This window comes from Paenibacillus sp. B2(2019) (genome assembly GCF_008370385.1).
GTDB lineage: Bacteria > Bacillota > Bacilli > Paenibacillales > Paenibacillaceae > Paenibacillus_AQ.
On record NZ_VTZR01000019.1, the window covers coordinates 230685 to 288355 of the forward strand.

A 57671-nucleotide genomic window follows, 5' to 3' on the forward strand; every position below is an offset into this window, starting at 1 on the left:
AACTAATTTGTGCAAATTCTTGCTACCAACCATTCGATCCGGAGAAAGTGCCGGAGGCTCAGAAGATACCTCCACTAAAGACCCTATCACCGGTTTGGGTGGAATTGGTTTATTCTCTACTTCAGTCTTTGGTTTAGACTTTTCGATTAACGGTGTTTTAGCAGAGATGATTGGTTTGGTTGCTTTTTTAGGGATAATACTATCTACTAGCTGTTTCCCCCGAGGTTTTCTCATTCCTTCATCTTTGAGAGAAGATTTAAGTGCTGCCTTGGATTTGTCCGGTAACAATCTCGGTGCAGTCGGCAGTAATGGCTCTAAAGGCGTGATGTCAGGCATCCTAAAAGCAGATGCTCGCGCTTCACGTTGCTCTCGAGCCAACATAGCTTCTTTCATTTGCTCTCTTAGGGATTCCCCTACGCCCGTTATATCCTGGGAATTTGATATTGAAGGTTTACGAATGAAATCAAAAGCGCCCCATTCCAGAGCGAGAATGGTTTCCTTCATGCCCTCTTCATTGATGCCTGACAGCATAATCACTGGCAGCGGATCTGACGCCATTATTATTTTCAGCGCTTCCAGGCCGTTCATCTCCGGCATTTCCACATCCATAGTAACTAGATCCGGCCGAAGTTTATTTATTTTCTCGATAGCCTCGCGACCATTTGTGGCTGTTGCCGTCACCTGAAAGTCAGCGTCATTTTCAATTAAATCGGAAATGATCTTGCGCATAAATGCAGAATCATCAACAACCAAAACTTTATATGGCTTCATATCATTTCCACCTCTGTTCCAGATTCAGAACAATTATTTACTTCGCTTTAACCATTTATGGATAAAGCCTTTAATACCTTGAACTTTTGTTTCTTTTTTACCATCTATGGTCAAATAACTTAGGGCTAGCCGATGTATATCTTTTGCAGCAACACTGTTTGGAAAAGCCAATGAAAATGGCGTCTGCCTTTTGACAGCCTGCACTACATGGGCATCTGAGCTTATATGACCAAGATAGGAAACATCTAATTGCAAAAAACGACTGGCCGCCATACGGATCTTATCACTTGTCACTGATGCTTCTCTCTCATCACCCGCTTGATTCACAATCAGTTTAAAAGAAATCTCCGGATACGTCCGATTCACAACCTTCATTAATGCGTAAGCGTCTGTTATAGCAGTTGGCTCTGGTGTTGTAACTACTAGGCAATCGTCTGCAGAGGTTATAAACTTCATCGTTTCCTTAGATAATCCAGCACCTGTATCGAACAAAATATAATCCATGCTGTCCGCAATAAGGGCTATCTGGGCTGTGAAATAATTAAGATCCGATTCCGAAAGAGAAAATAACTCATCCATGCCCGATCCACCAGCTATAAAAGGAAGCCCGTTCGGTCCTAACTGAATAATCTGCTCAATATCCGCTTCTCTTTTTAACAGATGATATAGGTTATACTTCGCCGACACGCCCATTAACACGTCTATGTTAGCCATACCAATATCTGCATCGAACAGCAATACTCTCTTTCCCATTGCTTTTAAAGTTAAAGCGAAATTAAGTGTAAAATTCGATTTCCCTACGCCACCTTTACCACTACAAACAGTAATGATACGGGCGGATGTTTCCCCTTTTTCAGCTAGTTTAGGCTCCTGACTGGATACAAGCTGTCTCAAGGATTGTGCCTGATCCATCATGATTCACCTGTTCCAAGAAGCATCTCACTAAGTTGTTCTTTGGAAGCCATCAATAAATCGTCAGGTACATTTTGACCATTGGTCATATAAGATAATGTGAGAGGGAAATCATTCAGGACATTAAAGAGTGGTCCATAACTTCCCGTCTCATCTAGCTTGGTAAAAATAACTTTATCCAGCTTGTACCTGCCGAAATGCTCTGCAATCAATTTCATATCACGGCTTTTCGAAGTTAAGCTGAGTACAAGATAGGTCTCACTTCTTAATTCCTTCGCTAGCAAGCTTTGCAGTTCTGCTACAAGTATATCATTACGATAATTCCGTCCAGCTGTATCCATAATTACAAGATCACAACTCTCCAATCGAAAGAGTGCTCTTTGTAAATCTCCGGGAGATTGTACAACCTCTAGCGGAACATTCAGGATAGCTGCGTATGTACGCAACTGCTCCACAGCTGAAATTCGATACGTATCAGAGGTGATAAAACCAACCTTGCGTCCGTTTTTGAATAGCTGTTCAGCCGCAAGCTTGGCTATGGTAGTAGTTTTTCCTACTCCTGTGGGCCCTGCAATATATACGATTTGGGTATCAGGTGCAATTCCATCAGCGATTCGCCCTGACAGGAATCCATCGAGCTGTTCTTTTAAGGACTCCTGAAATTTCTCAGGTCCCCAAGTACGCCCTTCATCCGCCCAACGTTCGGAGATATTACTGATCCACTCCTCAACAAGTACAGTATCCATCTCCTGCTCAATCAAAAGATCTCTAAGCTGCTGGAGACTATCCGGTAATTCTCTTGCCCCTGAAGACTGCCTCGCGATTCGTTCCATCCAAAGCTTCATATCTCTAATTTCACGAAGAACATCATTCTCCAGCGCCGAGGCAACCTCTGGCGTTTGATCTAACCCTAAAGATTCATATAAGGCTGATACAGAGGTAGTTTCATCTGGATTGGATTCAAGAGATTTCTGATCAGGCTCTGGATGTTTGGTTATCGATTCTTTTACATCAATAGCTTCCGACAAGGCAGCGGCGATTTCCGCAAAGGACCGAGGCTCTTCCGGCTTTTCCAACGTTACAGTAGAAGCAGATGATGAAGATGAAGCTTTTTGGTAAGCTTGCGGGACAGCGCTGCGCGGAATGTTCATCGCAGGCTTCACAGGCTTTTCAGGAGCACTCTCCTTTTGAGCTTTTTCAACAGCCGCTACTACCTCTATTTTTTTCTTTTTAAACAATCCTAAAAATCCGCCAATCTTAATTTCTTTAGTACTTAAAATTACAGCCTCGCTTCCAAGCTCACTACGAATGGAATGCATGGCGTCAGGCATCGTATCGACCACATAACGCTTCACTCTCATAAATTCACCACTCCGACGCTTTGTATTTCAATGTTAGGCTCTAGTTCGCTATAAGACAGTACAGGAATATCCTGCATTGTCCGTTCAATCACCTGCCGCAAATACATACGAATGGTTGGTGATGTGAGTACAATGGGCTGTTGTCCTGACTGCAGCAGTCGATTGATCTGTTCACTTAACCGCTGATAGATCGTTTGAGTCGATGCTGGATCCAATGCCAAATAACTGCCCTGTTCAGATTGCTGCACACTCTCAGAAATTTTCTTCTCTAGGTTAGGTCCTACCGTAATAACTTTCAGAGTCTCTCCAACTTGCGAGAATTGCTGAGTAATCTGTCTGGACAAGGATTGACGAACATATTCGGTAAGAATATCAGGATCCTTGGTGTACGTCCCGTAATCCGCCAACGTCTCAAAAATAGTAACCAAATCCCTGATCGATATTTTCTCGCGCAGCAACTTGGCAAGTACCTTTTGCACATCCCCAATCGCTAATACCGAAGGAATAAGATCATCAACAAGCACTGGATAATTGTCTCTTAGGTTATCCACCAACATCTTAGTTTCTTGTCGTCCTAACAACTCATGTCCATAACGCTTAATCAGCTCCGTCAAATGAGTTGCAACAACGGATGGTGGATCTACCACGGTATAACCTGACAATTCAGCCCGCTCTTTAACCGTTTCGTCAATCCACAACGCTGGAAGTCCAAAAGATGGTTCAATGGTCTCAATACCGTTTATAGATTCATCATCATAGCCTGGACTCATGGCTAAGTAGTGATTAAGTAATAATTCACCGCCGCCGACAGTATTTCCTTTAATTTTTATGACATATTCATTCGGTTTTAGTTGAATATTGTCGCGAATGCGAATAACAGGCACTACAAGACCCATTTCAAGTGCACATTGCCGTCGAATCATGATGATACGATCTAGTAAATCTCCACCCTGACCTGTATCTGCCAAAGGTATAAGACCGTAGCCGAACTCGAATTCAATAGGATCTACAGAGAGTAAATTAATTACACTTTCCGGACTTCGTACCTCTTCAATCTGTTTCTCTTCAACAAGCTGCTCTTCGGCAATCTGTTTTCGATTTAAATTTTGTCCCATACTATAGGCTGCAAAAGCCAGCAAACCAGCTAGCGGGAGCGTAGTAATCATATGTATAGGTGTAAAGAGACCTAGAAAAGCAACAGTAACTGCAACAATATATAATAACTTTGGATAGGAGAGTAACTGACCTGTTAATTCTTCTGCCAGATTACCTTCCGATGAAGCTCTAGTAACGATAAGACCTGCTGCAGTCGAAATGAGCAAAGCAGGAATCTGGCTGACTAGACCATCCCCGATCGTCAATACGGAATAAGTAGATAACGCAGTGGAGAAATCCATTCCATGCACAACCATACCGATAATAAATCCACCAATAAGATTGATTAACAGGATAATGATACTCGCAATCGCGTCTCCTTTAACGAATTTACTCGCACCATCCATGGCTCCGAAAAAATCCGCTTCCCGTTCAACATTGCGGCGACGCTCACGTGCCTGTGTTTCATTAATCATGCCTGCGTTAAGATCGGCATCAATACTCATCTGCTTGCCGGGCATCGCATCCAAGGTAAATCTCGCCCCTACCTCAGCTACACGCTCTGAACCTTTAGTAATAACAATAAACTGAACTACTACCAAAATCAGAAACACGATAAATCCAACGGCAATTTGTCCACCGGCGATCCAGCTTCCGAAAGTAGATACCACGGAACCGGCATCTGCGTAAGTCAGGATCAATTTCGTTGTCGAAATGTTTAGTGACAGACGAAACAATGTCGTAACAAGCAATAATGAAGGAAAAATTGAAAATTCGAGCGCATTCTTCGTGTTCATAGCAACTAATATGATAATTAATGCTATAGAAATATTAATAACTAGCAAAACGTCCAAAAGCCAGGACGGGATAGGCAGAATCATCATAAGCACAATACCGATGATGCCTAGCAAAACTGTTAAATCTTTAGCTTTCAATGTCCTAACCCCCCGCCTTATTTCCTCTTACCTTTAAGTTTATATACATATGCCAGCACTTCAGCTACAGCCTGAAACAGATCATTTGGAACGACATCTCCAATTTCTGCTCTTTGGAATAATGCCCGTGCCAGCGGTTTGTTTTCCATAGTCACGACGCCATGTTCTTTAGCCAGCTCCCGTATACGAAGTGCTACATAATCCTGCCCTTTTGCAATAATCTGTGGCGCCTCCATTTTGGAACCATCATATTTTAGCGCAACAGCAAAGTGAGTTGGATTTGTAATAATTACATCCGCGTTAGGAACTTCCTGCATCATACGCTGCATGGCCATTCTGCGTTGGCGTTCCCTGATCTTACCTTTAATTAGAGGGTCACCCTCCATTTTTTTGTATTCATCCTTGATATCCTGCTTAGACATTTTCAGGCTTTTTTCGTGCTCGTACTTCTGATACATAAAATCTAGAAAAGCCATAATTAGCAGGGCAACCCCGATTTTCAAACCAAGACTCATCGTCAGCTTGGCCGCAAACTTAAAAATTCCCTCCGCACTGATATGCGACAGGGATGCAAAGTTCTTCTTTTCTCCCCATAATGTGCTATATACCAGATAAGAAATAATTAGAAGCTTAAATATTGATTTCAGGAATTCTACAAACGAACGCATAGAGAAAATATTTTTGAATCCTTTTATCGGATTAATCTTACTGAATTTAGGAGTAATCCCCTCTCCTGTAGCCATAAAGCCCACCTGCGCCAAGTTGGAAACAAGTGCCATAACAAACGTAATTCCAAGTAATGGAGCTAGCAAAATCAAGATTTGCAAGCCATACTGATTAAATAGCAGCGTTATATTCTCAGGCGTAACGTCCAGCATCATTCGATTCTGAAATACGTCCGTGTATAGCTTCATAAAACGCTCTTTCATAAAACCACCAAACATCATCAAGCTAACTACCGCAGCTAGCAATACAACCGCACCAGACAGCTCAGCACTTTTGGCTACTTGGCCTTTTTTACGAGCATCCTGCCGTTTCTTCGGGGTTGCTTTTTCCGTCTTTTCACCGGCGAAGAGTTGAAGATCTAGTCTATAACGCTTCGTCTTAGGCATAATACTCTCCCCTTACGGTCACCTACGGCTTCTTCCCCATGAGACCCAGTAAATTCTCCATGGATTCGAACATGATTTCGAAGAGATTCTGAAACAACACAGCCAGACCTGGCATCAGCACTAAAAGAAGTGCAATACCTATGATGATTTTTAGAGGAACCCCTATAACGAATACATTATATTGCGGAGCCGTTCTCGCTAAAAAAGCAAGACCAACATCGGTCAGAAACAGTGCAGTTACTAATGGAGCCGACATTTGAAAAGCTAATACAAACGACTGCGCAAATGTTCGGACCAGAAACTCTGACAAACTACCATCAACCATGCGTAGAAATAAATCATTATTCATAGGAATCCATTTATAGCTGTACACAATGGCATCTAGTAAATGGTGATGTCCATTCATACTCAAAAACATTAGCAGGGCTATCATATATTTGAAATTACCGAGAATAGGTGCTGACGTTCCTGTCATAGGATCAATCACGTTGGCAATACCGAAGCCAATCTGAATATCAATGAAAGAACCTGCTGTCTGAATCGCCATAAACATCAAATATCCAATAAAACCTAGCAATAAACCTATTAATACTTCTCTCATAATCAGCAAAATATAACTAAAATCCTGCGGAATCGTAATTCCTGTTCCATTAGCACTAAAGACTACCAATGCTACAAAAAAAGATATGCCAATCTTAAAAGTTGTCGGTACCCCTTGAGAAGAAAATACAGGAACGACAACAAAAAAGGCTGTAATTCGACAAAAAATAAGCAAAAAGACGGGTAAACTTTGCAATAAGGTATCCATGTTCATTGGTTAACCAATATACATATAGAGATTGCCTAGAATTTGGCTAGTAAAGTCAATTAGCTTCGTGATGATCCACGGTCCAAATAGCAATAAAGCCAGCAGTACTGCGACGATTTTTGGAACAAACGCTAGCGTCTGTTCCTGAATCTGTGTCGTAGCTTGAAAGATACTGATTATTAGCCCTACCACCAGACCAAGAATCAGCATGGGAGCGCTGACTTCCAGCACTAAATATACGGCTTGGCTTGCTAGACCGATAATAAACTCCGTACTCAATCCTCATGCCTCCTCTTAAGGTCAGGTGTTAAAACTAAGAAGTAGTGATTTAATGACTAAGTACCAGCCGTCTACCAGTACAAAGAGCATAATTTTAAAAGGTAATGAAATCATGACCGGGGGAAGCATCATCATCCCCATGGCCATCAGCGTACTCGCCACAACAATATCAATAATCAGAAATGGAATGAAAATTAAGAAGCCCATTGTAAAAGCTTTTTTCAATTCTCCAATTGCGAAAGCTGGCACCATCACCGTCAGTGGAATATCACTGTATGTAGCCGGTTTAGCTGATCCCGTATAACCGGTATATTTCATAAATAACAAAAGGTCTTTGGAATTGGTCTGTTTAAACATAAACTCTTTCATCGGATCAGCAGCTTTATCAAAAGCCTCAGTCTGGGTAATCGTCCCCTTCATATACGGCTGTAATGCCGTTTCATTCACTTGCGCCAAAGTTGGCGACATAATGAACAGGGTCAGAAACAGAGCAAGCCCTACCAGCACCTGATTCGGAGGCATGGCCTGAGTACCAAGTGAGGTTCTAACAAAACCGAGCACGATTACAATTCTAGTAAAACTGGTCATAAGAACTAGAAACGCCGGAGCAATACTCAGAACCGTAACGAGAAGAAGAATTGATATGGAACTGGTACCACCGCTTGAACCGTCTTCATTACCGACCTGAATATTAACATTAGGTATAGGATCAGCATGTATCGGCCGCATCATAACTATACTAATGAACCCGAACAGCAGAATAGCAAGAATTAGCTTCTTTTTCATAAATTCCTCGACTCATCCTTAGTAGCATCATCCCGGAACAGCTCTTCCATTTTCTCTTTACGCTCTGGTGCAGAACGAAGCTTGGATTGCAGTGTCTCGTAAAAAGATGATGTTTCACTAAGCTCGATTTCTTCTGATGGAACCTCCCCACGCAGCTTAACCTTAACCTTGGCAATAAGCGGTGCGAGAAAATTATTCTGGTTGGAGGACTGATCCTCAAATGCTGCAATGATCAAAGCCACCTCATCCGGATCAGTGACTTTATCCAAGATGGATATATTCTCACCAATCCCGATTAAGTAAAGGCTGCTTCCCAGTTCAATAACCTGCATCGACTTGTTAGGTCCCAGCCCCACAGCACCAAGCGTTCGAATGGATCGCCCGCTCATAAAGGTCTGATTACGACGTCCAAGAAAACGGATCAGCAGCACAATAAGTACAATGATTACCGCAAGGACAATAATAACGTTAAGCAAATTCAGCAGGGTGTTATTGCTCCCGAGCGGTTCTGAATTGACGGGCATGTCTTTTTCCTACACACCCAACGTTTTGTTGATAGCTTCGATAACTCGGTCAGCTTGGAAAGGCTTCACAATAAAGTCTTTTGCTCCCGCTTGAATAGCATCGATAACCATAGCCTGCTGGCCCATGGCTGAACACATGATGACCTTAGCAGCCGGATCTACCTTCTTGATTTCTTTCAGGGCGGCGATTCCGTCCATCTCAGGCATAGTTATATCCATCGTGATAAGGTCTGGACGCAGTTCTTTAAATTTCTCTATAGCTTGAGAACCGTCCTGAGCTTCGCCCACTACTTCAAATCCGTTTTTCGACAAAATGTCACGGATCATCATTCTCATAAATGCTGCATCGTCCACGATTAGAATTCGGTTAGCCATTTTTACAAAATCCTCCCTAAGTATGCTTATTGTAATTTCTGAATTCGGTCCCACTGGCTGACGATATCCGTAACGCGTACGCCGAAGTTTTCGTCGATAACTACGACTTCACCTTTGGCAATAAGCTTGTTGTTAACCAAAATATCTACAGGCTCACCGGCGAGCTTGTCCAGCTCAATGATCGAGCCTTGAGACATTTCTAAAATATCTTTAATCTGCTTCTGGGTCCTTCCTAATTCTACGGTTACTCTAAGCGGTATGTCCATCAATAAATTTAAATTGTTTTCATCAATATGACCAAATGCTCCACCGTTAAGGTTAGCAAACTGTACAGGCTGTACATTTACATTGCGATTCGCTTCAGGACTAAGCGGTGGTGTCTGCCCATAAGGCATGCCTTGAGGCGGCATTCCGTAGGGTGGCATCCCTGGCATGCCATACGCCGGCATTCCTGCTGGAGGGTAATAATATCCGCCTTCTGGCATTCCTGGATAACCAGGCATCCCCTGCGGCGGGTATGGCGGAGGTATTTCTCCTGCGGGCTGTGAAGGCGCCTGGTGCACCGGTGGAGCTACAGGAGGCGTCTCTTGAGCTGGCTTAGCAGGAGTCTCTGTCGACGTAACTGCAGCCTCCTGCGCTGCAGGGCTAACATCACCCAGAAGCATCGTTACCATATCCTTAGCAAACTGGACAGGCAAGAGCTGCATAATAGTAGAGTCTATTAAATCTCCTATCTTAAGTCGAAACGAAATTCGAATTAAGGTTTCTTCATTGGGTAAGCTGCCTACACCTTCACCACTGGACATGTTTAAAATGTCGATACCCGGAGGCGAAATATTAACAAATCGATTGAAGATCGTAGACATTGATGTGGCAGAAGAACCCATCATTTGGTTCATAGCTTCCTGCACAGCACTAATGTGAATTTCATTCAATTCTTCATCTTTAGGTTCGCCTTCCCCACCAAGCATTAAATCTGCGATGACCTGTGCATCCCTAATCTTAATAACAAGTGAGTTAATACCCTGAAATCCATCTACATATTCCACGTGTACAGCTACATGTGGTTTAGGAAAAGCCACTTCAAACTCCCCGCGTGTAATGATGGAAACTTGAGGGGTTGTAATATCAACCTTTTTCCCCAGTAAAGTGGAAAGAGCTGTCGCTGCACTACCAAACGTTATATTACCGATTTCACCCAAAGCATCCTGTTCAAACGGTGTTAAATAGTCATTTACCGTTTTCTCTGAAGGAGCCAATGAGCCTTCCGCAGATTGTCTCAGAAGGGCGTCGATTTCTTCTTGGGATAAATAATCTTTACTCGTCAAATTCTTCAACTCCTTCACTGACAATCTCGTCTATTTGCACGGCTACCCGGTCTTTCACCATTCCAGGACTTCCGATGAACTTAAGCTTCTCCCCTACCTTAATCGAGAGTCCAGTATCTACATTCCTGTTTAGTGAGATCACGTCACCGACGCTAAGCCCAAGAAACTCAGATATAGATAAGCTCGATTCTCCAAGTTCAGCGACAATCGGCAGTTTCGCCTTATGAACTCTAGCTTTAATAGCTTCAAGTTCATCTGCATCCCGCGTCTTCTTCTCTGTTACAAACCATTGGTGAACAGATAGTCTAGACATTATTGGTTCCAGAACGACGTGCGGTATGCACAGATTGATCATACCTGTTGTATCTCCAATTTTGGTGCTTAACGAGATCAATGCAATGGTCTCATTTGGCGATACAATTTGCATGAACTGTGGGTTCGTTTCGAGCGCTTCCATGCGCGGATGGATATCCAGCACAGTCTTCCAAGCCTCCTGCAAACTCTCAAAACATCTGCTGAAGATACGCTCCATAATCGTTGTTTCGATTTCAGTTAAAGCATTAATCTTAGATGGCGCAGTCCCAAAACCGCCCAGCAATCTGTCCAGCATAGCGAAAGCGATGTTTGGATGAACTTCCATTACCATTCGACCTTCTAAAGGTTCGGCTTCAAAAATGTTCAGTATTGTCATTTTCGGAATGGAACGAATGAATTCATCATAAGGGAGCTGCTCTACTTGAACGACATTAATCTGCACAAAGGTGCGTAATTGGGCTGAAAAGTACGTTGTAAGATAGCGTGCGAAATTGTCATGAATCCTTGTAAGACTACGAATATGATCTTTAGAAAATCGAACAGCCCGTTTAAAGTCATAAGATCGGATCTTCTTCTGAGTTTCTTCCTTTTTAAGTTCATCGGCATCCATCTCACCTGAAGAAAGTGCAGCAAGTAGAGCATCTATTTCGTTTTGTGATAGTACATCAACCAATTCAATCACCCCCCTATCAAAGAATTATCATGCCTGAAGCTACATAGAAGCCAAAAGGTATTTGGTGACTTCGATCTGAGTGATTTTGCCTTCGGTCAATGTCTTATTGATCAGATTAACAAGCTTGCTGCTAAGCTGGTCTTTGCCATTTGCTCCATTAAGCTCCTCAGGTTTGGTATCTGCAAGCGTTTTGATAATAATCGGTTTGATTTTGATCTCTTTTATTTTTTCGAATGCTTCCTTTGATTTCGCAGAATTCAGTTGAAAGGCGAAATCTATTTGAACGATATAATCGGGATCAGCAAGATTTGTTTTGATATCTTTGATCTCTGCCGTTAATTCGACGATTTCATCTGCAGTTAAATACTTGGTTTCCACACTTTGAACCGCAGCATTTACATCATTCGAATCTTTCGGAAAGATCTTGTCCATTAATAAAAATGCGGCGATCACGATAAGTGTAATCGCAAGTAAAATCGTAAGTAACCATGGCAGCATCTTCTTCATGTTAGCTCCTCCATTGACTGGACTTTAATGGTGGCAGCATATGTGCCTATGTCCCTGTTATAATCCCGGATCTTCGTAATAACTTCATCAGCTTTTTCAAGCACGATCAGTCTTTTTCCGGTTACTAGCGTAATATATGTATCCGGGCTTTCTTCTACCATTTCTACCAGTAGGGCATTGATCCACATCGGTGTTCCATTTAATCTCGTTACCGATATCATAACAGGCCTCCTAACAAAAATAGGGGGAGGGGTACCTCCCCCACGACTCCGCGTTAATCTTTAAAAAAGATATTAAATTATTGATAAAATTAACGCTTCAGGTTAACTACTTCCTGCAGCACTTCATCAGAAGTCGTAATGATACGAGAGTTCGCCTGGAATCCACGTTGCGATACAATCATTTCTGTAAATTCATTCGTAAGATCCACATTGGACATTTCGAGTTGACCAGAAATGATAGCGCCAGTGCCATCTTCTGTATTATTCGCTGTAGTCGGAACAAGTTCGCCTTCTGCATTCGCATTAAGTGTCATACGGTACAGATTACCACCAATTTTCTCTAAACCAGATGGATTAGTAACCTTGGCTACACCAATCTTCACTCCGCCTTGAGTCGTTCCATCTGACATGGTTTGAACAATCGTTCCATCATTGGAAATGGAGAATGCTGTTACATCATCACCCAGTTGAATGGGTCCACCATCGGAATCTAGCACATGAAGTCCGTCAGAAGTTACAAGATTACGTGCAGCATCTACATGAAAATCTCCTGCACGAGTCAAGAAGGGTGTTTCTTGATCTTCTGATAGCTTTACTAGGAAAAAACCATCTCCGTCAATGCGCAAATCTGTCGGGTTATTAGTAGTTTGAGCACTACCAGGTAAATGGAGGGTATCAATAGAAGCGATACTTACACCCAGTCCTACTTGTTTAGCATTCATACCACCTGCACCATCATCACTAGGAGCTGTTACACCAGAAACGGTTTGACTCATAATGTCCTTGAACATAACCCGTCCTGATTTAAAACCAATTGTATTGACATTGGCAATGTTATTACCGATTACATCAAGCTTAGTCTGAAAGCCTCTCATCCCCGAAACCCCTGAATACATAGATCTTAACATTTGTGTTGTCCTCCCAGATTATAGAGTCCTAATAACTTACTAAGTGAATGGGACCGCGTCAGTCGGTCAGCGGCCGCCTCGGCTTTCCGTTAGGACCAGCCGGTTATGAAATCACAATTGCACTATCAATTTGCGTAAACACGTTATCTTTAATCGAATTTCCATCCATAGCGGTTACAACCGTACGATTCGGGACACTTACGATAAATGCCAAGTCCTTCATTAATATCAAGGATTCTTTACTGCCTTTGGCAGCAGCTTTATCCACAGCAGAAGAAATCTGATCCAGTTGTCTGCTTCCAAGTTCAATTCCTCTTTGTTCAAGACGCTTAGCAGCATGATTGCTGAATTTTAGTAGCTTCTGTTGCAGTACGCTCTCAAAGGTGGCTTCTCCAGTCACAGTCTGCTTCGGTATCGAAGATCGCTGTAACGTTGAGGAATGTAGGGACGACGCAGGATACAGTTGGCCTATGGTCAGCCTGTCACTCATATTGTCGCCTCGCTTCCTCCGTTATTCTCCGGAGTATTACTATCTGTACCAGAACCATTCTCTGTTGTTGCGGGATTCTGAATTTGTGTAATATCGGTTAAAGCAATTCTGTCTTTCCCCACAACCGCATATTGAATCCCCTTGCTGACAACGATTGATTCAACATTCCCTGTCTTAGGTAGATTTGTGGCGGTATCCGTCCATGTGATATCTTTACCAATCAAGCCGGATACTGAGCCAAGAGACTGATTCATTGATGTAAGCTGTGTAGAGATATTCATCAGCTGCTCAACAGATGTAAACTGTGCCATTTGAGCAATAAATTCTTTATCTTGCATCGGCTGCATCGGATCTTGATTCTGCAGCTGGGTGATCAATATCTTCAAAAACTGATCCTTACCCAATACGGAATTCCCTGTTGTTTTAGTAGATTCAGGAGTTGTATAATTCCACTGGTCTTTGGTAGAAACAGGAGGAGTTGTTGTTGTCGTCATAACCGTTCACCTCTCTTTCACTTTTGATAAGTTTAAGCTTTGGCAGAGAAAGAGTTCCCTTGATTATCATCTTCTTGCCCTGCGTTTGAAACCCAATCTTTCCATTCACCATTTAGCTCTGCGGCAAGAATGGCATCATTAGCTTCCTCACGACTTTCTTTGGAGCGTCTTCCCTGCTGACCACTTCCAGAACCAGGTTGGCGTCCTTCTTGACCCCATTGTGAATTGAGGGGGGTATTATTTTGTGTGACTTCCAATTTTTCTACTTGGAGGCCTTGAGACTGCAATGCCGCTCGAAGCTGGTTCATCTGCTGTTCCAACATATCCTTAGCTCCGGAATGTTCAGTCATAAACTGTGCAACCAGATGGCCGTTTTGCATAGTAATCTTAACATCTACTTGTCCGAGATTTTCTGGAAAGAGTGATATCGTAGCCTCAGCTACTCCGCCTTTTTGGACAATCTCCAATTTACCTGTGATAAAACCGGTCATTTCCTGTGCAAACTGATGAACGGGTACAGGAGCTACTGGAACCTCAGCCTTCAACGGAGCAGTAATTCCTCCCCTAAGAGCTAGTTGACCAGCAGTTACAACCTCATGATCTCCTTCTATGATAGTAGTTCCTGATGTGGAATCTTGAGCTGATTCTGCCTGCTTTGTTTCTCCAGTTGCACTGCTTTTAATCAATGGAGCGGTAAGCTCTGCTTCAGGATCTTGAACAGTTCCTGAGGTCACAGGCGAAGTTAGGACTGCTTCATTCTTAATTGCAGCTGCTTCTCCAGCACGATTACTAAGGTTTTGAATGGTTTTGTCCGTCGTATTACCTTTGCTTTCAGTCACTATAGGTTGTTGTACAGATACACCAGAATTTTCATTTATACTGGAGTTCTTTCCCTTCCCCTTAATAGTGTTAGCGGAGGACTGTTCTAGTATTGCTGTGAAATTATTTAACAAGCTTATTCCTTTACTAGCAGCTTCTTCGTTCCCACTGACAGCAGCTTCCTGAATCATAGTAACTAAACTTTGCAAATCATCTTGAACAGCAAATCGCAGTGTATCCGCATGCTTAGCTAACGGCGACAAGCTTCCTGCCGACTCCGTATCAGATGTAGCATCACCTTCAGTCGCTTGACTTCCTGATAGAAGAGCTGATACCTGAAGAAGCCAAGCTTGCAAAGCTACCAGCACAGCAGGATCGCTATTGATGCTTTCATCCAGATTTTCAACATCAGCAGTTAGCTTCTCGATAAGATCAGAATTCTGCGTATCTTGTCCCCCTTGATCTTCTCCAGTTGTCTGCACTTCCTTTAAAAGACCTTGCAATAAAGAGGCTAGATTTCCCAGAAGCGGATCAGTAGGTACCGATGTGGTGTTAGCTGTGTTTCCTCCCATAGTTTGCACTAAAGTCTGCGCGAAAGGTACAGCAGCTGTTGTGCCAGTAGAAGTCGATGAGCTACCACTTGCAGCTGTAGCATTTGCGCTCACAAGCGATTGAACCACTAAACTCATATTATTTTTCACCTCCTTTCAATATTTATTTAGCACCCATCAAACGGTTAACAATCTTCGCGGTTTGCGAACTATCATTTTTAGTCATTTCCCCCAAAATCGAAGAACGAACACTATCACTTACGGTATTCATAATCGTTACTACTTTATCAGGACTAATCTTATACATTTCTCCTAGTAGAGAAGCTGCATTGGCAGGCGTCATTGAACTAAAGGTTTGGTTCAACTTTTCCTTATCCAGATTTGTACTAGTTTTAGTCGTTTGAGTAGTGCCAGCTTCTTTTTTCAATCTAGCTTGAAGAGCAGCAATAGCCATATCACTCGAAGAGGTGGTTTCTTTCAACTTAATCGTGACATCTGCCGCTTTTTGAGGATCCATTTTTTCCAGAATCGCAGTTTTACTCGCTTTATTCATAACGCTGAATATCTGCACCATCTCTTCTGTAGTCAAGTTCTCCATAATCGGTGCAGCTTTGGAAGCTTTCATGCCCGCGTACAGCTTCGCCAGATCAGTAACCTGCTTCTGATAAGGGTCTTCTGTTTCCTCACTGTTTACTTCAGCAGCTGCAGCAGCTTCCGTCTTCATTCCCTGAATTTGCGACTCTAGCGCCTGAACCTTGGTATCCTGGGCTGTTTTTTCATCTGTGACCTTCTTCAACTCATCTGCCTGCTGGGCAAGCTGAGCTTTGAGCTCCTTAATCGTTGAGTTTGAGCTCACTTCCTGCTTTTTGCTTTCTTCCTTCGGTTTAGAAGGATCTGTTGGCGGATCAGGAACCCATTTTTCCAGAATCGGAATTTTATTCGCAACTTCAAGCACGTTATTACGAATGTCCATATTAAAAAGCGTCAACAGTACTCCAAGCAGTACTAGCGTGAAGATAATCGGTATCATTAGAAATAAGAACCGCTCAAATTTCCCCGCTGACCCTTCATTTTCAAGTTCCATGTCATTATCAATATTAGCCACTAGCGGAAACCTCCCGGGTTAGAGGGATTTCATCGCGAAGCGGACGGTTGCCATCTCATCCAGTTCGTTTTGTTCCCGTAAAATCATACTTTGCTGAAACTGTGTCTCAGCCTTATCTTTTGCCTTTAACCATACTTTTTCGTCTAATACCTTTGTGCTTAACTGATCTTGCTTCTTCAAGACTTCCTGATGTGCACTTCTAATGTCCGTATGTTTACGGGCAATGCATATATCCAGGTATTCTACATATTCTTGCATTTCACGAATCTTCGCCATAGGTGCCTTTTGTTCTGCGGCATTTTGTAAAGATAACATAATAGCGCTCCGCTGAAAGGTGAGTTCATCCAGGCTTCTTTCTTGTGCCTGCAATTCTCCAAGCGCGCTTGAGAGCATCCATTCTGCCTGTGTCTTCTCATTGCCCTTCAAGTCAACGACTTTTTGAAAAGTATAATGAAATCTCATGATACTGAATCAACTCCTCGAGAAGTGTGAAATTAAAGACTGTTGAACTTCAGCCAGCGTAACTTTTTCATTCACTCTTTGTTTGGTGAATTCCCATATACTGTCTATATACTCCATCGACTCATCGATTTGAGCATTGGAGCCTCTCTGGTACGCCCCGATATTAATTAAATCTTCTGAATCCTTGTACACGGCCATTAGTCGCTTAACATTCTCTGCAGCCGCGATCTGTTCTTCTGGCGCAATATCCTTCATTACACGACTAATGCTGGAAAGCACATCTATTGCTGGAAAATGTCCTTTGTTCGCAATACTTCGGTTAAGGACGATATGTCCATCGAGTATTCCTCTCACTGCATCAGCGATCGGCTCATTCATGTCATCACCATCAACCAATACAGTGTAAAAAGCTGTGATAGAGCCTGTAGGACCAGTTCCGGCGCGTTCTAGTAGTTTAGGTAAGCTTGCAAATACAGATGGTGTGTAACCTCTCATAGCTGGTGGTTCTCCGACTGCAAGTCCAACTTCACGTTGAGCCATAGCATAACGAGTGACCGAATCCATCATCAGCATCACATTAAGTCCACGATCCCGAAAATACTCAGCAATCGTAGTAGCAATAAGTGCTCCCTTAATTCGAATTAATGCAGGCTGATCAGATGTAGCGACAATAACGACTGACCTCTGCAAACCCTCAGGTCCCAAATCGCGTTCGATGAAATCCAATACTTCCCTGCCACGTTCCCCAATCAGAGCGATAACATTAACATCTGCTGATGTATTACGTGCAATCATTCCCATGAGCGTACTTTTGCCGACCCCTGAACCAGCGAAAATCCCCACCCGCTGACCTTTACCAATGGTTAGCAAACCATCTATCGCTCTTACACCGATGCTAATAGGTTCTTGCACTCGTGGTCTATTAAGTGGATTGGACGGAATGTTAAAGGTCGAACTATGTGGCATTCGAGCTGGGATCAGGGAACCATCAAGCGGTTGCCCTAGACCATCCAGTACCTTACCCAGCAATTCTGAACCCACCTGAACACTAAGCGGCTTGCCTGTTCCCACTACATCACAACCAGGTCCAATGGCCTGCAGTTCTCCAAGTGGCATTAATAGCACCTTGTTGTCACGGAAACCAACGACTTCAGCTTGCAGCGGCTTATTTCCTTTAGAAGGATAGATATAGCACACATCACCAATGCTAGCATCAGGTCCTTCCGATTCAACCATAAGACCGATAACCTGCGTCACTTTCCCATTGATCCTCACCGGATCGAGATTACGAAGTTGCTCCTTATAACGGTTACTATCAAGCATCTTCTTCCCCATTTCTCTGCTCATCGGTGTCCAGCGCGATTCTTACCAGCTCTTTTTTGATTTCTGCAAGCTGAGTATCAATTCGGGCATCTATGCTGCCAAAGGAGGAGCGGATTACACAACCTTGATCTTTCACAGTCGAGTCAGGCAAGATCTGTAGTTCAGCCTGCGAGTCAACCGCTAATGACAACTCTTCCCTTGCTGCGTTTACGAAAGCGAACTGCGCAGGTGATACACACAGTGAAATCAGCCCCTGCTCACGTTTACGAGCTAGATTCTTCCGAATCAAATCCATTGCAAACTGCGGCTCAACCGTTAACTGTCTGTCCACAATTTTCTCCGCAATATCACAGCTTAGCTCAACCAAGAAAGGTTCAGCTTCCTGAATAATGACATCCCTTGCCTTATAGGCTTCAGTTAAAACAGCACGCGCTTCATCCATCATCGCTGCGATCTTGAGCTTCATCTCTTGCTCAGCTTGAGAAACACCTTCTTGATACCCTAGCTGATAAGCCTCGGCTTTGACGGCCTCGACCAGATGTTCATCCTGCTCACGCCGCTCTTTCCACCACTCTTCAGCCTCCGCTTTTGAGGATTCAACAATCTGCTCCGCTTCAAGAGAGGCATTCCGAACTTGCTCTTCAGCAAATTCTTGGGCGTCTTTAAGCATTTGCTTACGTGCCACTTCAGCCTCTTCACGAGCGGGATCATGATAGTGAGTCTCGCTTACAGTCTCCTCTGGAACGGGCTCCTCAGTTAGGCCCGCATAGTGCCGGGCCTGCTCCAATCTTTTCAGTACATCAACTGGAACATACTGAGAATGCTTTATCAGCTTAGACAATGATGTCATCTCCTCCGCCACGAGCGATGATAATTTCTCCAGACTCTTCGAGTCTGCGGATCGTACCTACAATACGCGTTTGTGCTTCTTCTACATCACGCAGCCGCACAGGACCCATGTACTCCATTTCTTCTCGGAATGTCTCTGCCATACGTTTGGACATATTCCGGAAAATAACATCTCGTACTTCTTCGCTTGCAACCTTAAGGGCAAGCTGCAGGTCTGCATTATCAATATCACGAATAATACGCTGAATCGAACGATTATCCACATTGACAATATCCTCGAATACGAACATCCGCTTCTTGATTTCCTCGGCGAGCTCTGGATCTTGAATTTCGAGAGAATCCAGAATTGTGCGCTCTGTCCCACGGTCAACTCCATTCAAGATTTGTACGATTGATTCGATACCGCCAGCATTTGTATAATCCTGAGTTACTGTGGCAGAAAGCTTTTGCTCCAGCACTCGCTCAATCTGTGTAATGACCTCCGGAGAGGTGCTGTCCATTACAGCAATTCTTCTAGCCACCTCCGCCTGCTTCTCTTGAGGTAATGAGGAGAGAATAGCTGCGGCTTGTTCGAATTGCAGATAGGACAATACAAGTGCGATAGTCTGAACATTCTCATTCTGGATAAAGTTCAAAATCTGGTTTGGATCAGCCTTGCGTGCAAAATCGAAAGGTCTTACCTGCAAAGTCGCGGTCAGACGGTTAATGACCTCCATAGCTTTTGCGGAACCAAGTGCTTTCTCCAGAATCTCTTTGGCGTAGTTAATACCGCCTTGTGATATATATTCCTGGGCGAGGCATATCTGATGGAACTCAGACATGATCGACTCTTTTTCACTGCTGTCCACTTTACGGACATTGGCAATTTCAAGAGTTAATTGTTCTATCTCCTCGTCTCTTAAATGTTTGAATATTTGCGCCGATACCTCGGGCCCTAGTGTGATAAGCAGGATCGCGGCCTTTTGACGGCCACTAAGCCCCTGCTGACTAGCCTTTGCCATTAGTTCACCTCTGTTCGTCTGCAAGCCATGTACGCAGCAGATTTACGAATTCGTCCGGCTTTTTCTTGGCCAAACTTTCCAATTGCTTACGAACTTGACTGTCATTCGTCACACTTTCCAAATTAATAGATGGAAATTCGGTAGGAACCTGCAATGGAATGTCTTCATCTTCCTCTTCCACAGTCTTCTTACGACTCCGATAGATTAGATATCCTCCACCTGCTCCAACCAGCAATGCAGCTGCTCCGATAGCCCATAACATCCATGTGGCAAGACCACCTGGTGTTGTATTAGCAGCGGTTCCGCCAAATTGTTGAGAATACACCGAAACCTTTTTGGTTAAATCAGCGTCTGTATATGTAGCACCTGAATCTGCGAGCGAAGCACGAACAATATTCACCAAAATGTTTTGAATTGCTGCTGATGTAGCAGCGTCCAAAGTATTTTGTCCTGTAGGTGGTTCAACTGCAACATTTATGGTTAAATCTTTAACAGTAAAGGGACTTGCGATAACATCCTTTGTAATTCGATTAACTTCATAGTTCCTCGTTTCAGAAGATTCTTCCGAAGTAGAAGTATCCGTACCGGCTTGTGAAGGATAGCCCGCTACATCTTGCGAACCAGTGCCTGCCACTCCGCCAGTTGTATTTCCTTGACCCGAATACGAATTACTAATGATTTGTGAACTGATCTCAATCCCCTTCATATTCTCAGTATCTACAGGGGTTACGAGATTCTCCTTCCGGTTTTCCTTGTCAAAGTTCAGCTTCGAGAATACAAGAACATCGACTTTATCTGGACCCGTAAGAGTGCTAAGGAATTGTTTCACATCTTTCTTTACTTCTTCTTCGAATTTCTTCTGAAGAGCGAAGTTCTCTTCGACTTGGCTGGAAACCCCAGCTTGGCCACCTTTGGCCGTAGGCATTAACTCGACTTCATTATTAGCAATTGTAATGTTATCGATTGGTAGATTTGGAACAGCCGTCTTTAAAAGGTTGAAGTACCCGTCAATATTATCTTGAGTGGGTCTGAATCCCGGATTAAATGAAAGCACAACGGATGCAGATGCTTGCTCTTGGTCAGCCTGGGAAGCAAAAACTGTTTCTTTAGGCAGATTAATCAGCACTTTAGCATCCTTAATTCCTTGCATACGTCTCATTAACTGTTCTACTTCACCGTTTAATGCATTATTATACTTTACATTAAACTCACTATCTGTCGTCCCTATCATTGACGAATTTTCATTAAAGACCTTATAACCAATAGAGCCCCCCTGAACGATCCCCTGAGAACCGATATCCACCTTTATTCGAGCCGCTTCTGTGCTTGGCACTGAGATGCTCTTTCCATCTTGGCTTAATCGGTATGAAACACCTGCTGTATCCAAGTAGTTCATTACTCCTGCCGAATCTGTGCTGTCCAAATCTTGAAACGCTACTTCATATTCTGTCTTTGAAAGCTGCATGGTTAATACTACGATTATTATTAGAATGATAAACAATGTTGAAAAGAATAAAATCTTCTGTTTACCACTAAATCTGTTCCAATACAGGGTCACCTTCTCCCGATATTGGGCAAATCTTTCATTCACAGTGTCACCCCATCCGGAACTAAGCTAGGAATTAATTAAATTTGAGTTCTCATAATTTCTTGATAGGCTTCTATCACTTTGTTCCGGACTTGTGTAGTCAACTGCAAACTCAGTAAAGCCTGTTGGGAAGAAATCATCACCTCGTCTATATTCACTTCTCCCAGTACAAATTTATTACTCATATCCTTTGCTTGTTGTTCCTGATCTGCTACTTTAGTGAGTGCATTCTCAAGATAAGAACCAAAGCTCTCCATAGCATTAGCAGGAGTGGATGAAACTTCGGTAGATGTTGGTTTCATGGCAAGCTGCTGTACAGCTTGAACCCCATTAGTGATATTCTGTATCAACTGTTTCCCTCCTAAAAGTTTTGTAAGCATATGCTTCCTAGATTCACTTCGTACAAAACTCACTTTGGAAGCTTTCTTAGTTAATTACGTTTAGCGACCAATTTCGAGCGCTTTACTTACCATAGCTTTAGATGCATTCAGCATCGTGACATTGGCTTCATAAGAACGTGATGCAGATAACATATCTACCATTTCTTTGGTAATATCTACGTTTGGCATATAGACATAACCTTCGGCATCCGCATCAGGATGGCTTGGGTTGTAAACTGGCTTTAACGGTGAAGTGTCTTCTATAATGGACTGCACCTTTACACCTTCATTACTACTACCGTTCAATTTCGAATTTAGTATATTCGAGAACTTATTGCTTTCGGTAGCTTCCATAACAACAAGCTTTCGACGGTAAGGAACGGCTTTGCCATCAACCACCGATGCTCTTGTAGTTTCCGCATTGGCCACATTGGAGGAAATCACGTCCATCCGCAACCGTTGAGCTGTTAATGCTGATGCACTTATTCCAAAACTACTACCAAAGTTCATGCAATCTTATCCTCCTTGAATTACAGCTCGCATCATCGAAATTTGACTATTGATCTGCTCGACATAAGAACTATACCTGAGTTGATTTTCAGCACTTAACGCCATTTCTCGTTCTACATCCACATTGTTGTCGTTATTATTCATTGAAGTAGTTTCATCTGTGCTAACGACTGCTGCTGGTACAATTCTGTTGGTACCAAATTGAAAATGTCGGGAGTCCGTTATCTTCGCGTTAAGTGTAGGTTTCACTCCACTTTCCTGTTGCTGAAGGAAACTTTCGAATGAAACATCAGAACGTTTGAAATTTGGCGTATCTTCGTTAGCCACGTTATTTGCTAGAACATTTTGTCGTTTGTAGGCAGCATCAATGCCTCCCTGTAATCGTTGAAAACTGACACTATTCAGCAATCCCAAGATAATTCCTCCTTTCAAAGCTATCATAATGAAAAGAATTCCACAACTTCCCTTAAAAAACCTGCTTGATTTCGACAAATAAAGTATAAAAGTCCTCTATTTATCAATTTTCACGTCGAACCTTGTCGCAAAGTATAACTTATTAGTATTTTCACATACATTGATTTTCATTTAATTTGTATATTATTACAATAAGAAATAAGCCCTATCTTTTTAGAAAAGACAGGGCTTTTAGCACTTTATTGCTATTTTATTCCTTTTTTAACTCAAAAAATTCTTTTTAATTGCATGTTTTTACATTTTTTTACCTTTTAATGACACTGAATTGTAATTTTCTAATACGTTATGCCCAAATTCAAATAAATAAAATTTGTCGCATTAAAGAATATACTGACTTAAATCACGATCTTGTGCAATACTTGCCAATTTCTCACGCACATACTCTGGTGTAATTACCATAGTGTCCAAAGTCAGCTCAGGTGCTTCAAAAGATAGATCCTCTAATAGCTTCTCCAAAATGGTATGAAGTCGCCGAGCACCTATATTCTCCATATTTTGATTCACTGAAGCAGCTATTTTGGCAATTTCATAAATAGCATCTTTCTGGAACTCCACTTCAATGTCCTCGGTCTTTAACAAATTAACATATTGTTTCGTCAAAGCATTCTCCGGCTCCGTTAAAATGGATACGAAATCCTCAAGTGTCAGGCTACTTAGTTCTACGCGAATCGGAAAACGTCCCTGAAGCTCAGGAATCAGATCAGAAGGTTTAGCAACATGAAAAGCTCCTGCAGCCATGAAGAGCACATAGTCCGTCTTCACAGGACCGTATTTTGTCATGATTGTTGATCCCTCTACAATCGGAAGGATATCTCTTTGCACACCTTCACGTGATACATCAGGGCCCGAACCCTTACCTTGACTTGCAACCTTATCAATCTCATCGATAAAAATAATACCCGATTGTTCAGCGCGTGTCACAGATTCCTGAATGACATCATCCATATCAATCAGTTTGGTTGCTTCATCCTGAATCAGCACTTTACGAGCCTCACGGATAGGAAGCTTGCGCTTCTTCGTCCGTTTCGGAAGCAAGCTGCCAAACATTTCTTGCATATTCATCCCCATCTGGTCGTTCCCTTGCCCTGCAAACATATCCAGCATAGATGGCGCTGTATCCTCAACATCTATTTCAATGATATCTTCTTCCAATTGACCAGCTAGCAGCTTAAATCTAACCCCGCGACGGCGTTCGTTTAAGCTTCCATCTGGTTCGGAATTTTCTTTAGAATCCTCTTGTGAAGAGTTCCCGCCAAAAATCATCTCAAAAGGATTCTTCTGAGATTTATTTTTTGAAGACGAAGGCACTAAAATAGAGACAATCCGCTCATTAGCCAGTTCTTCTGCACGGTCCTTCACCTTTTCCGTACGCTCCAGCTTCACCATACGAATAGAGGTCTCAACTAAATCACGCACCATAGACTCCACATCTCGCCCTACATAACCCACCTCAGTGAATTTGGTTGCCTCCACTTTGATGAACGGAGCATTAACGAGTTTAGCTAGACGCCGAGCAATCTCAGTTTTCCCTACACCAGTAGGTCCGATCATTAAGATGTTCTTAGGAACAACTTCATCACGCAGTTCCTCAGCCAGCAGACTGCGCCGATAACGATTACGAAGGGCAACAGCTACCGATTTCTTAGCTTGTTTCTGACCTACAATATATTTATCCAATTCAGCTACGATTTGACGGGGTGTTAGCGATTGATTCACCATCGTGAATTCCTCCTTGTCTCTATGGCACTGAGCCTATAATTGCTCAACAATAATATTGGAGTTAGTATACACACATATTTCTGATGCAATCTGAAGAGCTTCACGAGCGATATCCGCAGCAGCAAGATTTGGAGCATGACGTTTGAGCGCGCGACCGGAAGCAAGTGCAAAGTTACCACCGGAACCGATAGCGAGTACATCATCATCTGGCTCGATAATTTCACCATTTCCGGAGATCAAGAGCATTCCTTCCTTGTCCATAACAATCATCAATGCCTCAAGTTTTCGAAGAATACGATCTTGACGCCAGTCTTTCGCCAATTCTACGGCTGCCCGTTGCAGGTTTCCATGATGCTCCTCCAACTTGCCTTCGAATTTTTCGAACAAAGTGATAGCATCGGCCACAGATCCTGCAAACCCTGCTATTACTTGTCCTCTGTATAAGCGACGAACTTTTCTGGCCGTCGTCTTCATAATTACACTCTCCCCGAATGTAACCTGACCATCACCTGCTATAGCTGCCTGTCCGTTATGTCTTACAGCACAAATTGTAGTCGCATGAAAGCTGGGTACCATGATTGTAGTTACCTCCTTAAGATGGGCTTTGTTCAAAAATAAGAAGTATACGTTTCACGTTATACATTATCCTTATATTTCTCGCTTAAACGCTAATGCTTATCATCCTTATAAGGATGCCAAAGGCGCTTATTCTTGGTTGTCGATAGCCTCCGGCTCTTTATAAACAAGGCCCGTACGATTAGCGTACTCGGCAAGACTGTCTAGTGCACGAAGCGCTAACATCTCATTCTTTTCTTTCTTATTGCGGATTTTCTTCTCCACCTTCGGCAGAAGACCAAAATTGGCATTCATAGGCTGAAAATGCTCCGGATCAGCGGAAGTGATATAAGCAGGCATACTACCAAGCACCGTGTCTTGTGGGAAGATCAGTCCTTCTTGACCAAGTGCGGCTCTAGCAGCGTTAATGCCGGCAATCAGACCTGAAGCTGCTGATTCCACATAACCTTCTACGCCAGTCATCTGTCCAGCAAAGTACAGCCTTTCTTTACCCTTCATTTGATAAGTAGGATGCAAGAGTTTAGGAGAATTAATAAAGGTATTTCTGTGCATTACACCATACCGAACGTATTCAGCGTTCTCAAGACCTGGAATCAGCGAGAATACCCGCTTCTGTTCGCCCCATTTCAAGTGTGTTTGAAAGCCCACCAGATTGTAAAGCGTTCCAGCAGCGTTATCCTGACGAAGCTGCACTACAGCGTAAGGTAACTTACCTGTGTGCGGATTGATAAGCCCAACAGGCTTCATCGGACCAAACAATGCAGTTTGCTTACCGCGCTTCATCATGATTTCGATAGGCATACAGCCCTCAAAGTATATCTCTTTCTCAAAATCCTTGAGTACCGCCGTCTCTGCAGAAATCAACGCGTCATAAAACACGTCAAACTCCTCTTCAGTCATAGGACAGTTTAGATATGCCGCTTCCCCTTTGTCATAACGGGAAGCCAGATACACTTTATTCATATCAATACTGTCCTTCTCAACAATCGGTGCTGCAGCATCATAAAAATAGAAATACTCTTCACCTAATAGACCCTTAATCTCAGCAGATAATGCAGGGGAAGTTAGTGGACCCGTTGCAATAACAACAATCCCTTCCTCCGGTATATGCGTTAGTTCTTCATTTATGACTTCCACGAGCGGATGATTATGCAATGTACTCGTAATTTCTCCCGAGAAACCATCCCGATCCACGGCAAGTGCACCGCCAGCAGGTACAGCGTGGCGATCAGCCGCACCTAATACAAGAGAGTTTAAACGTCGCATTTCTTCCTTTAATACACCCACCGCATTGCCTAAACCATTTGCACGCAAGGAGTTGCTGCATACTAGTTCTGCGAATTGATTCGTGTGGTGTGCTGGTGTCTTCACCACTGGTCTCATTTCATACAATCTTACCGGTACACCTTGAGAGGCTATTTGCCAGGCCGCTTCACTTCCTGCGAGACCTGCTCCAATTACTGTTACCTTTGTTGTATCTGTCACTGTCTTATTTCCTCCTGTAGAGACTATTATTCTGCTAACTCTTCTTCGTTGTCTAAAACTGCCTCTGTATGGTCACAAGACGTACATTGCAGTTTGGTGCCTTGCTTATTGCGTTTCTCAATCATCCAAGCCCCGCAAGATGGACATGGTTTAGTGGATGGTCTATCCCAAGAGACGAAATCACAACCAGGATATTGATCGCAGCCATAGAAGACACGCCCTTTTTTGCTACGACGCTCTACAACTTTCCCTTCATTACATTTAGGGCAAGTTACACCTATATCTTTGATAATCGGCTTCGTATTTCGGCAATCGGGAAAGCCAGAACATGCTAGGAACTTCCCAAAGCGTCCTAATTTATATACAAGTGGTTTACCACATTTCTCGCAGATCTCATCAGAGACTTCATCTTCAATCTCAATTTCTTTCATTTCTTCTTCGGCAAACACTAAGCGCTTCTCGAAAGACCCGTAAAATTCGGCAAGAACCTTCACCCAATCTTCCGAGCCTTCTTCCACATGGTCAAGATCGCCTTCCATATTAGCCGTAAACTCTACGTTCAATATTTCCGGGAAAAATTGTTCCATCTGCTCGATGACAAGTTCTCCAAGCTCTGTAGGCATGAATTTTTTCTCTTCAATCGCTACATAACCACGCTTCTGAATCGTTTCAAGCGTTGGTGCATACGTACTTGGGCGTCCTATCCCTAATTCCTCAAGTGTCTTTACAAGCCTTGCTTCTGTATATCGCGGTGGTGGCTGTGTAAAATGCTGCTTCGGCTCGATCTCTTGCTTATTTAAAGCATCTCCCGCTTCAAGAGGCGGTAAATACTTATCTTCATCTGTAGTTCCATCATCGTTACCTTCCACGTAAACCTTCATGAACCCTGGGAATGAAACCTTCGAACCCACCGCTCTGAATGTGGCTGTACCTGCTTCTATATCAACCGAGAGTGTATCAAGAAGAGCCGAAGCCATTTGACTGGATACGAACCGCTCCCACACCAGCTTGTAAAGACGGAATTGATCCCGGCTTAAGAACTCTTTGACCATTTCCGGTTCCCGAAGTGCTGAAGTTGGTCGGATCGCTTCATGCGCTTCTTGCGCTCCAGCCGCTTTCTTTGAATACTGGCGAGGGGCTTCAGGTAAGAACTTTTCACCATACTTTGCAGTAATCAGCTCTTTAGCTTCATCCTGTGCAGTGACTGATAAACGTGTCGAGTCCGTACGCATATAGGTGATCAAACCTACGGTTCCCTCTTTGCCTAGTTCCACACCTTCGTATAATTGCTGGGCAACAGACATTGTCTTAGCTGCACGGAATCCAAGCTTACGAGCTGCTTCCTGTTGAAGGGAACTTGTTGTAAAAGGAGCCGAAGGATGTCGTTGTCTTTCCTTCTCCTTCACATTACTTACCTTAAAAGCTGCGTTCTTGATTGCCTCAAGGACCTCTTGAACATCGCTTTCCTGATTAAGTTCCTTCTTCACACCATTCAGCTTATGAAACTTAGCTTCAAAGACAGAATCTCGAATCCCAAGTTTAGCTGTAATACTCCAATATTCAGTAGGTACAAAAGCGGAGATTTCATTCTCACGATCCATTATGATCTTTACAGCCACAGATTGAACACGTCCAGCAGATAACCCTTTTTTGACTTTCTTCCATAATAGGGGGCTAATCTTGTAACCTACTAGCCGATCCAGTATACGTCTTGCCTGCTGTGCATTCACAAGATCCATGTTAATTTTGCGTGGCGTCTTAAAAGCATCCTTCACCGCTTGTTTGGTGATCTCATTAAATACAACTCGGCATTCCTGTGTATTATCTAAATCCAGGGCATGTGCCAAGTGCCAAGCAATCGCTTCTCCTTCGCGATCGGGGTCAGCTGCGAGATAGACTTTTTTCACTTTTTTACTAGCGTCTTTCAATTCCTTCAATATAGAACCTTTACCACGAATCGTAATATATTTGGGATTGAAATCATTCTCCACCTCAACACCAATTTGACTCTTCGGTAGATCTCTGATGTGTCCCATAGATGCCTTTACAATATACTTACTACCTAGATATTTGCCAATTGTCTTCGCTTTCGCGGGCGATTCGACAATAACCAATGCATCTGCCATAGACTCTTCCTCCTCGTTAACACTCGTACCTCTATATTAAATTACCTTATAAATAGCTCCTGGTAATTGTGCTACCGCTTTTTTTATGATTAAAGATAACAGAACTGAATGCAAATGTCCAAAATCCCATCCTGTCCTCACAAGCAGATCGTCCAAAATAAAGGGTCCTTGATGCAGTATATGGTATAGGTGTAACTCCTCATTTGTCAATTTCTTTTCAATTAACAAATCATCAGCCACCTGTTTAGAGGGACCGCTTTCACCCGTTTTTGAGAGGTTTGTCGGGAGAAAAGAAGTGTATTCTTCTAAAATATCTAGTGCACCGGTTACCAGCTTTGCCCCCTGTTTAATCAGATCAAGAGCACCTCTACTTTTTGGAGACGTAATAGGTCCAGGGACAGCAAAAACATCCCGTCCTGCCTCCAAGGCAGCATCTGCAGTAATGAGTGATCCACTTCTACTATCCGCCTCTACGACCACTGTCCCGTATGTGAGGCCTGCAATAATTCGATTGCGCTGCGGAAATAACCCTGGATGACTTTTGGTTCCAAGGGGATACTCTGTTAGCACTAACCCATCACGGGAGATCAATCGTTCAAGCTCCTTATTCTCAGGCGGGTAGACCCGATCAAGTCCAGTAGCCACTACCGCTATTGTGCCCCCACCGCTTCTTAGCGCAGCTTCATGACAGACGCTATCAATCCCCCTAGCTAATCCGCTAACCACTGTTAGACCTGCTTCACTAAGCTCTTTTGTGAGAATCTCCCCTACCTTTCGTCCATAAGCTGTTGGCACACGAGTACCGACCATCGCTACACTGGGTGTCGATAACAGATCCAAACGCCCACGATAATAAAGAATCCATGGTGGCTGAGCCGTCTCCTTCAATAAATGGGGATAGTCTGCATCAAAAATCGTAACCATGCTCACAGCACTTTCTTCCATTAGTAAGCGGCGGTTTGCTATCCACTCCAACGTATATATTGAAGCAAGTTGAATCGACACTTTCTCGCTCAATCCAACCTGTTCCCAGTCTTCTGAGCTACAAGAAAATGCTTTTTCTGACAAAAGCCCAGCTCTGCGAATTTTGTCGATAGTTTTCCAGCCAATGCCTTCCACTTCATTAAAGCCGAATAGTAGTTCCCGTTCTTCCATATCATTTTTCGCCCCTTAACATGGAAGGCCTAGCCTTCCCTATTTTGTGTTACACCTCTTGAAAACGCAAGTATTTCTTTAAATTCAATAAATTTCTATTTAAAATAAAAAAAGCAACCTTTCATCCCTAAATAGGAACAAAAGGTTGCTTACCTCTTTAATTAATTATACACGAAATAACCTCACTACGCGGAGTGATTTCTCTGTCTTAACTACACTAATTAGTGCGATGTAAAAGCATTGAGAATACCGCGCTCTTCAAGCACACTTACGAGTGTTGAACCCATTTCAGCAGGTGTAGGGGCTACCTTGATTCCGCAAGCTTCCAGTACGGCAATTTTTTCGCTTGCTGTACCTTTCCCTCCAGAAATGATAGCACCAGCATGCCCCATACGCTTGCCTGGAGGTGCAGTTGCTCCTCCAATGAAGCCTACAACTGGCTTGGTCATGTGTTCACGAATCCACTCTGCTGCTTCTTCCTCTGCAGTTCCACCGATCTCTCCGATCATAATAACTGCCTTCGTACCCGGATCTTCATTAAACAGCTTCAAAATATCAATAAACTCAGAGCCTTTAACCGGGTCTCCGCCAATACCTACAGCCGAAGATTGCCCAATTCCACGCGTGGTCAGCTGATGAACCGCCTCATAGGTTAGCGTTCCGCTACGCGAGACCACTCCTACATAACCAGGCATATGAATATAGCCAGGCATGATTCCAATCTTACACTCTCCAGGAGTGATAACACCCGGACAGTTTGGACCGATCAACACTGTAGAACGACCTTCCATATAACGTGAGACTTTTACCATATCAAGCACAGGAATACCTTCAGTAATACAGATAACCAAATCCAGCTCTGCATCTACAGCCTCCATAATGGAATCTGCCGCGAAGGCTGGCGGTACATAAATCACACTAGCAGTTGCACCAGTAGCTGCCTTAGCAGCTGCGACTGTATCAAATACCGGAAGACTAACTTCACTGCCATTTTCAAGGGTGATATTAACTGTCGTTCCACCTTTACCCGGCGTTACTCCTCCAACCATCTGAGTTCCATAATCAAGCGCACCCTTAGTATGGAACAAGCCAGTTGCTCCCGTAATACCTTGCGTGATAACTTTCGTATTTTTATCTACAAGAATGCTCATGCCTTAAGTCACATCCCTACTTATATTGTCAAATACGATAACTGGCTTCAACTTCCGAGCCATTATTGCACAAGAGATACAATCTTACGGGCACCGTCCGCCATAGAATCAGCAGCTACAATGTTAAGTCCCGATCCAGCCAAGATTTGCTTACCCAATCCAACATTTGTTCCTTCAAGACGTACAACAAGCGGTTTAGTCAATCCCAATTGACTTGCCGCTTCCACAACACCGTTAGCAATAACGTCACAGCGCATAATACCGCCGAAAATATTAACGAAAATTCCATTTACCTTTTCATCCGATAGAATGATTTTAAAGGCTTCTGTAACTTTCTCGGTAGTTGCACCGCCCCCTACATCAAGGAAGTTGGCGGGTTCGCCTCCGTAATATTTAATAATATCCATCGTTGCCATCGCTAGGCCTGCACCGTTCACCATACAACCAATATTGCCATCAAGTGCAATATAGCTCAGGTCATACTTAGAGGCTTCGATTTCTTTCAAATCTTCTTCATCTAGATCCCGAAGCTCTTGAATATCTTTGTGGCGGAACAAGGCATTGGGGTCAAAATTCAATTTAGCATCTAGAGCCATCACATTCCCATCCGCAGTAACTACCAATGGGTTAATTTCGGCAATAGAGCAATCTTTATCCACAAAAGCTAGATATAGCGCTTGCATGAATTTAACAGTCTTGCCTACCAGTTCATTAGGAATAGAGATGCTGTAAGCTAATTTACGAGCTTGGAAAGTCTGCAAACCTACTGCCGGATCAATGATTTCTTTGAAAATCTTCTCCGGATGTGTAGCTGCAACCTCTTCAATCTCTGTGCCACCTTCTTCAGATGCCATCATAACCACTCGGCCAGTTCCTCTATCAACAACGATACCGATGTAATACTCTTTAACAATTTGACAGCCCTCTTCAATGAGCAGCCGTTTTACTACCTTACCCTCCGGACCAGTCTGGTGAGTAACTAAAGTCTTACCGAGAATTTCGGTTGCGTAAGTACGCACTTCATCGATATTCTTAGCAACCTTTACACCTCCAGCTTTACCTCGTCCACCTGCATGAATCTGAGCTTTAACTACAACAACCGGTGTACTCAGTGACTCTGCGGCTTCTACCGCTTCCTCCACTGTATAAGCTACTTTTCCATTCGGTACGGCCACACCGTACTTCTTAAGCACTTCTTTTCCCTGATACTCGTGGATATTCATAGCGGTAGCCTCCTAAAGTAGCGTGGTGACTTAACAGGCAGCCTGTTGTCATCTCGCCTTCCGTTTTGATTGCCGCGGGGTTAGGGATAGGCTGATGCTAAACATGCAGCACTATTCCGGAACCAACAGAAACTGCTCTACCACTCGTAAAAGAATGGCCTTATTTCTGTGAGAGACATTGAGTAAATCTATAAGACTAAGCTTATACTTACCTATATGCCATATAAAGGAACCCAGAATAGTGTAACATGTTTTTAAAACGCTTTCCTTAAATATATTCATGATTTGTACACATTTTTTCGCTTGATTTCATGCCGGAATGCGAACGATCGCACAGACTCCTGATTATACTTACTTTTTACTATCTTGAGTGTTCGCATCATGAACACGATTTAGCAAGCTTTTGAACTGCTCAAGCAGCTCTACAGTCTCATCGCCGGACATAGTCGTTTCTTCCATCATTTTCCCGGGAATACAAGCCGCGCTGCTTTGAAGTGCCCAGCCCTGTTCCGTTAGTGAAATCAGAACTTTTCGCTCATCTTGTGTCGAACGTTCACGCACGATCAACCCTGCAGCTTGTAGGCGTTTTAAAAGAGGTGTCAGCGTACCCGAATCCAAAAATAGCGCCTCACCAATTTCTTTAACCGTACATTGCTGTCGTTCCCATAACACAAGCATTACCAGATATTGCGAGTATGTTAAACCGATCTTATCCAAATAAGGTTGATACAGCTTTGTGATCTCACGAGAGCAAGCATAAATCGTAAAACAGAGTTGATTCTCAATCAGCAGCTCAGGTGTAGTCGTCATCTTTTGCATATCTTCTTCATTCATTTTCATATCTTAATCACCTGCCTTATACCCTTATTTTATCATAATTCACTCATAACATCATGTTAATAGGAAAAAATAATTTGACATTATAGTTAATTGTGATAAATTAGATTGTACACAAAATAATTAGGAATTGGAGAGATACACAATGATGACCATCCAGCAAAAAATGTATGAAACCACTGTTAAAGCCGTAGGAGGAAGAAACGGTTTTATCGAATCAGAAAGCCCTAAGCTCAACCTTACAATCAGCACACCACGCGAAATGGGAGGCGCCGGTGGCGAAGGTACAAATCCTGAGCAATTATTTGCAGCTGGTTATTCCGCTTGTTTCGATAGTGCACTGAACATGGTTGCCCGACTCGGAAAAGTGAAAATTGAAGGTAGCGAAGTAACGGCCACAGTCAGCTTTGGTAAAGTTGAAGATGGAGGTTTTGGCATAGCGGTTAAGCTTGATGTGCTAGTTAAAGGCGTTGACAGAGAAACCGCAACCTCTTTAGTAGAGGCTGCTCATGGCGCTTGTCCATACTCCCGCGCAACCCGCGGCAATATCGCTGTAGAATTGAATGTACTGTAAGGAAATACAGAGAAATATTTTCTCAAACGAAGCCCTAACGGACACAGATGATCTTATATGCAACATTCGTACACTTTTGAATTATTAACGAACCCCATCGCAGCTATTGATATAAAAAAAGACTATATTTGAGCCTTTTTTAAAGAAATAGTGTCTCTGGAGTCCGAAAGCACGCTCCAAAAGCTAAAAATGCCCATATAACGTCTTTCGGGTCCATAAGATTCCAGAGACGTTAACAATTTTGCGGAGTGAAATCAATAACCCAAAAACAGAGCAGCAATTCGCCAATAACGGGAATCGCTGCTCTATTTAATTTATTCTTCTGTCATCGCCTGCCGGTCTAAATTACGGTACTGCACAGCCTCCGCAAGATGCGCGGAAGTAATATCCGGTGCGCCTTCCAGATCAGCTATTGTACGGGATAGCTTAATAATTCGATCATGCGCTCGCATGCTTAAACCTAAATTTTCCAGAATGTCATACAGCAATTGGGCACCTTCACGACTAAGACTTGCATATCTCCGAAGGGAAGCGCCGGAAAGTTCACTATTCCAAGAAATAGGCAAGCGCTTAAACCGTTTAGCTTGTATCGTCTGTGCCGCCATAACCTCTGCATACATCTCAGCCGAAGATAGAACATGCCCCTGACGATCCCATTCCTTCGGGCGAGGAACATCCACCTGTAAATCAATACGATCCAATAAGGGTCCTGATATTTTTGCGCGATATTGAGCAATCCTAGCGGGGCTGCATGTACAATGTTGTTGAGAAAGATTACTCCCAAAATAACCGCAGTTACAGGGATTCATCGATGCGGCCAGCATGAATTTTGCAGGATAGGTAAAAGAAGCTCGAGCACGACTTATGGTAACAACCCCGTCTTCGAGCGGCTGGCGTAACACTTCAAGTACATTCCGAGAGAATTCGGGCAACTCATCTAAAAAGAGAATCCCTCGATGCGCAAGACTAACTTCTCCCGGCTTTGGAATGCCTCCACCCCCAATAAGGCCTGCGGCCGATATGGTATGATGCGGAGAGCGAAAAGGACGACTACGCAGTAAGCCGTTGTGGGCATCTTTTAAAGTTCCTGCTGCGCTAAATATTTTGGTTACCTCAAGAGCCTCACTCTCAGACAATATCGGAAGGATGCTTGGAAGGCGTTTAATCAGCATCGTCTTCCCTGTACCGGGTGGACCGATGAGCAATATATTATGCATACCCGCTGCCGCAATGGTTAGGGCTCTTTTTACATGTTGTTGCCCTAGCACATCACTGTAATCATCCATCATCTCGTTCATTCCATATGAGGAGTCCTCAGAAGTACCGTAAACTGGGGTATATTTAAGATGTTCCAAAGAAAGGACAAGAACCGGAGGTCGGTCATTAGCATCTATCCCCTTGGTCACAGTTACAGGAAAAGGAAGAGATGATAAAGAAGGCATATCTTCGGAAACTCCCCCATTCCTTCGGTTCTGTTCGTCTTCACCTTTTGCTGAATTGGACAGTGATTCTTCCGGGTTCGGTAATGCGCACAAATGGTCGATTGCATATATATTTATACCACTGATCAAAGCTGCCTCAGCAGCATTCCCTTCAGGAAGCAGTACAGCCTTAAATCCATTTTTGCGCGCTGCTTCCACCATTGGTAGAACACCTGATACTGGACGCAGACTACCATCAAGCGCAAGCTCTCCAATAAAAAGCACCTCATTGGCTGAGGGCATTATCAGTTGACCACTAGTTATCAGTATCCCCAGAGCAATCGCAAGATCAAAGGCAGAGCCTTCTTTTCGTAAGTCGGCTGGTGCTAGATTTATCGTAATGCGCTGCTGGGGATAACGATAACCACAGTTCTTAATAGCGGCTCTTACTCGTTCTACTGCCTCACGAATCGCAGAATCAGGCAGACCAATGATATTCGTCTGTGGCAATCCATTCGCAAGATCAATTTCTACACCTATCATTACCCCTTCAATTCCATACAGACATGCACTATGCATTTTTCCATACATAAAAACACCTCATCTCCTGAAATACACCCCTGTTTGGGTGTCACATCTTCAAGAAAAAAGGTGCTTCCTTATTTTCCGGTAATAAATTAGCTATTACATATCATTATATATAGGAAATCTTAGCGTAATCAAGAATTATTAATTAACATCACATTGCATAAATACGCATAAATAATCACATAGACCCACATTAACCTTCTTCACTAACTATGACAGAGTCCCTAATCTGTTCAAAAGTCAACGGTTTATAGTTCCAATGCTCTACACAAATGTTAAAATAATTCTTTCCTTCATATTTTTGGCCGTGAATATGACCATGCACATTTACGTAAGGCATATGTTTATTCATATACATAGGCTCATGAGAGAGAAAAAAGAAATCCTTATAAATCATCGGATATTCACTAACCTCGTCAAAACCTGCTTCAAGCCACCAATCCCGACCGCGTCCCCGATCATGATTGCCGAGAATTAGAATCTTATAGCCATGTAACCTCTCCACAATAGCATGTGTCGCTTCCTTATTAAGAAACGAAAAGTCTCCCAAATGAAACACTTTATCATCCGGATTTACTACCGAATTCCAACTCTCAATCATGGCTTCATTCATTTGCCCCACATCTATAAAGGGTCTGGATTCAAAATCAATAATCAACTTATGTCCAAAATGATGGTCGGATGTAAAAAAAACGTTAGCCATGTTCACCCTTCTTTCTTTTTTGATCATAGTTTGTATGATTATCTCCAGTCACGCCGCTTATGTGATCTTTTTTTATTATCGCTCTGGATCAGTTCAGCTAGAGGAGGAGTCTCTTCATTCTCAATGAGCCAGCCACGCATCTCTTTAATCGCTTCCACCTGTCCATTTCCTTTATCACGCCATGTAAGAAGCTCTATGACTTTTATAACAAGCGCTAAGAGACTGCTATTGCTGTTTTGTGATTTATCAGCACGGATTTTTTGAAATAGCGCCTCATTTTTCCAATCGATTAATATTTCCTCAGCTATAGTGGGCCGCATAACCGTGAAGTTCTTATTGCAATTTGCACAACAGACAACGGATACTGGTTCTGCGGTAAATTTCACTTCAATCTTCTGCTGGCAATATTGGCAAGCAAAACTAACCTGCATTTCAAAAGGTTTATTCTTCACTTAAACAGCCCTCCTCATGATGACATTAAAAAGTTACTCTAATGTTTACCCATTTCTTTTGAGAAATGACCCACTGTGCGGAGGCTATTGTAAAGACTTTTTTCATAAGAATGCTAGTGCCCATAATGAGTGGCATGAGAATATGGGGTGCAGCTTAAAAAGCCTCACGTATATGCCCCAAAGAAGCGATGCTTAAATCTTCATTCAGTAAAATGCTAATGACGTCAAAAGTTACTCTTCGATCATCATAACCTTTCATATGCAAATAAACCTGTGCTGTATTTCGCACTTGATGTATTTTTCGAGTATTCACTGATTCCTCCGGAGTCCCTTGATATAGCTCTCCACTACGACTACGAACTTCAACAATAATAATACAGCCTTCGTTCTCCGCAATAATATCAAGTTCTCCGGTTCGACAACGCCAATTTCGTTCTAAGATCTTGTACCCACAAGTAGATAAGTACTGCATAGCCCCGTCTTCAGCAGCGGCTCCCTTCTGTTTGCGGTTGTAGCGTTCTCTTGTGTATGGCTCTTTCATTCCGGTCTCTGTTCACCGGCGGAACGGTCGCTCTGATACACAAAGCTGAGGATTTCAGCCACTAGCTGATAAAGTTCAGATGGAATCTGTTGATCTAGATCGAGCTTTGAAAGAACTTCTACGAGAGCTGCGTCCTCTTGGACAGCAACCCCACTCTCTTTAGCTTTTTGCAGAATCAGATCCGCTATCGCCCCTTGTCCTTTGGCAACAACGACAGGTGCCTCGCTTTGTCCTGGGCTATATTTGAGAGCGACCGCTTTTTTGAGCCCTTGTGAAATTGGAGGTACAGGCTCATTCTCGTTCATATACGGTAATCCACTCCTTTATAAGCATCAGGAACATAATCAACAAGCTTACTATGGGGATTGGCAAGTTCTGTAGATAGCTTTAGTTCTGGTAAAGGTTCAGTTCTTAATCCCGACAACTGATAACCAATAGATTCTACTGCCGTTTTAATGTCATCACGCCGCTGTTCCAGCAGCTCAAGCACCCAAGGATGATCATTATGCAGCTTAAGACTAACGATTCGATCAACAACCTGCACATCAACCAGTGTCTGGCCGAGCTGCTTCATATCCAAATCAAACCAGAGCCTGCAATTGGCAGCATCTAATTCACCCTTGCGTCCCCGACGCGATTGAATATGAACGGAAGCTGTCTCCTGCCCATCTGGACCCTGCAGCGGCAAGAACAAAGTTACTTGCGCGAAAGGAGCCGTTCGATCTGTATTGAGCAGCAGCTGTTGTCCTGTCAGCTGCTGCACTAGTCCGCTCGCGGCTTCTTTTACCGCGGGCGGCACCTCGCTGCTGCTCATGATCTGCAGCAGCACGCCCTTTAAGGTGTCGGTGGCTTGTTCGCCTCCGACACCCGCACTGCCAAGCGCGGCCGTACCTGCCGCCGCGCGGGCCGTCTCAGCGGCGGCTACTGCGACGCCGCGTACCGCCTGCTGCTCGTGCTCCGCACCGAGCAGCTTCAGCACCCGCCCCACCCACGACTCCGCGTCCGCGGGTGGGGCGGTGTCCGGCCGCACCGGCGAAGCCGTCGCAGCCGGGGCCTCCCCGCGCGGCGCAGCAGCCGCGGGGGCAGGGCTTGCTCCCGCCGCGTCAGCAGGCGGGACCATGGCGAGCTGCGGCAAGCTGCCGCGCAGCTCGGTGAGCACGCCCTGCAGCTTCGCAAGGAGGGCGGGACCACTTGCTGCGTGGGGCGCCGCACCAGCAGCAGTACCTTCGGCGCTCACACTCGCGCCACCCGGCATAGCCCCGCTCTTATCCATCGAGGCAGCCCGACTCTTATCTGCCTGTATAGCACTATCCAATGCCCCATCCTTATTCAGATTCAAGGCATTACCTTGAATCTCAACTTCACTGGATCGGATAGGATTATTCACCGCACTATCAGCTTGAGCGCTTAAAGCACTATTTAGAGCGCCGGATGTCATAGCAGGTGTTGATTTACCAGCCATAGGCTCTGTAACAATACCACCCTTGGAGATCTGAGCTCCTTCACCTGTCTCATCAACTACAACTGGCTTGCCAGTTCCAATCCCCGTTTCATTATCAGAAGCTATATTAAGAGTCACCTTGACTGGCGTACCTTGTTCAACCGGTTTCAGAGCACCTTCAGCTGCTCCTTCCAAAAGAGCGGTACTTCCGTTTGCGATAGTGCCTTCAGCAGTTTTAGTTGTAGCTTGTCCATTTCCTTTAGCTGCCAATTGTACAGAGTCAGCTTCTGTAGCGTCACCCTCTACAACACCCATGTTATTCCCACTTCCAGCACCTGCAGTTACCGAAGGTTCGAGTTTTCCAGTAATTGTACCCATTCCAGCTTTAGATTCTGCGGTTATTGTTTCTTCATTAGCAATTTGACCTGCCCATATTGTAATCTGATCTTCCAGTGCTGATAAAAGCTGATGCAACTGCGGGCCAAATACAGCCTGCTGCAATCCTCTCACACTCTCAGCTGTAACGGGTAGTCCCCGCTTTACAGAAATGACAGCTGCGTCAAGCCACTCTGAAGCAGGCACACCAGCTGGTTTTGCACTCATTACCGCATCCAGCAAAGCCGCTGTCTCTTTTGTAAGTGGAACGCCTCCTGCTTGCATCGCTAGTACAATTTCTCGACCTGCTTTGGAATCAGCTAATCCGAGCGACTCCAAGGCCTCACCCATGCTTTGGGGAGTGACTAACGCCGTTTCACCGAGGGAGACCGGCTTCAATACGGGTAATCCACCTTCTCCGGGTGATCCAACCTGTAAATTCAAGGTTTCTCCAGGCAGTAATGGTGTTTCTAATTCTGCACGAACAGGTGTACCTTGGATTTGCACAACCGCTTCTTTGCCTGAATCCGATACAGAGAGAACAACACCACGAACAACTTGCCCTTCTTTTAACTCTAAAGACTTCGCTGCACCCGGTTTTTGTTCTCCAAGCAATCCACGGATCAATGTTCCGATATTCATACCGTTTCTCCTCCCTCCATTTTCTCTCTTCTTACTATATCGGTATTCATCCTACTTTTTTAAGCATTGCTTCTAGAATAACGTTTGCTGCTCCGCGAGAATCCGCCCAATAAAACTGCGCCGATGCATAGGTGTTGGACCTAGAGCCGTAATTTGTTCCCGGTGAAGCTTGGTCGCGTAACCTTTATGTATCGCAATCCCATAATCAGGGTATAATTCCTCCCACAGACCTTCACACAACCTGTCTCGTGTCACTTTAGCGATAATCGAAGCTGCTGCAATGGACTGACTATTAGCATCTCCTTTAATAATTGCCTGTTGTGGCAAAGGGAGGTCTACCTTTTCAGCATCGATCAGCATATAGTCAGGAGTGTGCTCTAGACTCTCAACCGCCTTTTTCATGGCCAGGCGTGAAGCTTGCTTAATATTAATCTCATCAATGACAGTAGAGTCTACATACCCCACACCCACGGCCAGCGCTTGCTCCATTATAATCTCGTATAAAGCATCTCTCTTTTTAGCTGTAAGTTTTTTGGAATCATTCACTCCATCAATAATAAGCCCCTCTGGCAAAATCACCGCTGCTGCGACGACGTCCCCAAACAAGCAACCTCTTCCTACTTCATCTACGCCTGCTATTCGACGATAAGACTGTTCCCAGCCTTCTTTTTCATAGGCCAACATATCTAACGAACTCACTAATTTGTCACCGCCAATTATGAATTATTCTATGATCTATATAAGTCAGCTTATCATAGTAAAGCTTACATGGTCATCTTAAAATAGACGTTCCAATTTAATCCATTCCCATAAAATATCCCCACAAAGTGGGGCTTAGCTTGAGGTGTACTCAGGTACTTTGTCGAGGACCCAAAACATAAAAAAAGAGCCTCCGAAATTTCGGATGGCTCTTCCATACCTAGTCCATTAAACGCAGAATTCACACCATTTAAGGCGTTTCCAGCGTAAAGCGTCCAAGCTTACCTGCCCGTAGCTCATGCAACAAGGCCCGCGAAGCTTTTTCCAGATCTACACGTCCACCGCTGATTAGACAACCGCGTTTACGACCCACGGCTTCCATAACAGCTACGATCTCATCTGGATTCTCCAGATCCTCAGGAAGCTTCTCAATGCCAAAGCGTTCTTGAAATCTAGAGCCGTAGTCCTTCACCAAATATTTCACTGCATAAAAGGCGATGTCCTCAATATTCAGGATTTCTTCCTTTATTGCACCTGTTACCGCTAGGCGATAACCTACTTCTTGGTCCTCAAATCTCGGCCATAAAATACCTGGGGTATCCAGAAGCTCCAAGTTACCGCCTGTCTTAATCCACTGTTGACCCTTGGTTACCCCTGGGCGGTCACCAGTAGCAGCAATACTCTTACCAGCCATCCGGTTAATGAGTGTTGATTTACCAACGTTAGGAATACCAACGATCAATGCACGCATCGCTCGCGGATTCATTCCTTTTGCAATCTGCCGGTCAATCTTTTCTTTTAGCAGCAGCTTGACTTGCTCTGGAATATCCTTTACACCTGTTCCAGTAGATGCATCAACAGGATAAGCAACATGCCCTTGTGCCTTGAAGTACGCTAGCCACTTCCGTGTAATTTCTGGATCTGCCAGATCCGCTTTGTTCAAAATAATCAATCTTGGCTTGTCCCGCAAAATATCGTCAATCATCGGATTGCGGCTGGAAAGCGGCAGACGGGAATCGAGCAATTCTATTACAACATCAATCAGCTTCAGCTTATCCTCGATTTGCCGCCTAGCCTTCGTCATATGACCAGGAAACCATTGAATGGCCATTGCCGTCACCTCCTTTGACTTCTGTCAACTTAATGGTTAATCAGTGAAATATCCTTTATCGGCCAGAAGATTAAATCTGCACGGCCTACAATATCCCCCAGAGGTACATAACCGATCATTCGGCTATCCGTACTATCCGAGCGATTATCCCCCATAACGAACACATGTCCTTCAGGTACAGTACCATCTGGGAACTCTTCATTAGGGAAATCTTTATTATTATACAGAGCGTTGATACTATGCTTTGCATCAATTGCATCTTGGATATAGGTCTCATTAACAACTTCCCCGTTAACTGTAACTACATCCCCTTCTACTTTCACAGTATCTCCAGCGACACCGATTACACGTTTAATAAAATCTCTACCCTCAGATGGCACGTGGAATACTATAACCTCGCCCCGCTGCGGAGATCTAATATCGTACAAAATCTCATTTACGATAACACGTTCACCAGTATGGAAATTAGGCTGCATGGAAGGTCCATCTACAATAAAAGGCTTGAACAAAAGCCAGCGAATCAGAAAAACCAACACTAAAGCAATCGCAATGGCCTTGACCCATTCCAAGACTTCATTTTTAGGTTTACGTGGGTTCTGCGCGCTTGATTCCAAAGTTTCACTTTGTTCCTGCTGCATAGTTCACCGTCCTCTCTTAATACTACTCTTACTATACAACACAAAAAAGCTCCTGCCAAAAACCCCTCCACAGATACTCCTTCAGGAGGCCTTTTCGGAGAAGCTGATCCCCAAGCGTATATGTCGCACGCATTGTATGCCAAGCTAAAACGCCCTCAGCGTCCTTTAAGGCGGGTAAGCGTTTATACGAGAAATATAAGAATAATGTATAACGTGAAACTGATGCTTTCTTATATTTTCATAAAATAATAAAACGAAAGGGGCTTGAATTCAAGCCCCTTTCCTTTGTCACTATTCTAGCGACGAATTTCTTTAATTCTCGCTGCTTTACCACGTAGTTCACGAAGATAATAAAGTTTAGCACGACGCACTTTACCACGACGAGCCACTTCGATTTTCTCGATTTTAGGCGAGTTGATTGGGAATGTTCTTTCCACACCAACACCGTAAGAAATTTTACGAACCGTAAAAGTCTCACTGATTCCACCGCCACGACGTTTGATTACAACGCCTTCGAACAACTGGATACGCTCACGAGTTCCCTCGATTACTTTTACATGCACCTTCAAAGTGTCACCCGGGCGAAAACTCGGGATATCTTTACGAAGTTGCTCTTGCGTAATAGCTTGTAGGATATTCATTAAGGACTTCCTCCTTCCGTACAGGTGTTCTTGCCTCTTCCGGAGAGATCTTTGCTCTCCCTCATTATCCGCAGCGGACCACCGTATTCCACACAACAGAGATAATAATACCATAAAGGACGGGCTAATACAACTTATTTTTTCTATTTAAAGCGGTAGCATATCTCTTTTTTTCGCCTTCGATTGGCAATCTTTACATAGACCAACCACAGTTCCATTATCTTGTGCATAGAAGACTAGCTTTCCATTCTTCTTCTTACAAGAAGAGCAAGGCTGCTCCCCTGGGCTCTGTTTGGCTTTACGATGACTATCCATTGAGATTACATTGCTCTGAGTGGTACGCGGATAATTTTTTGTAGTATTTATTTTCCGTTTCCAGACTAAAAAATATACGCCTGTCAAAACTACTAAGGCAAGCAAAATGGCTACATATTTCATTTGGCTCCCTCCACCCTTCAGGATTTATTAAAGAAAGAAAGTAAAAAGACCGCCCTGTTCTGCAAGTGAGGTAACGGTCTATATCTGTATACAATGTAGCCTTAGCACACCTATGCACTTCTATCCGAAAAAAGCGATTTCCAGTAGCTGCTGAAGGTTCTATATGAGATTTCCGCGCCCTTTTAAATATGTACCCGTATCGTATTTATTCAGCGAGTGATCTTTCATTTATTTTAGCACAATTAAAAATCGAAGTGTAGTGAACACTTTTGAGACCTAGTCTTTGGTCCAGTATAATAACCCGCCTCCAGCCGTTTTTACAGATAAATTCCATAAGCTATACTTACAGAAGTACATAACGAAATCACATATGTCAGATCACATACACCCATATATGAGGAGGAGTTTTTTCAATGAGGAAAAGGAATAATAATAGTGTATTAGCAGCAGTAGCCGTATTATCTATCGTACTTTTGGCGGGTTGCACTGAATTACCAGGCAGACAATCTGCCAAAAATGAGGTTGAAAAGAGTATTTCTGAGGATGTGCACCAGAACATTGGTGAAGTTGTCAAGCAAGAGCTAGGAAAAGCAGCTGCAACTGTGCAGCAAGCCGTTGAGGAAACAGCTACTAAGGTAGTTGACGAAGTTAAAGCAGACAGCATTAGTAAAGAACTCTCCGTATCGCAAGCGATCGGTTCAGCATCCGTACTCAGCATGGACAATGCAGTAGGAGAAATAGAAGTTACAGCTGTTACAGGAGATCTGATCCATGTAAATGCAACGATCTCAGCCCACAACAGCTCTCTCCATGCGTCTGACCGTCAAAAGATTATGGATGATGCTGAAGTTTTAGTAGAGGTCAGTGGTGATACGTTGAAGGTGTCCACGCATTCCAAATCAAGTCCTAAAAAGGACTTATGGACATGGGCGCAAGACAAATATGGATATTCAGATTTTAGCATAAGCTATAATATAGAGCTCCCCGCCAGCATGAATAAATTTAAAATCACAAATAACGTAGGTCAAATTCGTCTTCACAATCTAGAGGGGAATTATCAAATCGTCAGCAACGTTGGAGCGATCAATATTGAAAGAGCTAAAATCACTGGCAAATCCACTGTAGAATCCGATACTGGCAGCATACGAATGGATATAGCAGGGATGAAGAATGATAGCAGCCTAAAAGCCAAAACAGAGGTCGGCAGCCTCAGTGCTGTCCTAGCCGATGGTATGAAATGCAGCTTAGAAGCCAATAGTGATCTCGGGCAAATCAAAGGTGTAGAAGGCGGAAAGACCGATATCAATGGGGGCGGCCCCTTATTGTCCCTAAGCTCAAATATAGGTGCAATTACAGTACAGTAATCAGCAGTAAACAGACCGTCCAGGATAATCGGGCGGTCTGTTTTTGGTTCCTAACGATTAGATTAATGCGATGGCTAGCAGAGTGAATAAACTTAAAGTTAAGATCTGATTTCCGGCAAAAGAATTTCCCCAAAAAGCAGAAGTATGCACAGAACCATTGTCAGTTCTTAAGTAAACATTGTATCTGTCTACATCTGTAATAACGCCTTCATGCTGTCTACCGTCTCTAGTCAGAATCCGCACCCTTCTATCCTTACAACGCAAACAATTATAATAAGCTTCCACTAGTGTACTCCTCCTTGTTCGTAATGATATAATCTATGTGTAGGAGTACAGGTCGGTAACGGCGAACTTACATAGGTCGGACTTTGGGTCAATATTTACTTTTTTCGATCCTTGTATCTTTCGTATTCCTCAAGGCTATAGAGAATGTAAGACCTATCTACGGCTAGCAGTCCGCAATATCCCATCCATTCGAGGAGGCCAATCTCATGAATGTAGAAAGAAAACAGTTTATTAAAGAAGGCGTACTGCGTATCACCATTTTCGTTATTTTAGCTTCACTTACTTACACCGTTCGCAACTACGCATGGGCTGTTACTGTTCTCGTATGTGTTGCGCTGTACTCACTCCTTACAGGGGTACACAAAATCTTACGCAAAGAATAACATGTGCCTCCACGAACTTTTATAGCAAGCTAAAACGCCTACGGCGTCCTTTTAAGGACGGTAAGCGTTTGTGCGAGAATTATAAGAATAAAGTATATCGTGAAACTTATACTTTCTTATAATTTCAAAAATAACCACTTTTCGCTGAGATGCTAGATCTCAGCGAAAAGTGGTTATTTACAGTTTAACCGGAGTAATAGGATTCAAGCTTTGTTACCTTCTAAAAGAATAAAACCATTAGCGACAGCGAACACAAAATTCACTGTATCTAATGGTTTTATTAAGCCTAACAATCAATCCCTAACATTCAATCCTATATGTTCACTCTTTAAATGGCGAATGGGCATTGCGATTTGTATAAAAATCGATAATATCATTCACGGTGCGGAGCGGCTCCGCTTCCTTGTGGATTGTGTCCACGTTAGGCTTGAATTCTTCATGCGTCTTCGTAGTCACTTCAGTTCATTCCCTTCAATAGTTAAGCTTGCTGCGTTATCAGCTGCATATATTAGTGCGGCACCTCTATTCATTACCCTAAAAAGAAGCTTTTAACGCACCAATACTCATATTATTTTGAAAACTATTATTTTATTTGTTCTCAGGTACACATAACAAAAACGCCTCCTCAACGTAAGATACGTTAAAAAGACGTCAAATATACCTGTTTCATTAAATTATCACTCCGGTTTGTCCACATTTCTTAGACGTTCCAGTGTCTTTTTGTCTTTCAATGTAAGTTCTGCAGTCTCAAGCAGGTCCGGTCTGCGTTCCAACGTGCGCAGCAGTGCCTGCTCTCTCCGCCATATGTCTATGTTAGCATGATGACCACTCAGCAAAATATCTGGTACCTTCCAGCCGCGAAACTCAGCAGGACGTGTGTAGTGTGGATATTCTAGCAGTCCAGTGCTGAACGAGTCAGATATCGCAGAGGTTTCATTTCCAAGTGCTCCCGGCTGAAGCCGGACTATGGAATCTATAACCGTCAACGCAGGCAGCTCTCCACCTGTTAGCACGTAATCACCCATTGAAAGTTCATCAGTTACCAGATGCTCACGAATCCGCTCATCATATCCCTCATAATGCCCACATATGAAGATTAGGTGCTGCTCTTGCGCCAGTTCCTCTGCAATCTTCTGATTGTAAGTTTTTCCTTGTGGGCACATAAGGATGATACGCGGCTTCACAGAGCCCACTTCATCAGATCGATTGTGATCTTCCTCGTTCGGTGTAATACCAAGCACATGCTCGACTGCATTAAAAATCGGATCAGGCTTGAGCACCATACCCCCGCCACCGCCATACGGTGTATCATCCACACTATTATGCTTATTTCCCGAGAAATCACGGAAGTTCACAGCATTTAAGGAGACGATTCCTTTTTCACGTGCTTTACCAAGAATGCTTGTGCTGAATACGCCTTCGCACATTTCTGGAAAGAGCGTAAGCACATCAATTCTCATCATGGCAATAACCCTTCCATCAAATGGACAACAATTCGTTTGGCTTCTATATCCACATTCAGGACTACATCGTTGATTACAGGAATTAGGATGTCTTGTCCTTTTGCAGGCTTAACAACCCATACGTCATTCGCACCAGGCTGTAAGATTTCTGTAATCGTACCGAGTGGTTTGTTTTCATCTTCATCCGTGTATACCTCACAACCGACGATTTGGTGAAAGTAGTATTCGTTCTCAGGGAGATCCACCAGATCATTACTCGGAACCTTCAGGAGGCTTCCTTTATATTTTTCCACTTCATTGATGTTCGTATACCCTTTGAGCTTAACGATGAACATACCCTTGTGCTCACGAGCGGATTCTACAGTTACTTCGAATTTAGAACTGCCATCTGCAGGGATCACCTGCAGCTTCTTACCTGCAGCAAAACGAACATCAGGGAAATCGGTATGGGATAGTACTTTAATCTCCCCGCGAATACCATGCGTATTCACAAGTCTGCCTACGGTTAACTCTTCTGTCATACAACCCTCTCCTTTACAAGCTTCATCTAATCTATATTTGAACAAAAAGGAGCCGGGATATACTATCCCTAGCCCCTCATTGTACGCATCATTTAAGATAAAATATCTACAGTTACGCGTTTATCGCTCTTGACTGCTGCAGATGTGACTACTGTACGGAGCGCCTTAGCGATCCTTCCTTGTTTGCCAATGACCTTTCCAACATCATCAGGATGTACGGACAGTTCATAGACAATTAGGTGATCCTTCTCCACCGCTCGTACCGTCACATCTTCTGGATGATCCACTAAAGCCTTAGCAATTACTCCAACTAATTCTTCCATAGAGGACCCTCGCAATCAGTCATTATTTCTGTTGCTTAAGCTCATGAAACTTCTTCATTACGCCTGCTTTGGAAAGCAAGTTGCGTACTGTATCAGATGCTTGCGCACCTGTTTGAAGCCATTTAAGAGCTTTTTCCTCATCGATCTTAACTACTGCCGGTTGTTCAATCGGATTATAATAACCGATTTCCTCGATAAAACGACCGTCACGAGGGGACCGGGAATCGGAAACCACTACACGATAGAAAGGCGCTTTATGCGCTCCCATTCTTTTCAGACGAATACGTACTGCCACGAAAAATCACCTCCTTATAATAGTTTCGAGATATTAGAACAGCAAGATCATTTAAAAGGGAACTTCATACCTTTTCCACCTAGACCTTTAAGCTGCTTCATCGCATTCTTCTTAGAGGCTTTGCCGCCTCCGCCCATCATGCCTGAGAATTGCTTCATCATCTTACGCATCTCATCAAATTGCTTAATGAGACGGTTGACCTCGGCAACCGAAGTTCCGCTACCAGCAGCAATACGCTTGCGGCGGTTATGGTTGATGATCTCGGGCTGACGCTTTTCCGTCTTAGTCATAGAATGAACTATGGCTTCAACGCGACCCATTTGCTTGTCGTCAACCTTCAAATCTTTAATGCCCTTGGCTTTGTTCATGCCAGGCAGCATGTCAAGAATTTGATCGATCGGGCCAAGCTTCTTCACCTGATCCATTTGCTCAAGGAAATCATCAAACGTAAATTCTGCATTGCGCATCTTACGTTCCATTTCCTTAGCTTTATCAGTGTCAATGTTCGCTTGAGCTTTCTCAATCAGCGACAACATGTCACCCATACCCAAAATCCGCGAAGCCATACGTTCCGGATGGAACGGCTCCAATGCGTCAATCTTCTCACCTAGCGCAGCGAATTTGATCGGGCAACCAGTTACGGCTTTGACGGATAGTGCAGCACCACCGCGGCTATCGCCGTCAAGCTTCGTCAATACAACCCCTGTAAGCTCAAGCTGCTTATTAAAGCTCTCAGCTACGTTCACGGCGTCTTGACCGGTCATTGCATCTACTACTAACAGAACTTCATCAGGATTTACAATGTTGTGAATCTGCTTCAGTTCTTCCATCAATTCTTCATCAATGTGCAGGCGGCCTGCAGTATCAATAATTACATAATCAAGTCCGTTATCCTTCGCATGTTGTACAGCTTGTCTGGCAATCTCTACCGGACTAGTCTGGTCACCTAGCGAAAATACTGGAACTTTAATTTGTTCTCCAAGTACTTGAAGCTGTTTGATCGCAGCAGGGCGATAAATATCTGCCGCAACAAGCAATGGACGATGATTGCCCTTCTGTAACAGCTTCGCCAGCTTACCCGAAGTGGTTGTCTTACCCGCCCCTTGTAAACCCGCCATCATAATGACAGTTGGTGGCTTGTTCGACTTGGCCAGCTTCGCTTGGCTTCCGCCCATCAGCTCGGTTAGTTCCTTGTTAACGATGTCGATAATGACCATCCCAGGTGTAAAGCTGTCCATCACTTCTGTGCCAATAGACTTTTCTTTCACCTTAGCCACGAATTCTTTAACTACCTTGAAGTTAACGTCGGCTTCCAGAAGGGCCAACCGTACTTCGCGCATAGCTTCGTTTACGTCATCTTCGGATACTTTACCTTTACCGCGCAGCTTGCTGAACACATTCTGCAATCTTCCGGTTAAACCTTCAAACGCCATATGCAGTTTCTCCCTTCATGCTACTCTAACCTCTGCAAGCGATCCACGATCTCCGCGAACCGAAGTTTATATTGCTCAGGCAGCATCCCATTCTCCGGCAGTCTGCGCAGTTCTTCTAAATATTTGGTACGACTCTCATGCTTCACTAATAAACCAAGTTTTTCTTCATAATTTTCTAGGACTTGCTCCGCCCGTTTAATATGTTCATAAACGGCTTGGCGGCTGATTTCAAATTCAGCGGCAATCTCTCCCAAGGAAAAATCGTCGTGAAAATAATATTTAAGAAACGTTTGCTGCTTATCTGTAAGCAGTCGTTCATAAAAGGCAAAAAGCAGATTGATACGATTCGTTTTCTCGAGCCTATTCTCCTGACTCATTAAGGGCACTCCCTTCGTCAAGGAAAAACACTTTACACCTTCACAACGTCCCTTATGATACCTAAAAGAAAGAGAGATGTCAAGCATTTTTGCTTGTCATCTCTTTCTTTATTAAAAATCCCTTTTTCACGCAATAAATACGCTTGAAATTATTGGATCGGCAGTACATAAATCAATACGGCGAAGAAGTGTGTGACACTACCCGCAAGGACAAATACATGCCAAATCGCATGATGGTATGGAAACCCTCTCCATACATAAAAAACAGTACCTAATGTATAGAGTATACCTCCAGCCATCAGCAGGATCATTCCTCCGTCTGCTACAACAGCCGAAAGAGGGTTCCAAGCGATTACAATCAGCCAGCCCATTGCGATGTAGAATATGGTGGACATGAACAGAAACTTTTTAACAAAAAATGCCTTGAAGAAAACGCCGAACACTGCGATTCCCCAAATAACGCCGAACAAACTCCATCCAAGCGTTCCCCGAATGGCGACTAACAAAAAGGGGGTATACGTGCCAGCAATAAACAGATAAATAGCGGAATGATCGAAAAATTCGAACAAATCCTTCGCCTTACCCTCTTTGAGACTATGCACTAGTGTTGAATTCAGATACAGAAGCAGCATTGTCGTTCCATAGATGGAGAAGCTGACCACATGCCATGTCGTTCCTTTCAGACTTGCAAAAACAACAAGCAGAACAAGTGCAGCCACGCTTAATACCGTTCCAATCCCGTGCGTAATCGCATTCGCGACTTCTTCTCTCCGGCTGTAGGTGTGAGTATTTGCCATATCCATATCCTTCCGTCTAAGCTTTCTTCCTATTATACCACGCGTACCCTACTGGATTACAGTTTGTAAATCTCCGTATACTTCGCTTCTAAATAATCAGCTAAATAATCTGGACTCAGTGGTTCTCCCGTTACTTGTTCAATAATTTGTGAAGGCGTTAAGCTATTGCCGAAACGATAGATCTTATCGGTTAGCCACTCTTTAATAGGTAGTAGGTTCCCTGCAGCAATTAACTCATCAAACTCCGGTAACTCTTTGCGAAGTGTATTCAGAATCTGTGCAGCGTACATATTACCTAAGGAGTAGGAAGCAAAGTATCCGAAATCCCCGCCAGACCAATGGACATCTTGCAGCACACCAAGAGCGTTAGAAGGCGGAGTAATACCCAGATACTCTTGATACTTAGCATTCCATACTTGAGGCAAGTCATTTACAGAAAGGCCTTCATTAAAAATAAGCTTCTCGATCTCATAACGCACGATAATGTGCAGATTGTATGTAAGCTCATCTGCTTCAATCCGGATAAATGAGTTCTCCACGCTGTTGATCGCCCGGTAGAAATCTTCCAACTCCACATTTGCAAGCTGCTCCGGGAATTGTTGCTGAAGATCCCCGTAATAACGTTGCCAGAAAGCCCGGCTGCGTCCGATCATGTTCTCCCATAGTCTCGACTGAGATTCATGAATCCCCATCGATGCACCTTGTGCCAGTGGTGTTCCAACAAAATCCTTCCTGATATTTTGCTCATAAAGCGCATGTCCACCTTCATGTAGTGAGCTGAATATGGCACTAGTCACATTATCAAGCAGATAAGCGGTTGTAATACGAACGTCGCCTGGATTCAATCCTGTTGCAAAAGGATGCACACTCTCATCTAAACGACCTGCGTCAAAATCGTAGCCCATTTGCTCTAAAATAAAGTTGCCGAACTTTTCCTGCTGTTCTTTAGGGAAGATCTGCTGTAAGAAGCTTGTATCCGGTTTATTGGGCGAAGCAGCGATAGCTTCTACCAATGGTACCAAACGGCTGCGCAGGCGGCTGAATACTTCATCCACTTTTTCTACCGTAAGTTCAGGCTCATACATATCAAGAAGCGTATCGTACCGCGTTCCTTTTACACCCCAATAATCGATAAATTCTTGCTTTAGAGCAACTATCTTGCTTAAGTAAGGTTCAAAAGTAGCGAAATCATCATTCTCCTTGGCTTCTTCCCAGATGGTTTGGGAATGTGCGGACAGGACAGCGTACTCCTCAAATCTTTTGGAAGGGATGCTCTTGCTGCGCTCATATTCTTTACGGCAATCGGTAACGATCTTCTTCTGATCATGTGATAGCTGGGAAATCACTTCAGGACGGGTAAAAAATGCAGTAAAATCTCCCATTTCCTCCGAAATTCCGAGTCTGAACAGTTCTCCACTCAGCATCCCAATCGTACCCGAACGAACCTCTACTCCCTTACGTGGCGCACCGGTGCGTAAATCCCAGTGAAGTAATTCTATGGCCTCTGAATATCCACTTATTTTTGATAATAACTCGCTAAATTTCTCCCACTGTTCCTTCACTTGCTGTTCCATTTTATTACACCTGCTTTCTCTGTTTTGCCGACTCCTCTTGATGATACTTTTTTGAATGAGTATAATCAACTTCAGAGATTACATCTCTAATTTAAAATATTCAATGGGTTACATAAGAAGCAGATCTTGCTTCGCACAAAATTCAAAGGAGCGTGAACAGGCTATGATGATTCAAGTTACACCTCTCGCAGAAAGGAAGTTGAAGGAAAGGCTTGAAGATCGGCCAGGATTTTTCAAGCTCTTTTATGATACGGAAGGCTGCGGGTGTGACGGAATTAATGTATTACTAATTGTTTCAGAAGTGGAGGACGGCGATTCCAGGATGGAAAGTGATTCCCTTCCCTTTATCGTAAGCCGCCAGCAGGAAATCTTTTATGAGGACAAGATGCGTCTGGATGCCGAGGAAAGATTCTCTTCCTTTAAGCTAGACAGCGATTCACAGATTTACGGAAAAAATATCCTGGTAAGAGATATGCGTAATGTAAGTACAATTCAGTGATTTTAGGGAGGAAAAACAGCCATGAGCCATGTATCCGATATTATTAACTTTAATAAGAGTTTTGTAGAGAATAAAGAGTACGAAGCATATTTAACAAGTCGCTATCCCGATAAAAAAATGTTGATTATCACTTGTATGGATACCCGTCTGGTTGAACTATTACCAAAAGCGATGAACTTTAAGAACGGTGATGTCAAAATCATCAAAAATGCCGGAGCGGTTATTTCTCAGCCCTTTGGTAGTGTTATGCGTAGTGTCATGGTTGCGTTATATGAACTTGACGCGGAGGAAGTTATCGTTGTTGGGCACTATGAATGCGGTATGGCTTCCCTCAATGCAGATCATATGATCAATTCCATAAAAGAACGCGGAGTATCCGAAGAGGTGTTGAACACGCTGGAGAATTCCGGGATCAAGCTTACCAAATGGCTGCGCGGGTTTGACAATATCCAAGAAGGGGTATCCCAAACTGTGAATCTGATCAATAAGCATCCATTACTACCCCCAAATGTACCAGTGCATGGCATGATCATCGATCCGGCTACCGGAGCGCTTGAGCTTGTCGTTGATGGATATAAATAACTTAAGTTACAGCTCTCTGACTGCTGTTTGCGTGGATCCTGGATCCACGCTTTTTTTGTAATTAAAAAGTATAAATTATGACAAGCATATACTTTCTTATATTTTAAATAAAAATTGAAACCTAGTAAGACTAGCTGCGTAATACTGAACATGCATATAAATTCATACTCACAGGAGGGTTTTCGTACTAAATGAAACCAATGAAACGCGTAATGATGATTGTAATGGCCTTCACTCTATTTTTCGCCGTAGCTACCCCGAACTTTGTGGATGCGAAGCGAGGTGGTGGCGGATTTAAATCCGGCACTCGTAGTTATTCAACAACTCCAAAAAAATCAACAACCGATAACGTAAAGAAAAGCGATAGCACTAAAAGCTCCACAGCAGGATCTACTGCGAATACGAAACGGGGATTCTTCAGCGGTGGCGGCTTAATGAAAGGTATGATGATCGGTGGTTTGGCTGGGTTACTGTTCGGCGGAATGTTCGCCGGTATGGGTGCCTTCGGTAACATTCTAGGATTCGTCATTAATATGCTTGCTATCTATGTGCTCGTAATGCTGGTGATGTCCTTCTTCCGTCGCAGAAAAGAACGTCGTCGCTTAGAAGATCAAGGTGGTCGTTACTAATGTCAACAATGGTTCTTAGCATGGATGAGATCATCAATGCCCTCTGCCTACACATGGCTGAACGTAAAGCGGTTCGCCCTGAAGATGTTCAAGTAGAACTGAGCTGGGAAGAAGACACCGGATACTCTGCTGAGGTTTGGGTACAGGGACGTAGTCAATATTTAGTTGAGTCCAACATGATCGAGGCGATCCTACGTTACATGCTTAGCGAATATGGCATTCGTGCATACCGCGAAGATGTAAGGCTAGACCTGGACGAGGAAATCACTGCAATTGTAACTACAGGGAACTAATGGTAAAAGGGACAACCCAAATGGTTGTCCCTTTTTTGTATGCATTTATTCATAGAAAAATTGCTTTACCGTTCCTACTCCGTCCATCACATCAACTTCAGCGTACGCACCGTTAATCAGCGTAATTTGCGGTGGAATATGACCACAATCGATATCATACACAATAGGTAACTGGAGTTCCTCAGAAAGCTCTGCGTAGATGTCTTCGGCCGTGTAGTTCTCTACTGGTCGATTAGCAGGACTTCTGCCAAACATAATGCCAGAACAATTCTCAAACCAACCTGCGAGCTTCATCTGAACTAATGACCTACGTACATCAACCGTATTCAGTTCGCAGTTTTCCAAATACCATAGGATCGGTTCATTGTTAATCATTTGTTCTTGGAAATGCCGCAGATTGCCAAATGGTGTGCCAATCAGATGCCTAATTACATCTATGCAGCCCCCTAGCAGACGCCCTTTCATAGTTACAGGACCAGAGGATACTGTCTTCCAACGGGTATCTTCTGTCAAGTGAAATACATAAGGCGTAGGAGCATCATGTTGCCATTCCCCCTGATATTTAAGCGATGAATGCTGGACAATAGAACCCCCTGCTTTCGTCTCTAGAACCGCTTCCCACATGGCTGTGGTATCATCTGAATACTCTCCTCTTAAATCAACAAGGTTAGTCCCGTGGGCCGTGGCAATCCCTGTTCTTAACGTAACTGCAAGCAACAGCACGCTTATATCTGAATAACCTAAGATCCATTTATCCTTCATGGTATCAAAATCAATAAACTCAAGAACCTCAATTAACAGTTCCCCGCCCCAAGGCGGAATAAGGATATCAGTATGCTCACTGCCCATCATCTCGTTAAACTCCTGAGCACGAACTTTGGCCGGTGCCGATTTAGCCTTCTCTTGCGTCCATACCGTATCCCCGCAAATCATATTAAATCCTTTAGATTCCAAACGACTTGAAGCCAACTTAATTAACTCTGCATTTTGAGCGCCTACTCCAGATGAAGGTGCTGTCACCCCTACTGTCGCATTCTTGTTCAAAATCGGATATTTAATCATATGACACCTCCAGTATTACAGCAATTATATCAAGAGTACACATCAATTACACAAAAAAAGAACATGACTAGTCGCGTCAACGTACGATCGCAAAACCAGTACATGCTCTTATTCAATAGAATTCAACTTTAGAGTAAAGAAATAGCCAACAGTTCGAACAACACAAGCGGCAAGATCACATTATTATTAGGAGGACCTGGGTAAGGACCCGGGCCGGGATACGGACCATGACCATGACCCGGACCAGGACCCGGATGATACGGTTGGTAAGGATTATAATATCCGCGCGGCATTTGCCCATTTACTGCAACGTTCAAATACAAATGTTTATTATCTACTCCGGCAATAGTGCCTTCATGCACTAAGCCATCTAAAGTCTGTACATTCACCCTATGGTTTAGGTAGGGCTTGCAAGATTGATACAAGGAATCACGGACACCGTGCAGGTGCCGGATCACCGTAGGATCGGCCTGATAAATCACATTCTGCTCTTGCCCAGTGTTATATGTCGACATGGATGCTCTGACCTCCGTAAATGGATTTGCTCCATTCTATGCAGAAGCCTATATCACGGTGCCTATTTGAGAGATATCCTTATACTGGAAGGGCTACCTTCTCAACTTTCACATTTACCGAAACAAGGGACAAGCCCATCATATTCTCCACAGCATTACGCACATTTTTTTGCAGCATATAACAGACCTCTTGAATCACACATCCGTAATTAACAATAACCCGCAGGTCGATGGCAACGTCTACTTCCTTCACTTCTACAGACAATCCTTTTTTCACATTTTTACCGCCCAAACGTTTGGCCCAGTTGTCCGAAATATTACTTCCTGACATCCCGGCAATACCTGGCGTTTCCAGAACCACCTGTCCAACGATCGATGTGACTACATCATCTGAGATATGAATTAATCCTTGCTCCGTTCCTTCATTCATATAAACAACCTCCATATTTGTTAATTTAAGAGATATTAAAGGCTCTCCTCTACCTCTACTTCTACCCCTGACTCTGCCCTGTGGTTCTTAACAAACAAATTATACACTTTGGTCAAGAGGATTTTCACAATCATATACAATGGAATAATCAGCAATATCGCAATAATCCCGCCTATATCTCCACCAACCAACACTAAGATGATCGTCGTCAGCGGATGAATATCAAGCTTTTTCCCAAAAATGTAGGGAGCAATCAGATTATCCTGAATTTGCTGAGCTACAAGAACGATGATGATGGACCATACTGCAATGGACGGCGATTGGATGAATCCGATAATGAAAATTGGGATACTGGAGAGAATTGCACCAATGAAAGGTACAAAATTCATCACAACAGCAATCACTGTCAACAACAATGCATACTGTAGTCCAATAATAAGGAAACCAATATACATCAGAACACCAAGTGCCAGATTGACTAATACCCGACCAACAATGAATCCACTTAACGCACTGTCAATTTCACTCATCATTGTAGTCCCTTCTCCACGATACTTCTTTGGAAAGAAACTTACAATCTTACGACCAAATTTCCCACCTTCCTTAAGCATGTAAAACAACATAATAGGAAAGGTAAATAAAATAATCGCGAAATTTGAAACAAAGGAGAATAGACCCGTTACGTAGTTCGAAATCAGATTAAATCCTTTATTCAAATATTCAGTCAATTGGGAAGCAAGATCCATATCTGCTGGGATAATAGAAGCCAAGAATCCACTGTCCTCGAGCCTCAATAACTGCTGATTCACGGCTGCGATCAGATTTGGCATATTATCGACAAAATTAATTAGCTGTGTTCGAAGTGAAGGCCATACTCCAATACTAAAACCAAACAAGAGCAATGCAATGACCACATATACGATGATGATCGCAACAGAGCGATTTAGTTTATATCTCTCCAAAGTATTGATTAGAGGTCGGAGTAAATAATAGAAAAATCCTGCCAACATTAAGGGCACGATAATAACATTGAACAAAGACAAGATTGGACTGAAAATAAAATTAACTTGTGAGCCTAAAAATACGATGCCTAACACCAAAAGGATCGCTATACAAACTCGAATGAATGTGTTCAGTTTAGCCATAGTTCTCTCCCATCTTCTATTTTCGGGTGTCTTTCATCTCGTTATTTGGGAATACGTATGGTGAATACCGTTGGTTCCTTCTTTCCGCGACTGAGATGAAGCGTTCCACCCATTTTCTCTGTATTTTTCATAGCAATGGATAGACCAAGACCCGTTCCACCTGTAGTTGACCGCGCTTTATCTCCTCGAACAAACGGATCAAAAAGCGT

General features: G+C 43.4%; 68 protein-coding genes (2 of these 68 cut by a window edge). 7 read left to right on the plus strand and 61 right to left on the minus strand.

From position 1 onward, the window contains the following. From PAENI_RS17335 to PAENI_RS17505, 35 genes are all read right to left on the minus strand, one after another. A protein-coding gene (locus tag PAENI_RS17335; RefSeq protein WP_149646135.1) for a protein-glutamate methylesterase/protein-glutamine glutaminase crosses the window boundary here: on the minus strand, window positions 1-771 show its 5' portion. It extends 561 nt beyond the left edge of the window; 771 of the gene's 1332 nt are visible here — the first part of the coding sequence; its start codon is at window positions 769-771; its stop codon lies off the left edge, out of view. Window positions 772-804: 33 nt separating this feature from the next. Then, a complete protein-coding gene (locus PAENI_RS17340; RefSeq protein ID WP_076285422.1) occupies window positions 805-1686 on the minus strand; it encodes a MinD/ParA family protein in 882 nt (293 codons plus the stop codon). Continuing rightward, window positions 1683-3044 (minus strand): flagellar biosynthesis GTPase FlhF, encoded by a 1362-nt coding sequence (gene flhF, locus PAENI_RS17345; RefSeq protein ID WP_149646136.1) that lies wholly within the window; start codon window positions 3042-3044, stop codon window positions 1683-1685. Before flhF ends, PAENI_RS17340 begins: the two co-directional genes overlap by 4 nt. Next, window positions 3041-5074, minus strand: a complete 2034-nt coding sequence (gene flhA / locus PAENI_RS17350; protein WP_149646137.1) for a flagellar biosynthesis protein FlhA — start codon at window positions 5072-5074, stop codon at window positions 3041-3043. The genes flhF and flhA overlap by 4 nt, the downstream gene beginning before the upstream one ends. Before the next feature lie 17 nt (window positions 5075-5091). Further along, window positions 5092-6186, minus strand: coding sequence for a flagellar biosynthesis protein FlhB (gene flhB / locus PAENI_RS17355; protein ID WP_042189439.1), 1095 nt, complete (start codon window positions 6184-6186; stop codon window positions 5092-5094). A 22-nt stretch (window positions 6187-6208) separates the two neighbouring features. Next, window positions 6209-6994, minus strand: coding sequence for a flagellar biosynthetic protein FliR (gene fliR / locus PAENI_RS17360; protein WP_042194135.1), 786 nt, complete (start codon window positions 6992-6994; stop codon window positions 6209-6211). A 9-nt stretch (window positions 6995-7003) separates the two neighbouring features. Beyond that, window positions 7004-7273 carry a flagellar biosynthesis protein FliQ gene (gene fliQ / locus PAENI_RS17365; RefSeq protein WP_036688516.1) on the minus strand — a complete coding sequence of 90 codons (270 nt, stop codon included), beginning with the start codon at window positions 7271-7273 and terminating at the stop codon, window positions 7004-7006. 21 nt (window positions 7274-7294) lie between these two features. Next, window positions 7295-8059: a flagellar type III secretion system pore protein FliP gene (gene fliP, locus PAENI_RS17370; protein ID WP_042189441.1), complete on the minus strand. Its 765-nt coding sequence runs from the start codon at window positions 8057-8059 to the stop codon at window positions 7295-7297. Next, window positions 8056-8583: a flagellar biosynthetic protein FliO gene (locus PAENI_RS17375; RefSeq protein WP_042128914.1), complete on the minus strand. Its 528-nt coding sequence runs from the start codon at window positions 8581-8583 to the stop codon at window positions 8056-8058. Before PAENI_RS17375 ends, fliP begins: the two co-directional genes overlap by 4 nt. Before the next feature lie 9 nt (window positions 8584-8592). Further along, window positions 8593-8958: a response regulator gene (locus PAENI_RS17380; protein WP_036688523.1), complete on the minus strand. Its 366-nt coding sequence runs from the start codon at window positions 8956-8958 to the stop codon at window positions 8593-8595. 26 nt (window positions 8959-8984) lie between these two features. After that, a complete protein-coding gene (gene fliY, locus PAENI_RS17385; RefSeq protein ID WP_149646138.1) occupies window positions 8985-10286 on the minus strand; it encodes a flagellar motor switch phosphatase FliY in 1302 nt (433 codons plus the stop codon). Next, window positions 10276-11274, minus strand: coding sequence for a flagellar motor switch protein FliM (gene fliM, locus PAENI_RS17390; RefSeq protein ID WP_076119558.1), 999 nt, complete (start codon window positions 11272-11274; stop codon window positions 10276-10278). The genes fliY and fliM overlap by 11 nt, the downstream gene beginning before the upstream one ends. Before the next feature lie 39 nt (window positions 11275-11313). Beyond that, the gene (locus PAENI_RS17395; protein ID WP_042189445.1) at window positions 11314-11781 is read right to left on the minus strand and encodes a flagellar basal body-associated FliL family protein; all 468 of its coding nucleotides are present in this window, start codon (window positions 11779-11781) and stop codon (window positions 11314-11316) included. Beyond that, on the minus strand, window positions 11778-12002 hold the full coding sequence (locus PAENI_RS17400; protein ID WP_042128923.1) for a flagellar FlbD family protein: 225 nt from the start codon (window positions 12000-12002) through the stop codon (window positions 11778-11780). The genes PAENI_RS17395 and PAENI_RS17400 overlap by 4 nt, the downstream gene beginning before the upstream one ends. Before the next feature lie 89 nt (window positions 12003-12091). Then, window positions 12092-12910: a flagellar basal body rod protein FlgG gene (gene flgG / locus PAENI_RS17405; RefSeq protein ID WP_149646139.1), complete on the minus strand. Its 819-nt coding sequence runs from the start codon at window positions 12908-12910 to the stop codon at window positions 12092-12094. 103 nt (window positions 12911-13013) lie between these two features. After that, window positions 13014-13400 carry a TIGR02530 family flagellar biosynthesis protein gene (locus PAENI_RS17410; RefSeq protein ID WP_076119556.1) on the minus strand — a complete coding sequence of 129 codons (387 nt, stop codon included), beginning with the start codon at window positions 13398-13400 and terminating at the stop codon, window positions 13014-13016. Continuing rightward, window positions 13397-13894: a flagellar hook capping FlgD N-terminal domain-containing protein gene (locus PAENI_RS17415; RefSeq protein ID WP_076285418.1), complete on the minus strand. Its 498-nt coding sequence runs from the start codon at window positions 13892-13894 to the stop codon at window positions 13397-13399. Before PAENI_RS17415 ends, PAENI_RS17410 begins: the two co-directional genes overlap by 4 nt. Before the next feature lie 32 nt (window positions 13895-13926). Further along, window positions 13927-15402, minus strand: coding sequence for a flagellar hook-length control protein FliK (locus tag PAENI_RS17420; protein WP_149646140.1), 1476 nt, complete (start codon window positions 15400-15402; stop codon window positions 13927-13929). Window positions 15403-15427: 25 nt separating this feature from the next. Continuing rightward, a complete protein-coding gene (locus tag PAENI_RS17425; protein WP_316502826.1) occupies window positions 15428-16369 on the minus strand; it encodes a MotE family protein in 942 nt (313 codons plus the stop codon). A gap of 18 nt (window positions 16370-16387) precedes the next feature. Next, on the minus strand, window positions 16388-16831 hold the full coding sequence (gene fliJ, locus PAENI_RS17430; RefSeq protein WP_076285416.1) for a flagellar export protein FliJ: 444 nt from the start codon (window positions 16829-16831) through the stop codon (window positions 16388-16390). A gap of 9 nt (window positions 16832-16840) precedes the next feature. Continuing rightward, the gene (fliI, locus tag PAENI_RS17435; RefSeq protein ID WP_279306853.1) at window positions 16841-18178 is read right to left on the minus strand and encodes a flagellar protein export ATPase FliI; all 1338 of its coding nucleotides are present in this window, start codon (window positions 18176-18178) and stop codon (window positions 16841-16843) included. After that, entirely contained in the window at window positions 18147-18995 is an 849-nt protein-coding gene (locus PAENI_RS17440; protein ID WP_042189449.1) for a FliH/SctL family protein, read from the minus strand. Before PAENI_RS17440 ends, fliI begins: the two co-directional genes overlap by 32 nt. After that, entirely contained in the window at window positions 18988-20004 is a 1017-nt protein-coding gene (fliG, locus tag PAENI_RS17445; RefSeq protein WP_042128934.1) for a flagellar motor switch protein FliG, read from the minus strand. Before fliG ends, PAENI_RS17440 begins: the two co-directional genes overlap by 8 nt. 4 nt (window positions 20005-20008) lie before the next feature. Continuing rightward, window positions 20009-21595, minus strand: coding sequence for a flagellar basal-body MS-ring/collar protein FliF (gene fliF / locus PAENI_RS17450; RefSeq protein WP_149646141.1), 1587 nt, complete (start codon window positions 21593-21595; stop codon window positions 20009-20011). 35 nt (window positions 21596-21630) lie between these two features. Continuing rightward, complete coding sequence (gene fliE / locus PAENI_RS17455; RefSeq protein ID WP_042189451.1) at window positions 21631-21942, minus strand: flagellar hook-basal body complex protein FliE; 312 nt, start codon at window positions 21940-21942, stop codon at window positions 21631-21633. A 90-nt stretch (window positions 21943-22032) separates the two neighbouring features. After that, entirely contained in the window at window positions 22033-22482 is a 450-nt protein-coding gene (flgC, locus tag PAENI_RS17460; RefSeq protein WP_094869605.1) for a flagellar basal body rod protein FlgC, read from the minus strand. Between the two features lie 6 nt (window positions 22483-22488). Next, window positions 22489-22896 carry a flagellar basal body rod protein FlgB gene (gene flgB / locus PAENI_RS17465; RefSeq protein WP_149646142.1) on the minus strand — a complete coding sequence of 136 codons (408 nt, stop codon included), beginning with the start codon at window positions 22894-22896 and terminating at the stop codon, window positions 22489-22491. A 378-nt stretch (window positions 22897-23274) separates the two neighbouring features. Further along, window positions 23275-24675 (minus strand): ATP-dependent protease ATPase subunit HslU, encoded by a 1401-nt coding sequence (hslU, locus tag PAENI_RS17470; RefSeq protein ID WP_149646143.1) that lies wholly within the window; start codon window positions 24673-24675, stop codon window positions 23275-23277. A 33-nt stretch (window positions 24676-24708) separates the two neighbouring features. Next, a complete protein-coding gene (hslV, locus tag PAENI_RS17475; RefSeq protein WP_042189455.1) occupies window positions 24709-25251 on the minus strand; it encodes an ATP-dependent protease subunit HslV in 543 nt (180 codons plus the stop codon). A 129-nt stretch (window positions 25252-25380) separates the two neighbouring features. After that, on the minus strand, window positions 25381-26736 hold the full coding sequence (gene trmFO, locus PAENI_RS17480; RefSeq protein ID WP_149646144.1) for an FADH(2)-oxidizing methylenetetrahydrofolate--tRNA-(uracil(54)-C(5))-methyltransferase TrmFO: 1356 nt from the start codon (window positions 26734-26736) through the stop codon (window positions 25381-25383). Between the two features lie 26 nt (window positions 26737-26762). After that, complete coding sequence (topA, locus tag PAENI_RS17485; protein ID WP_149646145.1) at window positions 26763-28862, minus strand: type I DNA topoisomerase; 2100 nt, start codon at window positions 28860-28862, stop codon at window positions 26763-26765. A 36-nt stretch (window positions 28863-28898) separates the two neighbouring features. Next, complete coding sequence (gene dprA, locus PAENI_RS17490) at window positions 28899-30017, minus strand: DNA-processing protein DprA (RefSeq protein WP_149646146.1); 1119 nt, start codon at window positions 30015-30017, stop codon at window positions 28899-28901. A gap of 221 nt (window positions 30018-30238) precedes the next feature. After that, entirely contained in the window at window positions 30239-31168 is a 930-nt protein-coding gene (gene sucD, locus PAENI_RS17495; RefSeq protein WP_042128953.1) for a succinate--CoA ligase subunit alpha, read from the minus strand. 62 nt (window positions 31169-31230) lie between these two features. Further along, window positions 31231-32391, minus strand: coding sequence for an ADP-forming succinate--CoA ligase subunit beta (gene sucC, locus PAENI_RS17500; RefSeq protein ID WP_042128955.1), 1161 nt, complete (start codon window positions 32389-32391; stop codon window positions 31231-31233). A 351-nt stretch (window positions 32392-32742) separates the two neighbouring features. Then, a complete protein-coding gene (locus PAENI_RS17505; protein ID WP_316502827.1) occupies window positions 32743-33231 on the minus strand; it encodes a MarR family winged helix-turn-helix transcriptional regulator in 489 nt (162 codons plus the stop codon). Window positions 33232-33373: 142 nt separating this feature from the next. On the opposite strand from PAENI_RS17505, the gene PAENI_RS17510 reads away from it, so the two are divergent. Further along, the gene (locus PAENI_RS17510; RefSeq protein WP_042189459.1) at window positions 33374-33802 is read left to right on the plus strand and encodes an organic hydroperoxide resistance protein; all 429 of its coding nucleotides are present in this window, start codon (window positions 33374-33376) and stop codon (window positions 33800-33802) included. 314 nt (window positions 33803-34116) lie between these two features. Here the strand turns inward: PAENI_RS17510 and PAENI_RS17515 are convergent, their stop codons facing one another. The 11 genes from PAENI_RS17515 to PAENI_RS17565 form a co-directional block, all read right to left on the minus strand. Beyond that, window positions 34117-35814, minus strand: a complete 1698-nt coding sequence (locus tag PAENI_RS17515; protein WP_149646147.1) for a YifB family Mg chelatase-like AAA ATPase — start codon at window positions 35812-35814, stop codon at window positions 34117-34119. A gap of 190 nt (window positions 35815-36004) precedes the next feature. Continuing rightward, window positions 36005-36514, minus strand: a complete 510-nt coding sequence (locus PAENI_RS17520) for a metallophosphoesterase (RefSeq protein ID WP_149646148.1) — start codon at window positions 36512-36514, stop codon at window positions 36005-36007. Window positions 36515-36552: 38 nt separating this feature from the next. Continuing rightward, window positions 36553-36966 (minus strand): hypothetical protein, encoded by a 414-nt coding sequence (locus PAENI_RS17525; protein ID WP_139328534.1) that lies wholly within the window; start codon window positions 36964-36966, stop codon window positions 36553-36555. Window positions 36967-37120: 154 nt separating this feature from the next. Continuing rightward, a complete protein-coding gene (locus tag PAENI_RS17530; RefSeq protein ID WP_149646149.1) occupies window positions 37121-37507 on the minus strand; it encodes a YraN family protein in 387 nt (128 codons plus the stop codon). Then, window positions 37504-37812, minus strand: a complete 309-nt coding sequence (locus PAENI_RS17535; RefSeq protein WP_149646150.1) for an EscU/YscU/HrcU family type III secretion system export apparatus switch protein — start codon at window positions 37810-37812, stop codon at window positions 37504-37506. The genes PAENI_RS17530 and PAENI_RS17535 overlap by 4 nt, the downstream gene beginning before the upstream one ends. Further along, window positions 37809-39965 carry a DNA ligase gene (locus tag PAENI_RS17540; RefSeq protein ID WP_149646151.1) on the minus strand — a complete coding sequence of 719 codons (2157 nt, stop codon included), beginning with the start codon at window positions 39963-39965 and terminating at the stop codon, window positions 37809-37811. Before PAENI_RS17540 ends, PAENI_RS17535 begins: the two co-directional genes overlap by 4 nt. A 72-nt stretch (window positions 39966-40037) precedes the next feature. Continuing rightward, window positions 40038-40649: a ribonuclease HII gene (locus PAENI_RS17545; protein WP_042189464.1), complete on the minus strand. Its 612-nt coding sequence runs from the start codon at window positions 40647-40649 to the stop codon at window positions 40038-40040. Window positions 40650-40914: 265 nt separating this feature from the next. After that, window positions 40915-41775 carry a ribosome biogenesis GTPase YlqF gene (gene ylqF / locus PAENI_RS17550; protein WP_042189465.1) on the minus strand — a complete coding sequence of 287 codons (861 nt, stop codon included), beginning with the start codon at window positions 41773-41775 and terminating at the stop codon, window positions 40915-40917. A gap of 29 nt (window positions 41776-41804) precedes the next feature. Then, window positions 41805-42413 carry a signal peptidase I gene (gene lepB / locus PAENI_RS17555; RefSeq protein WP_042189466.1) on the minus strand — a complete coding sequence of 203 codons (609 nt, stop codon included), beginning with the start codon at window positions 42411-42413 and terminating at the stop codon, window positions 41805-41807. 296 nt (window positions 42414-42709) lie between these two features. Further along, window positions 42710-43054, minus strand: coding sequence for a 50S ribosomal protein L19 (rplS, locus tag PAENI_RS17560; protein ID WP_042128973.1), 345 nt, complete (start codon window positions 43052-43054; stop codon window positions 42710-42712). Window positions 43055-43201: 147 nt separating this feature from the next. Next, entirely contained in the window at window positions 43202-43492 is a 291-nt protein-coding gene (locus tag PAENI_RS17565; protein WP_042189467.1) for a hypothetical protein, read from the minus strand. Between the two features lie 413 nt (window positions 43493-43905). Between PAENI_RS17565 and PAENI_RS17570 the strand changes: the two genes are divergently transcribed. Next, a complete protein-coding gene (locus PAENI_RS17570) occupies window positions 43906-44856 on the plus strand; it encodes a hypothetical protein (protein ID WP_149646152.1) in 951 nt (316 codons plus the stop codon). Between the two features lie 57 nt (window positions 44857-44913). Here PAENI_RS17570 and PAENI_RS32245 read toward each other — a convergent pair whose 3' ends face one another. Beyond that, window positions 44914-45141 (minus strand): hypothetical protein, encoded by a 228-nt coding sequence (locus PAENI_RS32245; protein ID WP_042189469.1) that lies wholly within the window; start codon window positions 45139-45141, stop codon window positions 44914-44916. A 206-nt stretch (window positions 45142-45347) separates the two neighbouring features. Here PAENI_RS32245 and PAENI_RS31880 point away from each other — a divergent pair, with 206 nt between their 5' ends. Next, window positions 45348-45524: a hypothetical protein gene (locus PAENI_RS31880; protein ID WP_156113147.1), complete on the plus strand. Its 177-nt coding sequence runs from the start codon at window positions 45348-45350 to the stop codon at window positions 45522-45524. A 321-nt stretch (window positions 45525-45845) separates the two neighbouring features. Here the strand turns inward: PAENI_RS31880 and PAENI_RS32645 are convergent, their stop codons facing one another. From PAENI_RS32645 to PAENI_RS17615, 9 genes are all read right to left on the minus strand, one after another. Continuing rightward, window positions 45846-45980, minus strand: a complete 135-nt coding sequence (locus tag PAENI_RS32645; protein ID WP_256716277.1) for a hypothetical protein — start codon at window positions 45978-45980, stop codon at window positions 45846-45848. Window positions 45981-46201: 221 nt separating this feature from the next. Further along, window positions 46202-46984 carry a tRNA (guanosine(37)-N1)-methyltransferase TrmD gene (gene trmD, locus PAENI_RS17580; RefSeq protein WP_042194150.1) on the minus strand — a complete coding sequence of 261 codons (783 nt, stop codon included), beginning with the start codon at window positions 46982-46984 and terminating at the stop codon, window positions 46202-46204. Beyond that, a complete protein-coding gene (gene rimM / locus PAENI_RS17585) occupies window positions 46984-47508 on the minus strand; it encodes a ribosome maturation factor RimM (RefSeq protein WP_076299254.1) in 525 nt (174 codons plus the stop codon). Before rimM ends, trmD begins: the two co-directional genes overlap by 1 nt. A 92-nt stretch (window positions 47509-47600) precedes the next feature. After that, window positions 47601-47831 carry a KH domain-containing protein gene (locus PAENI_RS17590; protein ID WP_042128982.1) on the minus strand — a complete coding sequence of 77 codons (231 nt, stop codon included), beginning with the start codon at window positions 47829-47831 and terminating at the stop codon, window positions 47601-47603. A 22-nt stretch (window positions 47832-47853) separates the two neighbouring features. After that, window positions 47854-48126 (minus strand): 30S ribosomal protein S16, encoded by a 273-nt coding sequence (rpsP, locus tag PAENI_RS17595; RefSeq protein ID WP_036688604.1) that lies wholly within the window; start codon window positions 48124-48126, stop codon window positions 47854-47856. 47 nt (window positions 48127-48173) lie between these two features. After that, window positions 48174-49559: a signal recognition particle protein gene (ffh, locus tag PAENI_RS17600; RefSeq protein ID WP_042189471.1), complete on the minus strand. Its 1386-nt coding sequence runs from the start codon at window positions 49557-49559 to the stop codon at window positions 48174-48176. A gap of 20 nt (window positions 49560-49579) precedes the next feature. Beyond that, complete coding sequence (ylxM, locus tag PAENI_RS17605; RefSeq protein WP_036688609.1) at window positions 49580-49936, minus strand: YlxM family DNA-binding protein; 357 nt, start codon at window positions 49934-49936, stop codon at window positions 49580-49582. A 149-nt stretch (window positions 49937-50085) separates the two neighbouring features. Then, on the minus strand, window positions 50086-50733 hold the full coding sequence (gene trhA / locus PAENI_RS17610; RefSeq protein WP_042189474.1) for a PAQR family membrane homeostasis protein TrhA: 648 nt from the start codon (window positions 50731-50733) through the stop codon (window positions 50086-50088). Window positions 50734-50789: 56 nt separating this feature from the next. Continuing rightward, the gene (locus tag PAENI_RS17615) at window positions 50790-52307 is read right to left on the minus strand and encodes a carboxypeptidase M32 (RefSeq protein ID WP_149646153.1); all 1518 of its coding nucleotides are present in this window, start codon (window positions 52305-52307) and stop codon (window positions 50790-50792) included. Between the two features lie 163 nt (window positions 52308-52470). On the opposite strand from PAENI_RS17615, the gene PAENI_RS17620 reads away from it, so the two are divergent. The 4 genes from PAENI_RS17620 (at window position 52471) to PAENI_RS17635 (ending at window position 54310) form a co-directional block, all read left to right on the plus strand. Next, window positions 52471-52806 (plus strand): iron-sulfur cluster biosynthesis family protein, encoded by a 336-nt coding sequence (locus PAENI_RS17620; protein ID WP_042189479.1) that lies wholly within the window; start codon window positions 52471-52473, stop codon window positions 52804-52806. Between the two features lie 21 nt (window positions 52807-52827). After that, the gene (locus tag PAENI_RS17625) at window positions 52828-53388 is read left to right on the plus strand and encodes a beta-class carbonic anhydrase (RefSeq protein ID WP_042189481.1); all 561 of its coding nucleotides are present in this window, start codon (window positions 52828-52830) and stop codon (window positions 53386-53388) included. Window positions 53389-53588: 200 nt separating this feature from the next. Further along, window positions 53589-54017: a hypothetical protein gene (locus PAENI_RS17630; protein WP_149646184.1), complete on the plus strand. Its 429-nt coding sequence runs from the start codon at window positions 53589-53591 to the stop codon at window positions 54015-54017. Window positions 54018-54025: 8 nt separating this feature from the next. Then, the gene (locus tag PAENI_RS17635; RefSeq protein ID WP_094869623.1) at window positions 54026-54310 is read left to right on the plus strand and encodes a YxcD family protein; all 285 of its coding nucleotides are present in this window, start codon (window positions 54026-54028) and stop codon (window positions 54308-54310) included. A gap of 45 nt (window positions 54311-54355) precedes the next feature. On the opposite strand, the gene PAENI_RS17640 is transcribed toward PAENI_RS17635, so the two are convergent. The 5 genes from PAENI_RS17640 to PAENI_RS17660 all read right to left on the minus strand — a co-directional run. Next, window positions 54356-55372 carry a S66 family peptidase gene (locus PAENI_RS17640; RefSeq protein WP_149646154.1) on the minus strand — a complete coding sequence of 339 codons (1017 nt, stop codon included), beginning with the start codon at window positions 55370-55372 and terminating at the stop codon, window positions 54356-54358. 128 nt (window positions 55373-55500) lie between these two features. Beyond that, window positions 55501-55887: a hypothetical protein gene (locus PAENI_RS17645; RefSeq protein WP_149646155.1), complete on the minus strand. Its 387-nt coding sequence runs from the start codon at window positions 55885-55887 to the stop codon at window positions 55501-55503. Window positions 55888-55966: 79 nt separating this feature from the next. Continuing rightward, complete coding sequence (locus PAENI_RS17650) at window positions 55967-56317, minus strand: Asp23/Gls24 family envelope stress response protein (protein ID WP_042129003.1); 351 nt, start codon at window positions 56315-56317, stop codon at window positions 55967-55969. Between the two features lie 35 nt (window positions 56318-56352). Beyond that, the gene (locus PAENI_RS17655; RefSeq protein ID WP_149646156.1) at window positions 56353-57462 is read right to left on the minus strand and encodes an AI-2E family transporter; all 1110 of its coding nucleotides are present in this window, start codon (window positions 57460-57462) and stop codon (window positions 56353-56355) included. Window positions 57463-57503: 41 nt separating this feature from the next. Further along, window positions 57504-57671, minus strand: the final stretch of a protein-coding gene (locus tag PAENI_RS17660; protein ID WP_149646157.1) for a sensor histidine kinase. 1251 nt of this gene lie beyond the right edge of the window; the window shows 168 of its 1419 coding nt (coding positions 1252-1419); its start codon lies off the right edge, out of view; its stop codon occupies window positions 57504-57506.

Bases quoted from the DNA above. Each gene is read 5' to 3' on its own strand.
- PAENI_RS17380 (WP_036688523.1), bottom strand. From the start codon at position 8,958: ATGGCTAACCGAATTCTAATCGTGGACGATGCAGCATTTATGAGAATG.
- hslV (WP_042189455.1), bottom strand. From the start codon at position 25,251: ATGGTACCCAGCTTTCATGCGACTACAATTTGTGCTGTAAGACATAAC.
- PAENI_RS17510 (WP_042189459.1), top strand. From the start codon at position 33,374: ATGATGACCATCCAGCAAAAAATGTATGAAACCACTGTTAAAGCCGTA.
- sucD (WP_042128953.1), bottom strand. From the start codon at position 31,168: ATGAGCATTCTTGTAGATAAAAATACGAAAGTTATCACGCAAGGTATT.
- PAENI_RS17340 (WP_076285422.1), bottom strand. From the start codon at position 1,686: ATGATGGATCAGGCACAATCCTTGAGACAGCTTGTATCCAGTCAGGAG.
- PAENI_RS17565 (WP_042189467.1), bottom strand. From the start codon at position 43,492: ATGAAATATGTAGCCATTTTGCTTGCCTTAGTAGTTTTGACAGGCGTA.
- flgG (WP_149646139.1), bottom strand. From the start codon at position 12,910: ATGTTAAGATCTATGTATTCAGGGGTTTCGGGGATGAGAGGCTTTCAG.
- flgC (WP_094869605.1), bottom strand. From the start codon at position 22,482: ATGAACTTTGGTAGTAGTTTTGGAATAAGTGCATCAGCATTAACAGCT.
- PAENI_RS17630 (WP_149646184.1), top strand. From the start codon at position 53,589: ATGAAACGCGTAATGATGATTGTAATGGCCTTCACTCTATTTTTCGCC.
- PAENI_RS17640 (WP_149646154.1), bottom strand. From the start codon at position 55,372: ATGATTAAATATCCGATTTTGAACAAGAATGCGACAGTAGGGGTGACA.
- ffh (WP_042189471.1), bottom strand. From the start codon at position 49,559: ATGGCGTTTGAAGGTTTAACCGGAAGATTGCAGAATGTGTTCAGCAAG.
- trhA (WP_042189474.1), bottom strand. From the start codon at position 50,733: ATGGCAAATACTCACACCTACAGCCGGAGAGAAGAAGTCGCGAATGCG.
- PAENI_RS17415 (WP_076285418.1), bottom strand. From the start codon at position 13,894: ATGACGACAACAACAACTCCTCCTGTTTCTACCAAAGACCAGTGGAAT.
- fliR (WP_042194135.1), bottom strand. From the start codon at position 6,994: ATGGATACCTTATTGCAAAGTTTACCCGTCTTTTTGCTTATTTTTTGT.
- PAENI_RS17645 (WP_149646155.1), bottom strand. From the start codon at position 55,887: ATGTCGACATATAACACTGGGCAAGAGCAGAATGTGATTTATCAGGCC.
- topA (WP_149646145.1), bottom strand. From the start codon at position 28,862: ATGGCAGATGCATTGGTTATTGTCGAATCGCCCGCGAAAGCGAAGACA.
- PAENI_RS17395 (WP_042189445.1), bottom strand. From the start codon at position 11,781: ATGAAGAAGATGCTGCCATGGTTACTTACGATTTTACTTGCGATTACA.
- fliI (WP_279306853.1), bottom strand. From the start codon at position 18,178: ATGAGCAGAGAAATGGGGAAGAAGATGCTTGATAGTAACCGTTATAAG.
- PAENI_RS17375 (WP_042128914.1), bottom strand. From the start codon at position 8,583: ATGCCCGTCAATTCAGAACCGCTCGGGAGCAATAACACCCTGCTGAAT.
- PAENI_RS17620 (WP_042189479.1), top strand. From the start codon at position 52,471: ATGATGATTCAAGTTACACCTCTCGCAGAAAGGAAGTTGAAGGAAAGG.
- flhB (WP_042189439.1), bottom strand. From the start codon at position 6,186: ATGCCTAAGACGAAGCGTTATAGACTAGATCTTCAACTCTTCGCCGGT.
- fliG (WP_042128934.1), bottom strand. From the start codon at position 20,004: ATGGCAAAGGCTAGTCAGCAGGGGCTTAGTGGCCGTCAAAAGGCCGCG.
- PAENI_RS17570 (WP_149646152.1), top strand. From the start codon at position 43,906: ATGAGGAAAAGGAATAATAATAGTGTATTAGCAGCAGTAGCCGTATTA.
- fliP (WP_042189441.1), bottom strand. From the start codon at position 8,059: ATGAAAAAGAAGCTAATTCTTGCTATTCTGCTGTTCGGGTTCATTAGT.
- lepB (WP_042189466.1), bottom strand. From the start codon at position 42,413: ATGCAGCAGGAACAAAGTGAAACTTTGGAATCAAGCGCGCAGAACCCA.
- ylqF (WP_042189465.1), bottom strand. From the start codon at position 41,775: ATGGCCATTCAATGGTTTCCTGGTCATATGACGAAGGCTAGGCGGCAA.
- PAENI_RS17400 (WP_042128923.1), bottom strand. From the start codon at position 12,002: ATGATATCGGTAACGAGATTAAATGGAACACCGATGTGGATCAATGCC.
- PAENI_RS17520 (WP_149646148.1), bottom strand. From the start codon at position 36,514: ATGGCTAACGTTTTTTTTACATCCGACCATCATTTTGGACATAAGTTG.
- flhF (WP_149646136.1), bottom strand. From the start codon at position 3,044: ATGAGAGTGAAGCGTTATGTGGTCGATACGATGCCTGACGCCATGCAT.
- PAENI_RS17515 (WP_149646147.1), bottom strand. From the start codon at position 35,814: ATGTATGGAAAAATGCATAGTGCATGTCTGTATGGAATTGAAGGGGTA.
- fliJ (WP_076285416.1), bottom strand. From the start codon at position 16,831: ATGAGATTTCATTATACTTTTCAAAAAGTCGTTGACTTGAAGGGCAAT.
- PAENI_RS17655 (WP_149646156.1), bottom strand. From the start codon at position 57,462: ATGGCTAAACTGAACACATTCATTCGAGTTTGTATAGCGATCCTTTTG.
- rimM (WP_076299254.1), bottom strand. From the start codon at position 47,508: ATGACAGAAGAGTTAACCGTAGGCAGACTTGTGAATACGCATGGTATT.
- PAENI_RS17420 (WP_149646140.1), bottom strand. From the start codon at position 15,402: ATGAGTTTAGTGGTTCAATCGCTTGTGAGCGCAAATGCTACAGCTGCA.
- ylxM (WP_036688609.1), bottom strand. From the start codon at position 49,936: ATGAGTCAGGAGAATAGGCTCGAGAAAACGAATCGTATCAATCTGCTT.
- PAENI_RS17590 (WP_042128982.1), bottom strand. From the start codon at position 47,831: ATGGAAGAATTAGTTGGAGTAATTGCTAAGGCTTTAGTGGATCATCCA.
- PAENI_RS17535 (WP_149646150.1), bottom strand. From the start codon at position 37,812: ATGAACGAGAATGAGCCTGTACCTCCAATTTCACAAGGGCTCAAAAAA.
- dprA (WP_149646146.1), bottom strand. From the start codon at position 30,017: ATGGAAGAACGGGAACTACTATTCGGCTTTAATGAAGTGGAAGGCATT.
- PAENI_RS17650 (WP_042129003.1), bottom strand. From the start codon at position 56,317: ATGAATGAAGGAACGGAGCAAGGATTAATTCATATCTCAGATGATGTA.
- PAENI_RS17505 (WP_316502827.1), bottom strand. From the start codon at position 33,231: ATGAAAATGAATGAAGAAGATATGCAAAAGATGACGACTACACCTGAG.
- rplS (WP_042128973.1), bottom strand. From the start codon at position 43,054: ATGAATATCCTACAAGCTATTACGCAAGAGCAACTTCGTAAAGATATC.
- PAENI_RS17540 (WP_149646151.1), bottom strand. From the start codon at position 39,965: ATGAATATCGGAACATTGATCCGTGGATTGCTTGGAGAACAAAAACCG.
- hslU (WP_149646143.1), bottom strand. From the start codon at position 24,675: ATGGTGAATCAATCGCTAACACCCCGTCAAATCGTAGCTGAATTGGAT.
- PAENI_RS17410 (WP_076119556.1), bottom strand. From the start codon at position 13,400: ATGAGTGACAGGCTGACCATAGGCCAACTGTATCCTGCGTCGTCCCTA.
- PAENI_RS31880 (WP_156113147.1), top strand. From the start codon at position 45,348: ATGAATGTAGAAAGAAAACAGTTTATTAAAGAAGGCGTACTGCGTATC.
- PAENI_RS17625 (WP_042189481.1), top strand. From the start codon at position 52,828: ATGAGCCATGTATCCGATATTATTAACTTTAATAAGAGTTTTGTAGAG.
- sucC (WP_042128955.1), bottom strand. From the start codon at position 32,391: ATGAATATCCACGAGTATCAGGGAAAAGAAGTGCTTAAGAAGTACGGT.
- PAENI_RS17635 (WP_094869623.1), top strand. From the start codon at position 54,026: ATGGTTCTTAGCATGGATGAGATCATCAATGCCCTCTGCCTACACATG.
- PAENI_RS17545 (WP_042189464.1), bottom strand. From the start codon at position 40,649: ATGTTGGCCTATGAAAAAGAAGGCTGGGAACAGTCTTATCGTCGAATA.
- trmD (WP_042194150.1), bottom strand. From the start codon at position 46,984: ATGAGAATTGATGTGCTTACGCTCTTTCCAGAAATGTGCGAAGGCGTA.
- PAENI_RS17530 (WP_149646149.1), bottom strand. From the start codon at position 37,507: ATGAAAGAGCCATACACAAGAGAACGCTACAACCGCAAACAGAAGGGA.
- PAENI_RS17615 (WP_149646153.1), bottom strand. From the start codon at position 52,307: ATGGAACAGCAAGTGAAGGAACAGTGGGAGAAATTTAGCGAGTTATTA.